The organism is Streptomyces sp. NPDC020490 (assembly GCF_044335305.1).
In the GTDB taxonomy this organism is placed as follows: Bacteria; Actinomycetota; Actinomycetes; order Streptomycetales; family Streptomycetaceae; genus Streptomyces.
This window is the reverse complement of record NZ_JBIRUY010000005.1, coordinates 1-56,989: the sequence shown is the minus strand read 5'-3', so window position 1 is coordinate 56,989 and position 56,989 is coordinate 1. Positions and strand designations below refer to the sequence as shown.

Annotated in this window: 48 protein-coding genes, 1 tRNA gene and 2 pseudogenes (1 of these 51 cut by a window edge); 24 read left to right on the top strand and 27 right to left on the bottom strand. The window is 74.1% G+C overall.

The window, feature by feature from the left end; translation table 11 throughout:
- The 4 genes and pseudogenes from ACH4ZX_RS08035 to ACH4ZX_RS08020 form a co-directional block, all read right to left on the bottom strand.
- Positions 1–1,256, bottom strand: partial view of an O-antigen ligase family protein gene (locus tag ACH4ZX_RS08035; RefSeq protein WP_398269301.1) — the 5' portion only. It extends 97 nt beyond the left edge of the window; only the first 1,256 of its 1,353 coding nucleotides appear in the window; the start codon lies at positions 1,254–1,256; its stop codon lies off the left edge, out of view.
- A 4-nt stretch (positions 1,257–1,260) separates the two neighbouring features.
- Positions 1,261–2,691: a sugar transferase gene (locus tag ACH4ZX_RS08030; protein ID WP_398269298.1), complete on the bottom strand. Its 1,431-nt coding sequence runs from the start codon at positions 2,689–2,691 to the stop codon at positions 1,261–1,263.
- Between the two features lie 761 nt (positions 2,692–3,452).
- Positions 3,453–4,586 (bottom strand): annotated as a pseudogene (locus ACH4ZX_RS08025) (glycosyltransferase); the annotation flags it as partial.
- Between the two features lie 54 nt (positions 4,587–4,640).
- On the bottom strand, positions 4,641–5,741 hold the full coding sequence (locus tag ACH4ZX_RS08020; protein WP_398269296.1) for a DUF3344 domain-containing protein: 1,101 nt from the start codon (positions 5,739–5,741) through the stop codon (positions 4,641–4,643).
- Between the two features lie 284 nt (positions 5,742–6,025).
- Here ACH4ZX_RS08020 and ACH4ZX_RS08015 point away from each other — a divergent pair, with 284 nt between their 5' ends.
- The 6 genes from ACH4ZX_RS08015 to ACH4ZX_RS07990 all read left to right on the top strand — a co-directional run bounded on the left by ACH4ZX_RS08015 (position 6,026) and on the right by ACH4ZX_RS07990 (position 9,717).
- On the top strand, positions 6,026–6,265 hold the full coding sequence (locus ACH4ZX_RS08015; RefSeq protein WP_398269293.1) for a chaplin: 240 nt from the start codon (positions 6,026–6,028) through the stop codon (positions 6,263–6,265).
- A 339-nt stretch (positions 6,266–6,604) separates the two neighbouring features.
- Positions 6,605–6,892 carry a hypothetical protein gene (locus ACH4ZX_RS08010; protein ID WP_398269290.1) on the top strand — a complete coding sequence of 96 codons (288 nt, stop codon included), beginning with the start codon at positions 6,605–6,607 and terminating at the stop codon, positions 6,890–6,892.
- Positions 6,893–7,045: 153 nt separating this feature from the next.
- Positions 7,046–7,561, top strand: coding sequence for a DUF5949 family protein (locus ACH4ZX_RS08005; protein ID WP_398269287.1), 516 nt, complete (start codon positions 7,046–7,048; stop codon positions 7,559–7,561).
- Positions 7,562–7,737: 176 nt separating this feature from the next.
- Positions 7,738–8,256: a hypothetical protein gene (locus ACH4ZX_RS08000; protein WP_398269284.1), complete on the top strand. Its 519-nt coding sequence runs from the start codon at positions 7,738–7,740 to the stop codon at positions 8,254–8,256.
- Between the two features lie 95 nt (positions 8,257–8,351).
- Positions 8,352–8,867, top strand: coding sequence for a tyrosinase cofactor (locus ACH4ZX_RS07995; RefSeq protein ID WP_398269281.1), 516 nt, complete (start codon positions 8,352–8,354; stop codon positions 8,865–8,867).
- Positions 8,851–9,717: a tyrosinase family protein gene (locus tag ACH4ZX_RS07990; protein WP_398269278.1), complete on the top strand. Its 867-nt coding sequence runs from the start codon at positions 8,851–8,853 to the stop codon at positions 9,715–9,717. The genes ACH4ZX_RS07995 and ACH4ZX_RS07990 overlap by 17 nt, the downstream gene beginning before the upstream one ends.
- A gap of 134 nt (positions 9,718–9,851) precedes the next feature.
- On the opposite strand, the gene ACH4ZX_RS07985 is transcribed toward ACH4ZX_RS07990, so the two are convergent.
- The 3 genes from ACH4ZX_RS07985 to ACH4ZX_RS07975 form a co-directional block, all read right to left on the bottom strand.
- On the bottom strand, positions 9,852–10,157 hold the full coding sequence (locus ACH4ZX_RS07985; protein WP_398269275.1) for a chaplin: 306 nt from the start codon (positions 10,155–10,157) through the stop codon (positions 9,852–9,854).
- A gap of 175 nt (positions 10,158–10,332) precedes the next feature.
- On the bottom strand, positions 10,333–11,292 hold the full coding sequence (locus ACH4ZX_RS07980; protein WP_398269272.1) for a D-2-hydroxyacid dehydrogenase family protein: 960 nt from the start codon (positions 11,290–11,292) through the stop codon (positions 10,333–10,335).
- Between the two features lie 38 nt (positions 11,293–11,330).
- Complete coding sequence (locus ACH4ZX_RS07975) at positions 11,331–11,813, bottom strand: SAM-dependent methyltransferase (protein WP_398269269.1); 483 nt, start codon at positions 11,811–11,813, stop codon at positions 11,331–11,333.
- A 184-nt stretch (positions 11,814–11,997) separates the two neighbouring features.
- Between ACH4ZX_RS07975 and ACH4ZX_RS07970 the strand changes: the two genes are divergently transcribed.
- From ACH4ZX_RS07970 to ACH4ZX_RS07960, 3 genes are all read left to right on the top strand, one after another.
- Entirely contained in the window at positions 11,998–13,056 is a 1,059-nt protein-coding gene (locus ACH4ZX_RS07970; protein WP_398269266.1) for a hypothetical protein, read from the top strand.
- 197 nt (positions 13,057–13,253) lie between these two features.
- Positions 13,254–14,465: a cytochrome P450 gene (locus ACH4ZX_RS07965; protein ID WP_398269263.1), complete on the top strand. Its 1,212-nt coding sequence runs from the start codon at positions 13,254–13,256 to the stop codon at positions 14,463–14,465.
- A 239-nt stretch (positions 14,466–14,704) separates the two neighbouring features.
- Positions 14,705–15,361, top strand: coding sequence for a TetR/AcrR family transcriptional regulator (locus ACH4ZX_RS07960; RefSeq protein ID WP_398269260.1), 657 nt, complete (start codon positions 14,705–14,707; stop codon positions 15,359–15,361).
- A 148-nt stretch (positions 15,362–15,509) separates the two neighbouring features.
- Here ACH4ZX_RS07960 and ACH4ZX_RS07955 read toward each other — a convergent pair whose 3' ends face one another.
- Positions 15,510–15,749, bottom strand: coding sequence for a hypothetical protein (locus ACH4ZX_RS07955; RefSeq protein WP_398269257.1), 240 nt, complete (start codon positions 15,747–15,749; stop codon positions 15,510–15,512).
- 122 nt (positions 15,750–15,871) lie between these two features.
- Here ACH4ZX_RS07955 and ACH4ZX_RS07950 point away from each other — a divergent pair, with 122 nt between their 5' ends.
- Together ACH4ZX_RS07950 and ACH4ZX_RS07945 are read left to right on the top strand one after the other, a co-directional pair.
- Positions 15,872–16,012: a hypothetical protein gene (locus ACH4ZX_RS07950; RefSeq protein ID WP_398269254.1), complete on the top strand. Its 141-nt coding sequence runs from the start codon at positions 15,872–15,874 to the stop codon at positions 16,010–16,012.
- A 9-nt stretch (positions 16,013–16,021) separates the two neighbouring features.
- Positions 16,022–16,504: a hypothetical protein gene (locus ACH4ZX_RS07945; protein ID WP_398269252.1), complete on the top strand. Its 483-nt coding sequence runs from the start codon at positions 16,022–16,024 to the stop codon at positions 16,502–16,504.
- Between the two features lie 115 nt (positions 16,505–16,619).
- Here the strand turns inward: ACH4ZX_RS07945 and ACH4ZX_RS07940 are convergent.
- Positions 16,620–16,695 (bottom strand) — tRNA-Arg (locus tag ACH4ZX_RS07940).
- Positions 16,696–17,015: 320 nt separating this feature from the next.
- Between ACH4ZX_RS07940 and ACH4ZX_RS07935 the strand changes: the two genes are divergently transcribed.
- The 4 genes from ACH4ZX_RS07935 (at position 17,016) to ACH4ZX_RS07920 (ending at position 23,075) form a co-directional block, all read left to right on the top strand.
- Positions 17,016–18,623, top strand: a complete 1,608-nt coding sequence (locus ACH4ZX_RS07935; RefSeq protein ID WP_398269249.1) for a dynamin family protein — start codon at positions 17,016–17,018, stop codon at positions 18,621–18,623.
- Positions 18,624–18,626: 3 nt separating this feature from the next.
- Entirely contained in the window at positions 18,627–20,624 is a 1,998-nt protein-coding gene (locus ACH4ZX_RS07930) for a GTPase (protein WP_398269246.1), read from the top strand.
- Positions 20,625–20,926: 302 nt separating this feature from the next.
- Positions 20,927–21,415 (top strand): single-stranded DNA-binding protein, encoded by a 489-nt coding sequence (locus ACH4ZX_RS07925; protein ID WP_398269242.1) that lies wholly within the window; start codon positions 20,927–20,929, stop codon positions 21,413–21,415.
- Between the two features lie 310 nt (positions 21,416–21,725).
- The gene (locus tag ACH4ZX_RS07920; RefSeq protein WP_398269239.1) at positions 21,726–23,075 is read left to right on the top strand and encodes a Cys-Gln thioester bond-forming surface protein; all 1,350 of its coding nucleotides are present in this window, start codon (positions 21,726–21,728) and stop codon (positions 23,073–23,075) included.
- 171 nt (positions 23,076–23,246) lie between these two features.
- Here the strand turns inward: ACH4ZX_RS07920 and ACH4ZX_RS07915 are convergent, their stop codons facing one another.
- Positions 23,247–23,762, bottom strand: a complete 516-nt coding sequence (locus tag ACH4ZX_RS07915; RefSeq protein WP_398269236.1) for a hypothetical protein — start codon at positions 23,760–23,762, stop codon at positions 23,247–23,249.
- Positions 23,763–24,480: 718 nt separating this feature from the next.
- On the opposite strand from ACH4ZX_RS07915, the gene ettA reads away from it, so the two are divergent.
- Genes ettA through ACH4ZX_RS07900 form a run of 3 tightly spaced genes read left to right on the top strand, consistent with a single transcriptional unit; the run spans position 24,481 to position 27,245 of the window.
- Positions 24,481–26,145, top strand: a complete 1,665-nt coding sequence (ettA, locus tag ACH4ZX_RS07910; RefSeq protein WP_324783927.1) for an energy-dependent translational throttle protein EttA — start codon at positions 24,481–24,483, stop codon at positions 26,143–26,145.
- A 6-nt stretch (positions 26,146–26,151) separates the two neighbouring features.
- Positions 26,152–26,562, top strand: coding sequence for an acyl-CoA thioesterase (locus tag ACH4ZX_RS07905; RefSeq protein WP_398269232.1), 411 nt, complete (start codon positions 26,152–26,154; stop codon positions 26,560–26,562).
- Positions 26,559–27,245: a hypothetical protein gene (locus tag ACH4ZX_RS07900; protein WP_398269229.1), complete on the top strand. Its 687-nt coding sequence runs from the start codon at positions 26,559–26,561 to the stop codon at positions 27,243–27,245. Before ACH4ZX_RS07905 ends, ACH4ZX_RS07900 begins: the two co-directional genes overlap by 4 nt.
- A gap of 30 nt (positions 27,246–27,275) precedes the next feature.
- On the opposite strand, the gene ACH4ZX_RS07895 is transcribed toward ACH4ZX_RS07900, so the two are convergent.
- From ACH4ZX_RS07895 to ACH4ZX_RS07880, 4 genes are all read right to left on the bottom strand, one after another.
- Positions 27,276–28,241 carry an ABC transporter ATP-binding protein gene (locus tag ACH4ZX_RS07895; protein WP_398269226.1) on the bottom strand — a complete coding sequence of 322 codons (966 nt, stop codon included), beginning with the start codon at positions 28,239–28,241 and terminating at the stop codon, positions 27,276–27,278.
- Positions 28,242–28,392: 151 nt separating this feature from the next.
- On the bottom strand, positions 28,393–31,266 hold the full coding sequence (locus ACH4ZX_RS07890) for an FtsX-like permease family protein (RefSeq protein WP_398269223.1): 2,874 nt from the start codon (positions 31,264–31,266) through the stop codon (positions 28,393–28,395).
- A gap of 1 nt (position 31,267) precedes the next feature.
- A complete protein-coding gene (locus ACH4ZX_RS07885; RefSeq protein WP_398269220.1) occupies positions 31,268–34,573 on the bottom strand; it encodes an FtsX-like permease family protein in 3,306 nt (1,101 codons plus the stop codon).
- Between the two features lie 209 nt (positions 34,574–34,782).
- Positions 34,783–35,187, bottom strand: a complete 405-nt coding sequence (locus ACH4ZX_RS07880) for a globin (RefSeq protein ID WP_398269217.1) — start codon at positions 35,185–35,187, stop codon at positions 34,783–34,785.
- Between the two features lie 134 nt (positions 35,188–35,321).
- On the opposite strand from ACH4ZX_RS07880, the gene ACH4ZX_RS07875 reads away from it, so the two are divergent.
- Positions 35,322–36,308 carry a methyltransferase domain-containing protein gene (locus ACH4ZX_RS07875; RefSeq protein WP_398269214.1) on the top strand — a complete coding sequence of 329 codons (987 nt, stop codon included), beginning with the start codon at positions 35,322–35,324 and terminating at the stop codon, positions 36,306–36,308.
- A 59-nt stretch (positions 36,309–36,367) separates the two neighbouring features.
- Here the strand turns inward: ACH4ZX_RS07875 and ACH4ZX_RS07870 are convergent, their stop codons facing one another.
- The 7 genes from ACH4ZX_RS07870 to ACH4ZX_RS07840 all read right to left on the bottom strand — a co-directional run bounded on the left by ACH4ZX_RS07870 (position 36,368) and on the right by ACH4ZX_RS07840 (position 47,323).
- Positions 36,368–37,816 carry an FHA domain-containing protein gene (locus ACH4ZX_RS07870; protein ID WP_398269211.1) on the bottom strand — a complete coding sequence of 483 codons (1,449 nt, stop codon included), beginning with the start codon at positions 37,814–37,816 and terminating at the stop codon, positions 36,368–36,370.
- 58 nt (positions 37,817–37,874) lie between these two features.
- Positions 37,875–39,230: a VWA domain-containing protein gene (locus ACH4ZX_RS07865; protein ID WP_398269208.1), complete on the bottom strand. Its 1,356-nt coding sequence runs from the start codon at positions 39,228–39,230 to the stop codon at positions 37,875–37,877.
- Positions 39,231–39,330: 100 nt separating this feature from the next.
- Positions 39,331–40,803 carry a protein phosphatase 2C domain-containing protein gene (locus ACH4ZX_RS07860; RefSeq protein WP_398269205.1) on the bottom strand — a complete coding sequence of 491 codons (1,473 nt, stop codon included), beginning with the start codon at positions 40,801–40,803 and terminating at the stop codon, positions 39,331–39,333.
- A gap of 3 nt (positions 40,804–40,806) precedes the next feature.
- Entirely contained in the window at positions 40,807–43,332 is a 2,526-nt protein-coding gene (locus ACH4ZX_RS07855; protein WP_398269202.1) for a tetratricopeptide repeat protein, read from the bottom strand.
- A 22-nt stretch (positions 43,333–43,354) separates the two neighbouring features.
- A complete protein-coding gene (locus ACH4ZX_RS07850) occupies positions 43,355–44,689 on the bottom strand; it encodes a hypothetical protein (RefSeq protein WP_398269199.1) in 1,335 nt (444 codons plus the stop codon).
- Between the two features lie 124 nt (positions 44,690–44,813).
- Entirely contained in the window at positions 44,814–45,851 is a 1,038-nt protein-coding gene (locus ACH4ZX_RS07845; RefSeq protein ID WP_398269196.1) for a glutamate ABC transporter substrate-binding protein, read from the bottom strand.
- 32 nt (positions 45,852–45,883) lie between these two features.
- Positions 45,884–47,323 carry a hypothetical protein gene (locus ACH4ZX_RS07840; protein ID WP_398269193.1) on the bottom strand — a complete coding sequence of 480 codons (1,440 nt, stop codon included), beginning with the start codon at positions 47,321–47,323 and terminating at the stop codon, positions 45,884–45,886.
- Positions 47,324–47,367: 44 nt separating this feature from the next.
- Between ACH4ZX_RS07840 and ACH4ZX_RS07835 the strand changes: the two genes are divergently transcribed.
- A complete protein-coding gene (locus ACH4ZX_RS07835) occupies positions 47,368–47,523 on the top strand; it encodes a hypothetical protein (protein WP_398269190.1) in 156 nt (51 codons plus the stop codon).
- A 189-nt stretch (positions 47,524–47,712) separates the two neighbouring features.
- Here ACH4ZX_RS07835 and ACH4ZX_RS07830 read toward each other — a convergent pair whose 3' ends face one another.
- Together ACH4ZX_RS07830 and ACH4ZX_RS07825 are read right to left on the bottom strand one after the other, a co-directional pair.
- Complete coding sequence (locus ACH4ZX_RS07830; protein WP_398269187.1) at positions 47,713–48,660, bottom strand: SDR family oxidoreductase; 948 nt, start codon at positions 48,658–48,660, stop codon at positions 47,713–47,715.
- A gap of 301 nt (positions 48,661–48,961) precedes the next feature.
- Complete coding sequence (locus ACH4ZX_RS07825) at positions 48,962–50,062, bottom strand: mechanosensitive ion channel family protein (RefSeq protein ID WP_398269184.1); 1,101 nt, start codon at positions 50,060–50,062, stop codon at positions 48,962–48,964.
- Positions 50,063–50,379: 317 nt separating this feature from the next.
- On the opposite strand from ACH4ZX_RS07825, the gene ACH4ZX_RS07820 reads away from it, so the two are divergent.
- Positions 50,380–50,916, top strand: a complete 537-nt coding sequence (locus tag ACH4ZX_RS07820; protein ID WP_351895811.1) for an HNH endonuclease — start codon at positions 50,380–50,382, stop codon at positions 50,914–50,916.
- A gap of 77 nt (positions 50,917–50,993) precedes the next feature.
- Here the strand turns inward: ACH4ZX_RS07820 and ACH4ZX_RS07815 are convergent, their stop codons facing one another.
- Genes ACH4ZX_RS07815 through ACH4ZX_RS07805 form a run of 3 tightly spaced genes read right to left on the bottom strand, consistent with a single transcriptional unit; the run spans position 50,994 to position 53,568 of the window.
- Entirely contained in the window at positions 50,994–52,349 is a 1,356-nt protein-coding gene (locus ACH4ZX_RS07815) for an ABC transporter permease (RefSeq protein WP_398269180.1), read from the bottom strand.
- Entirely contained in the window at positions 52,346–53,038 is a 693-nt protein-coding gene (locus tag ACH4ZX_RS07810) for an ABC transporter ATP-binding protein (protein WP_398269177.1), read from the bottom strand. Before ACH4ZX_RS07810 ends, ACH4ZX_RS07815 begins: the two co-directional genes overlap by 4 nt.
- Positions 53,035–53,568 (bottom strand): PadR family transcriptional regulator, encoded by a 534-nt coding sequence (locus tag ACH4ZX_RS07805; RefSeq protein WP_398269174.1) that lies wholly within the window; start codon positions 53,566–53,568, stop codon positions 53,035–53,037. The genes ACH4ZX_RS07810 and ACH4ZX_RS07805 overlap by 4 nt, the downstream gene beginning before the upstream one ends.
- A 182-nt stretch (positions 53,569–53,750) precedes the next feature.
- Between ACH4ZX_RS07805 and ACH4ZX_RS07800 the strand changes: the two genes are divergently transcribed.
- From ACH4ZX_RS07800 to ACH4ZX_RS07790, 3 genes are all read left to right on the top strand, one after another.
- Positions 53,751–54,203, top strand: a complete 453-nt coding sequence (locus ACH4ZX_RS07800) for a hypothetical protein (RefSeq protein ID WP_398269171.1) — start codon at positions 53,751–53,753, stop codon at positions 54,201–54,203.
- Positions 54,204–56,279, top strand: a complete 2,076-nt coding sequence (malQ, locus tag ACH4ZX_RS07795; protein ID WP_398269168.1) for a 4-alpha-glucanotransferase — start codon at positions 54,204–54,206, stop codon at positions 56,277–56,279. It begins immediately after the preceding gene.
- A gap of 66 nt (positions 56,280–56,345) precedes the next feature.
- The gene (locus ACH4ZX_RS07790; RefSeq protein WP_398269165.1) at positions 56,346–56,624 is read left to right on the top strand and encodes a hypothetical protein; all 279 of its coding nucleotides are present in this window, start codon (positions 56,346–56,348) and stop codon (positions 56,622–56,624) included.
- Positions 56,625–56,864: 240 nt separating this feature from the next.
- Here ACH4ZX_RS07790 and ACH4ZX_RS07785 read toward each other — a convergent pair.
- Positions 56,865–56,989 (bottom strand): annotated as a pseudogene (locus tag ACH4ZX_RS07785) (IS982 family transposase); the annotation flags it as partial.

The following is a 56,989-nucleotide window of genomic DNA, read 5'->3' as shown; positions in this document are numbered from 1 at the left end:
CCGAAGCACACCGCCGTCAGCACCGTCGACGGCCCGCCGATGTCGGCGTACGCGAAGTCGACCAGCTGCCAGACCAGCAGCCCGCACGCGACGAGGGCGCAGTCCAGCCCGCCGCCGTGTCCGCGCGCCCGCCGCAGTCCCCGCAGCCCGCACACCAGCAACGCCAGCCAGCTGCCGGCGAGGGCGAGGACCCCGAGCAGGCCCTGCTCGGCCAGCACCAGCAGGTACATGTTGTGCGGGGACAGCAGCGGCTGCCTGCGGAACGCGGCCCCCGCGCCCTCCGTGTCGCTGGCCGACGACAGCGCCAGCGAGGCGTGCGCGTCCCGGTAGTCGGGGAAGCCCTTCAGCCCGACGCCGGTCAGCGGGTGCTCGCGCCACATGTCCACGGCCGCCGCCCACATGGTGTACCGGTCGACGACCGACTGGTCGGGCGCGTCGGTGACCTGCGCGATGCTGCCGATGCGCTCCTGCAACGGCGTCGTACCGGCCCCGAACCCGCCCACCAGGACCACGCCCGCGGCGACCAGGGCCGCTCCCACCCGCAGCGCCCGGCGCAGCCCGGACAGCACGAGCAGCACACAGCAGGTGACCGCCGTCGCGATCCACGCCCCCCGGCTGAAGGACAGCGCGAGCGGCAGCACCAGCGCCGCCGCGCACCCGGCCGCCACCGCCCGCTGCCGCACCGGGCCCCGGCCCAGCGCCAGACCCAGCGCGCTCACCAGCCCGAAGGAGACGACCGTCGCCATGCCCATCACGTCCGTCGCCCCGAAGGTGCCCACGGCCCGGATGTCCTCGCCCTGGTAGGAGGCGCCGGTCCCGGTGACGTACTGGTGCACGCCGACCGCCCCCTGCCACCCGGCGAACGCCACCAGCGTCCAGGCCAGCAGCCGGAAGTCGCGCCGGTCGCGGATCAGCAGCAGGACGGCCGCCGGGACGAGCACGAAGACCTGGAGGTAGCGGCCGAGGCCGGTGATCCCGGCGTCCGCCGACGCGGCCCCCGCCGCGGCGACCGCGAGGCCGAGCACGGGCAGGCCCAGCACGACGCCGGCGGTGGGCGTCAGGGGCCGCCGGCGCTGCCGTACGAGACCGATCGCGCAGAGGGCGACCACCAGCCCGGAGAGCGCGTCGGCGGGACGGGCCCCGCCCTCGCCGCCCGGCCCGGACGGCAGCGCGAGCACGGCGATCACCGCCGGCACCGACAGCAGGGGGGCCAGCGAGCGCACCCGGGGCAGGGAGAGGGGCAGGACCAGGCTCATCGGCTCAGCTCCCGGTGGGACGCACGATGGCGACAGCCGTGCGCAGCAGGATGCAGACGTCCTGCCACAGCGACCAGTTGTCGATGTAGGCGTTGTCGAAGCGGGCCCGGTCCTCGATCGAGGTGTCACCGCGCAGACCGTGGATCTGGGCGAGCCCGGTGATGCCGGCCCGCATGCGGTGGCGGGCCGCGTAGCCGGGGTAGGCCTCGCTGAACTGCGCGACGAAATAAGGGCGTTCGGGACGCGGGCCGACCAGGCTCATGTCGCCGAGGAAGACGTTCCACAGCTGCAGCAGTTCGTCCAGCGAGGTGCGCCGCAGGAACCGGCAGAACCACGACATGCGCTCCTCGCCCGCCACGCTCCACCGGGTCGCGGACTCGTGCTCGTCGGCCGGGCGGTGGGTGCGGAACTTCAGCAGCGTGAAGGGGCGGCCGTCCTTGCCGATGCGTTCCTGCCGGAAGACCACGCCGGGTCCCTCGCCGATCCGCAGCGCCACCGCGCACACCAGCAGCAGCGGGCTGACCAGCAGGAGCAGGGTCCCCGACACCGTCACGTCCAGCATCCGCTTGCCCAGCTCGCCGCGCCGCCGCCGCGAGCCGAGGTCGAGCCGCCGGCAGGCGAACCCGGCGAGCTGCTCCCGGCTCGCGTACGCCGGGGAGTCCGCCTCGACCTCCCACACCGCGCATCCCGACTCGGCGAGCGCCACCAGCAGCGGCCCGTGCTGGGCCCGCACCGACGGGTGCACGGTCAGGACGTCCCGCACGCCGTTCTGGATCAGGGCCCGCTGCACTTCCTCGCCCGTCGTGAGCACCGGCAGCCCGTCGGCGCCGTCGGACTCCTCGGCCACGATGCCCACCGGCTGCACCCCGCAGCCGGGGTGGCGCAGGACGGCGGTCGCCACCCGCCGCGCGGTCGGCGCCGGGCCGACCACCAGGGCGGCGTGCGGCCGGCGCAGCAGCGCGACGCGCCGCCGCCAGTGCACGAGACCGCGGCCCGCGCAGGCCACCGCCGACTGGAGCAGGAAGCCCAGCAGCAGGGTGCGCGCGGACAGCGCGTGCCACGGGGCGTACGCCGCCACGAGCGCCGCCGGCGTCGTCCAGGCCACGGCGATCCGGCCGCAGACGGCGGGCAGTTCGTCCAGGACGCCGGTCACCGGCCGGGGCGGGCGCGGGCGCAGCAGCAGCGTCCCGGCCAGCAGCAGGGCGGCGAGCAGCAGGCGGTGCCGGGTGCCGGCGAGCACGGCCGCGCCGAGCACTGCCGCCGCGAGGTCCACGGCGAGCAACGGCACGGGCGAGGCGGGCCGCGCCGACGCGCGGCGGGCGGGGAGACGGGGGCCGGCGGCGGTGCCGGGCGGCGGCTGCAGGACCGAGAGCGGGGAGGATCCCGGGTCCCGTGGCTGGCCACCGGGGGAGGGGACGGTGCTTTCCGCGGTCACGAGTGGATGGACTCCCTGCACTCGGTGGGCTCGACGCTCTGGGTCGTTCGGTTCGCGTGCGGGCCGTCCCGGCCCGCACCGGGCCCCACCCCTTCGACGGCGGCCCCCGCCTCCTCGGCGACGGCCCCCGCCTCCTCGGCGACGGCCCCCGCCTCCTCGGCGACGGGCACCGCCTGCTCGGCGACGGGCACCGCCTGCTCGGCGCCTGGCCGCGCCGCCTTGTCGCCGGGCTCCGCCTGCCGGCTGCCGGGCCCCGCCTTCTTGGCTCCGTGCCCTGCCCCTTCGGCGGTGGGTGCTGCCTGCTGGGCGCTCGGCGCTGCCTGCCGCGTGCCGGGCCCCGCCCTCCTGGCTCCGTGCCCTGCTCCCTCGGCGGTGGGTGCTGCCTGCTGGGCGCTCGGCGCTGCCTGCCGCGTGCCGGGCCCCGCCCTCTTGGCTCCGTGCCCTGCCCCTTCGGCGGTGGGTTCCGCCTGCTGGGCGCTCGGCCCTGCCTGCCGCGTGCCGGGCCCCGCCCTCCTGGCTCCGTGCCCTGCCCCTTCGGCGGTGGGTGCTGCCTGCTGGGCGCGGGGCTTGGCCCTGTCGGAACTGTTGGTGCCATCGGCCCTGTTGGCCCGGTTGGCCCCGTGCTCCGCTTCTTCGGCGGTGGGCCCTGTCTGTTGGGCGCTGGGCCTCGCCCCCTCGGCGCTGGGCCCGGCACATTCGGCGGCGGGTCCGGCACATTCGGCGGCGGGCGCGGCACATTCGCCGGCGGGCTTCGTCCGCTCGGCGGCGGGCGCGACTCCGAGGAGGTCGCGGTACACGTCCGTCACCGCTTCGGCCGCGTGCCGCACGTCGTGCGTGGACAGGACGTGGAGGCGCCCCCGGTCCCCGAGCGACTCGCGCAGCGGCGGGTCGAGCAGCAGCCCGGCGACCGCCCCGGCGAGCGCCGCCGGGTCCTCGGGAGGCACCAGGCAGCCGGACACGAGCTCCGGCGGCAGGCTCTCCCGGGCGCCGTCCACGTCCGTCATGACCACCGGCCGCCCGCACGCCATCGCCTCCAGCGGGGCGAGCGCCATGCCCTCCCAGCGCGAGGGCAGCACGACCAGGTCGGCGGCCTGGTACCAGGGGACGGTGTCGGCGACGGCCCCGGCGAACAGCACGGAGGCGGGGGCGCGGGAGGCGAGCGACGCCCGGTCGGGACCGTCCCCGACGAGCGCCAGACGGGCGTCGGGCACCCGCTTCCGTACGGCGTGCCACGCGTCGAGCAGCACGTCCTGGCCCTTCTGCCGGCACAGCCGCCCGACGCACACGACGAGCGGGGCCGCCGGATCGACGCCCGGCAGGAGCGCGGCGCGCACGGTGTCCACGGCGGCCGGACGCCAGCGCCCCGGGTCGATCCCGTTCGGTACGACGCTCCACCGGGCGGCGACCCCGGCGCGTACCCCGGTCGCACGCTCCGCGTCGCTCACGCACACCACCCGGGAGGCCCAACGCGCCCCCCAGCGCTCCCACTTCAGCGCGAGCGCCGCGGTGATCCCGCCGACCGCCTCGAACGACCAGGCGTGCGGCTGGAACACCGTCGGGATCCGCCCGCGCACCGCGAGCCGTCCGGCCAGTCCCGCCTTCGCGCTGTGCGCGTGCAGCAGATGCGGCCGCACGTCCTCGATCAGGCGGGACAGCCGCCGTACCTCGCGGCCGAGGGCCGGCCCCGGCGAGCGGGTCGCCTGCCAGCGCCGTACGTCGGCGCCCAGCGAGGCCAGCCCGGCGGCGAGCGGACTGTCGGGGCAGGCGACCGTGACGTGCAGGCCGGCCGCGAGCTGGGCCCGCGCCAGGTCCGTCACGACCCGGGCGACCCCGCCGTCCACGGGCTGGGTGACGTGCAGGACCCGGGTCCGCGGGGCGGTTGCTGACAGGTGCATTGCGCGAATACCTCGCTCACGGGTGGCGCCGGGGGCTGCGGGCGGGAACGCGCCTCACCGCGGTGCGTCGACGGCGGCGAAGAGCACGCCCGCCCACACCACGTCCCGCGGGGAGCGAAGCCGGAAGGCGAGCCCGTCACCGCCGGGCCGCAGAGCCTTCCCGAGGTCGAACACGTCGGAGTCGTAGCCGAGGGTGTTGGCGTACGACGGCACGCGCGTCGACCGGACCGCGGCCGGCTCGGAGATCGTCGAGTTCAGCACGTCCTCGCGCGGGTTGGCGGCGTCCGTCAGCGGCGTGGCCGGCGAGCGGCCGGCCGTCACGGTCAGCGTGTCGCCGGTGATGCCGCGGTCGCCGTCGTAGGTGACGAGCCCGGCCCGGCCGGAGGCGTTCTTCGCGAACCCCATGTCACGCAGCCGGATCTCCCGGCCGGCCTTGGGGTCCAGCGGCTCGAAGCCGTCCCACAGGGCGAGCCGGCGCAGCGGCTCCGCCGGGTTCTCGTACGCCACCACCAGCGTCCAGCCGCCCCACGCCCCGGCCGACGACTTCCCCATGGCCGTGTTGACCTGGGCCACGGTCCACAGGCCCGAGCCGCTGTCCCGGACCAGCCGGGTGACGTCCGCCGAGGCCTGGAAGGCGTCCGCGCCCCGGGCCACCCGGTGACCGACGACCGAGTCGGCGAGCACCTCCTTGTACTCGCCGCCGGGCTCGGCGATCAGCACCCGTCCGTTGTCCGCGGGCGGCTTCTGCTCGCCCACCCGGAGGTTGCCGCCCCAGTACAGGCGCGCGTACGACACCCGGGCGCCTTCCGGCAGGCTGACCTCGGCGCTGGAGGAGTTGTAGGTGTTCGGGTCGCTGTCGATGTCGACGTAGAACATGTCGAAGTCGCCGTTGACCGCGGTGGCGCCTTCGCGCACCGTCGGACAGTCGGGCTCGGTGTCCAGGGGAGCCACGACGCGGCAGCTGATGGTCGTGTTGGCCGCGCGGACGATGCCGCCGTGCTGCACCGCGCGGTACCGCTCGGTGAACGCCAGCCGCTCGGCCTCGGGGGAGGGGGGTGCGGTCGGCGCGGCGGCGCAGACGGGAGCGCACAGCGCTCCGAGGGCGAGAACGCCCACCGTCGCACGGCGCAGCAGCGGACCCGGTGAATTGCGCATGACCGGCATGGCCCTTTCGGGATTCGAGGAACTCGGGAAAAGCGAGTGCGAAGTGCGGGCTACAGGGATGCGTAGGGAGGCCGGCGACTCGTGGGCGAGGCCAGCGACTCCAGTCATTATGCGTATAAACCCGCGCAAACAAGACAAGTACGTCGTAAGGGTCGAGTTCGGCCCTCCGTCAGATCACTCATTTGGCGGCACAACCCACCTGGCCGCCCGCGCGTTGACATCGCGTCGGGCACGTCCGCCCGGATGTCTGCGTCAATCCCAAGGAGCACCTCTCCATGTCCCGTATCGCGAAGGGCCTGGTCCTCACCTCCGCCGCCGTCGCGGCCGTCGCCGGCACCGCCGGTATCGCCTCCGCCGACTCCGAGGCGCAGGGTGCCGCGCTGCACTCGCCGGGCTTCCTGTCGGGCAACCTGATGCAGCACCCGCACCACACGCAGCTCAACTTCTGCGGCAAAACCGGTCAGTTCCTCGGTCTGCTGAACCCCGCGTTCGGCAACAAGTGCTTCAACGGCTGACGCCGACGCCTGCTGCCGCGCGCCGCACGGCGCGCCACGCCTGGCCGGCCGCCCGCCCGAGAAGCATCGGGAGGGCGGCCGGCGTGCGTCGTGCACGGGCGGATAGCGGCGCGCTGCAACCGGATGGGGTGTCACGCCCGTACCGGACGGGGTGTCACGTCCGTACCGGACGGGGCGTCACGTCCGTACCGGACGGAGCGTCACGTCGTTGACGTGGGCCGCTCGTTCGGGTGGACCGTGGAAAGTCTCCGTGCACGGGGTTTCCGGCGTGGCCGGGAATCGTTAGGCATGGCGCCACCGTTCCCGCCGGCGCCATGTGTCGCCGAAGAAAGGATCCCGATGAAGTCCCTGAAAGCCGCCGCCGTCGTCGCCGGTACCCTCGCCCTCGCCGGCGCCACCGCGCCCGCGTACGCCCAGGACGCCGCCGACGTGACGCCCACCAGCCTCAACGGCGCGGTGAACACGCTCACCAAGGGCCGCATCGACCCCGTCGACGCGACGCCGCTGCACCACCGGTCGAACGCTCTGAACACCGAGAACAAGGACTCCGTGCTCCACACCGTGCGGTCCACCACCAACACGCTGAACGACAAGGGACTCCTCGGTGGTCTCCCGCTGGGACGCTGACGCGCCGCCCCGTCGGCCCCTCGTCCGCGGGGACGCGGAGCGGGCCGTCACCGCGTCGGTCGCCAGGCGTCCGGTTGGGTCCAGGTCCGGGGCCGGGGCCGGGTCTGCGTCCGGGGTCGGGTCTGCGTCCGGGGCCGGCGGCAGGGGAGCGCGGTGACCGCGGCCCCACGCGAGAACCACGCCCCCCGTGCGGCCGACCCGGGCACGCTCGTGGTCATGGCCTGGAGCGCCGAGGCCCCCGACGGCGACATGCCCTACCTGCTCGCCTACTCCCTGGGGGACGTCCCGGGCGGCCCCGAGGCCGCGACGGCCGCCGTCGAGCAGTTGCTCGAGGACAACGGCCTGCCCGCCGACGGGGACGTCGTCGACGGCGCCGCCAGACCGGACCTGCCGGTCGGCCTGGTCGTGGAGGGCGACCAGGCCGTCGTCACCATGGTCGGCTTCAGCGCCCGGTGCCTGCCGCCGCGGGAGTGGCTCGCCGCGGTCGCCGAACGCGGCTACGCCTACTTCCTGTTCACCACACGCCCCTGGCCCCGGGCCGAGCCCGGCAAGGCCGTCGCGCCCGAGGCACTGGCCGCGTTCGCCGGCGCCGAGGAAACCCTGAACGCGGCGGCCCACGTCGTCCTGCCGGCCCGCGGCCCGCGGCTCCGCGTGACTGACGGCGACTGACTTCGGGCGACTGACGTCGGGCGACTGACGGCGACATCCCGGGAACGCCCGGCTGCCGCTGCCGCTGCCGCCGACCACTGCGGCGGACGGGGGAACCGTGCGCCGACGGCGCCGGGCGGCTCGTCACCCCATACGCACACGCAGCCCGCCGCCTTCCGAAAGGAACCGCAGCCGAGATGAAGCCGACCACCCGAGGAACCCTTGCCGCTGTCGTCACGGGTGTCGCGGCCGCCGTGGGCGCCGCCGGCGCGACCCCTGCCGTCGCGGTACCCGTCCCCGTACCGCTGAGGGGCGCCGAGCAGTCCCTCGGCACGAAACTTCCCGAGATCGGCGGAGAGATCCCGGTGCCCGTGACGGGCGAGCCCCAGGGCCCACGGCACGTCCGGGGCCGCATCGTCCCCGAGCGGGCGGTCCCGCAAGTGCCGGTCAGCGGCGGGCTGCCCGGTCTGGGGATGCGCGCGCCCCTGCCGCACGCGCTCGACGACGGTTTCGACCACCTCACCGTCGAGGCCCCCGCGGCCGGCCTGCGCACGCTGACACCGGGACTGTCCCCGGACGCCCCGCTGACCCCGCCGCACCCCGGCGACGCCGGCAGCGTCGGCCTGCCGGACCTGAAGGTCCCCCGGACGGACGTCGTCACCCCGGCCCTGCGGTCGACGCCGGCCGCCGAACTGGGCCTCGGCCCGGGCCTGTAGCCGCACCGGGCCACTCCCGGGGCCGTTCGACGGTGACCGCGCGGGGCCATCGACGGTTACCGCTGTGGACACCTGAAACGGACGAGGAGCGAGCCATGGTCGTCGGCGTCGGCGAAGTACCGGCGGGGAACCGCCCCGGAGCGAAGGAGCGGGCGAGAGGCGGGCCCGACGGCGGCACCCGGCGGGAGGTGCTGCGCGGGCTGCTCGCCCCGGCCGTAGTCCTCGCGCTGGCCCCCGTCGTCGCCGCCTCCCGGCCCCCGCACACACGACCGGGCCCAGAGGAGCCCGAGGTGACCCTGTTCGACGAGACGTACCGGGGCCGCCGTATCCGCGGCGTCAGAACCCCGCTCGGCGCGGCCGCCGACGGTGGCCGCGCCGACGCCGCCGAGTGGCAGGTGACCGTGGACGGCCGCCCGCTGCACCTGATGCGCCGCGCCGACGGGACCTGGCTGAGCATGGTCGACCACTACCGCTCGTACCCCACCCCCCTCGACGCGGCCCGCGGCGCCGTCGACGAACTCGGCCCCGGGGAGCGGCTGCGCGACCTGGCGCCGGGGCCGATCAGCGAGGACCACCGGCACACGGGGGACGGTCATGGCGTACGTGCGTAAGGACGTCAGCACGCTCACGCCCGACGAGCGCCGACGGTTCGTGCAGGCCCTGCTGGAGGTCAAACGACGGGGCGAGTACGACGAGTTCGTGCGGACGCACCTCGAGTACTACACCGCCGACGGCGACGACGGCCTGCGCACCGCCCACATGGCGCCCTCCTTCCTGCCCTGGCACCGCATGTTCCTGCTCGAACTGGAGCGCGCGCTGCGCCGGGTGGACCCGTCGGTCACGGTGCCGTACTGGGACTGGACCCGCGACCGTACGAAGACGTCGGTGCCCTGGACCACGGACCTCCTCGGCGGCGACGGACGCCGTTCGGACCGACGGGTGACGACCGGGCCGTTCGCCTACGCGGAGGGCAACTGGACCCTCACGGAGGGCGTGACCGACGGCGCGTTCCTCACCCGCGACCTCGGACGGGCCCGCGACCCGATGGAGCTGCCGACCAGCAGTGAGCTGGAACGCGCGCTCGACGACCCGGTCTACGACACCGCGCCCTGGGACTCCACGGTCACCAGTGGGTTCCGCAACAAGCTGGAGGGGTGGGGGACCGGCCGGGGCAGCGCCTCCTGGCGCAACCACAACCGCGTGCACCGGTGGGTGGGCGGGGTCATGCTGGGCGGCGCCTCCGTCAACGACCCCGTCTTCTGGCTGCACCACGCCTTCGTAGACCTGCAGTGGACCCGCTGGCAGCGCCGCCACCCCGGCGCCCGCTACCTGCCGTCCGAGCCGCCAGGGCCCGGCGACGCACAGCACGAGCGGGTCATCGCCCGGAACCAGAGGATGCCGCCGTGGGACGTCACGCCCGACGAGCTTGAGGACGTCAGCGGGATCTACCGGTACGCGTGAGGCGCGGTGCGGTTCGGTGCGCCTGCCCTGCGGATGGGGGCGCGCCTGTGGACGGGCGGAGCCCCGGCGCTCGAGGTGCCGGGGCTCCGGGTGCGCGCGGACGGAGCCGTGCGCGGGTGCGGGCGGTGCGTACGTCAGCCGCCGTAGCCGTTGTGGCCGTCCTTGTGCTCCTTGTGGTCCTTGTGCTCCTTGTGGTGGCCGCCGTCGTTGACGCAGACCTGGCCGAAGGCCGGGTTGAGCAGGCCGGCGCCGCTGATGGTGTTCCCGCAGAAGTTGATCTGGGTGTCGACGGGTACCTGGATGACGTTCCCCGACAGCACGCCGCCGGAGCCGACGGCCGCGCCTTCGGCACCGGCGTCCGCCATGGCGAGGCCGGTCCCGCTGAGGACCACGGCGCCCGTGCCGAGCGCGACAGCGGCTGCCTTCGCGATGCGAGACATCACGTTCTCCTTATGACTCGGTAAGTGCGCCGGCACCTCTCGCCGCCGCACTTCCCGTTCAACGCCGCCGCTGACGGGTGGTCACGCCATTTCTCGCTGCGTCACCCCTTTCGGCCGCGGCACGGGGCCGGAGGAAGAGGACAGAGGAGGGGACAGAGGAGGGTGGCCGTCGCGGTCAGCCGAGCCGCCGTACCGGTGCCCCGTCCAGGAAGGCCCGGATGTCCTCCACGGCCTGGCCGTAGTACGTCTCGTAGTTCGCGCGCGACACGTAGCCCAGGTGAGGAGTCGCGAGCAGGCGCGGCGCGGTGCGCATCGGGTGGCCGACGGGCAGGGGCTCGGTGTCGAAGACGTCGACGCCGGCGCCGGCGATGCGGCCCTCGTGCAGGGCGGCCAGCAGCGCGTCCTGGTCGACGATCGCGGCACGCGAGGTGTTGACCAGATAGGCGGTGGGCTTCATGAGAGCCAGCTCGGCGGGACCGAGCAGACCGCGGGTGCGGTCGCCGAGGACGAGGTGGACGGAGACGAAGTCACTGTCGGCCAGCAACTCCTGCATGGAGGCGGCCAGTTCGACTCCCACCTCGTCGGCACGCTGCTGGGTGAGATGCCGGCTCCAGGCGCTGACACGCATGCCGAAGGCGAGGCCGACCCGGGCGACCCGGCTGCCGATCTTCCCCAGACCGAGCAGCCCGAGCCGGCGGCCGTGCAGGTCGGCGCCCACCGTGCTCTGCCAGGGGCCGCCCGAGCGCAGGGCCGCGTTCTCGGTGACGATCCCGCGGGCGAGGCCCAGCAGCAGCGCCCAGGTCAGCTCCACGGGCGGGGTCGGGGAACTCCCGGTGCCGCAGACGGTGACGCCGTGCGCCGCGGCGGCGGCCTGGTCGATGACGCTGTTGCGCATGCCGGAGGCGACGAGCAGCTTCAGCCGGGGAAGCCGCGCGAACAGCTCCGCCGGAAAGCGGACGCGTTCGCGCAGCGTGACGACGATGTCGAAGTCGGCCAGTGCGATGGCGAGTTCGTCCAGACCGTCGAAGTGCTCCGGAAAGCTGACGACATCCACCCGGTCGGCCACCGCGGACCAGTCGGCGAGCTGTGTCGCCACATTCTGGAAATCGTCGAGCACAGCGCAGCGCAGCCGCACGGGAACCCCTTTCCGATGCACCTCAGCAGGTCCGAACGTCAGTAATAGTCGCGCATCAGCTCGGTGGCCCAGCCGGGCTGGCTGGTGGGGCCCTGGGGTCCGAACTCGGCCATGTACGGCTTGACATCGAGCACGGGTGAGCCGTCGACGGCGTCCAGTCCCTGGACGTGCAGGTCGAGTCCGGTCACGCGCAGCAGGCGGCAGCGGGAGACGCCGAGGCGGTTGGGGCGGTTCTTGCCGCGCTGGGCGAAGATGCCGACGGCGGGCCAGTCGGCGTTGCCGCGCGGATGGCGGGCGCCCGTCTCGATCCGGTCCGGCGGAACGCGGTCGAAGTGGTAGACGACCTCGAGGTGCGAGAACGCGTCCAGACCGGCGACGGCGTCGGGGCCGAAGCGGTCGGCGTCCAGCCGGACGACGGACGTCACGTCGCCCCACTCGTCGTCCCGGACCTCCTTCCGCCCCCCGATCACCCACCCGACGGGACGCACGACCAACTCGGCGGGAGTGCTGCTCACGGGCATACGGCATGCCTTTCGTCGCGGGGAACCCGGACCGGGACCGACCGCCCACGGTACCTAGCCGGCGACGCAGGCGTGGCCCGTCCGCCCGAGGCGGACACAGCGACCGTCACGCCCACGACCGCCCCCTGGGCTTCCTGCTGCACGGGATCTTGCCGATCTTCCCGACCGTGAGGTGGTTGTCACCGTGGCGATCTCATGGGCGACGCGGCAGTTGCTCGACCGGCACGCGGCCGACCCGGCGACCGTGGACTGGCGCTGGGAGTCGATGGCCGTGCACGTCGTGCTGCGGTACGGGTCCGGGGCCGACGCCGAGGCGTTGCTCCCGCTGTTCCTCGACGCCCCCGCGCAACGGGATCACTTGGTGCCCGTCTTCGCCCGGCACGGAGACCTCGCCATGGCCGACCGTCTCCTGGAGGCGAGCATCGAGGCGGGCCGGATACGCGAGGACGTGCCGCCCGAAGTGCTGCACGCCGTCGGCTACCTGGGGTGCGAGTCCGCCGAGCGCATCCTCTGGGAACACGTCGAGGGCCTGTATCACGCCTCGCGCAGCGCCTGCCTGGGACTGCTGCACCTGTCCTGCCGCGGACTGCGGACGGAGATCGCGGAGGCCCTGGAACGCCACGCCGGCGCCAACCTGTTCCCCGAGTTCCTGTCGGTCCTCGCCACGAAGACGGGCGATCCGTCGTGGCCGGCGAGACTCGTCGAGTGGGGAGAGGACGGTGCGTCCACGGACTGCAACGGCGGCCTGTTCCTGGGCATCGCCCTGCACGGCGACGCGGCACGCGCCGACTTCGTCAAGGCGCTGTGGAGCCCCCGTTGGGAGGCGAACGGCGGCGGCACGGGCTCGGACCGCTGGGCCTACGCCGGCGCCCGCGTGCTGGGGCTAGGCATGCCGGAACTGTACGCGGACCTGCTGACGCGTCTGGACTCCGACGCGTTCGGCGTCAGCGGCTTTGCCGTCAAACGGCACTGCCTCGACACGTTCGCCGCGCTGCTGGGGCACTGGACGGACCGGGACTGGCTCGGCCTGCGCATGGCACCCGACCCGGAGGAGAGCAGCGAGGCGCTGTACCGCCTCCTCTTCGCCTGGTCGACCCCGTCCGTCAACGACTCCCTGACCGGCCACGCCCACCGCGTGCTCGACCCCGGCGACCCGCTGATCACCAGACTGCACCACCTGGAAGCACTGCTCCTGTCCGAGGCACGCCACGAACTGGAACTCCACGCGACCACCTCGAACTGACCGCTCCCTGGCCTCGGCCCGGCCCGGCCCGGCCCGGCTCGTCCCGGCCCCCTCGCCTGCCCGAGCCTTCATATCCGCCCGGGGCGGTCCGGGGATCGCCGCGAAAAAGCCAAAACGAGGAACGCTCCCCGTTTCATGCTATGGTCGCCCCCCACCTAACCGGGGAACACTCCCCACTTCATTCCCGGGAGTCGCCGATGTACACGCAGTACCCCACCGTCCGACTCGCCGACCTCACCGACGACTTCACCGTCGACCCCTACTCCGCCTTCACCGCGCTGCGCTCCCGCGGGCCTGTCCACCACGTGCGTTTCCCCACCGGCGACGAGTCATGGCTGGTGATCGGGTATGAGGAAGTGCGCGCCGCGTTCGCAGACCCGAGATTGCGCAACGACGTGCGGCACTCCGCCGACTTCGAGGACGACGGGCTGTACGCCGTGGGGCGCAACATGCTCCAGGTCGATCCGCCCGATCACACCCGCCTGCGGATGCTGGTGGCCCGTGAGTTCACCGCCCGCCGCGTCCAGGCGCTGCGGCCCCGTATCCAGGAGGCGGCCGGGGCGCTCCTGGACGCCATGGTCGCCGACGACCGTGCCGACCTTGTGGCCGCGTACGCCTATCCGCTGCCGCTCACCATCATCTGCGAGCTGCTGGGCGTGCCGGACGTGGACCGGGCCGCCTTCCGGGCGTGGTCCACGAAGGTCGTCGCGCTCGACGACGCGGAGCAGTCCGCCCGCGCCGCGCAGGAGATGGCTGCGTACCTCGCGGGGCTGGCGGAGGAGAAACGGCGGCTGCGGGACGCGGCGGAGAGCGATCTGCTGCACGCCCTGGTCCGCACCCACGGCGGGGACGACACCGACCGGCTCACCCCGGAGGAACTGCTCGGCATGGCCTTCCTGCTGCTCGTCGCAGGGCACGAGACCACCGTCAACCTCATCGCCAATTCCGTCCACCTGCTGCTCTCTCATCCCGCGCAGCTCGCCGCCCTCCGCGCCGACCCCGAGTTGCTGAAAGGCGCCGTGGAGGAGACGCTCCGCTTCGAGTCGCCCGTGCCGGCGGGCGCCTACCGCTACACCGCCGAACCGGTCACCCTCGGCGGCGCCCGGATACCGGCGGGTGCGCGTGTCGTGCTCTCCATCGCCGCCGCGAACCGCGACCCCGCGCGCTTCCCCGACCCCGAACGTTTCGACCTCCGCCGCGATCCGGCCGCGACCCGCGCCCACCTCGCCTTCGGGCACGGCCTGCACCACTGCCTGGGCGCCCCGCTGGCCCGCCTGGAGGCGACCCTGGCCCTGCGCGCCCTGCTGGACCGCTTCCCCCGCCTGGCCTTCGACGGCGACGGCACACCGCAGTGGCGCACCAGCCTCATGCGGAGCCTGAGAGAACTGCCGGTGCGCCGGCCGGCATGAGCCCACTTCGCGGCAGCGGCACAATCCACCCGGAGAGCTCCCGCGCATACGGTTCCGCAGACACCACGCCCGACCGCAGAGGCGCCCTGAGGCCCCCGAGATCGCCCCCGGCGGTCGCCGAGCCCCATGTGCAGGGCGGTAGCATCCGTACCGGGGAGCGCTCTCCGGTACTCTCCGGTACTCTCCGGTACTCTCCGGCACTCTCCGTACGGAGGCTGGACGGAGATGGAGGAGGCACGATGGGCGGCCGAGCGCCGACCGGGCGCCGCGACGCCTTGCGCAACCGGAAGCTGCTGACGCAGACGGCCCGCGAGGTCTTCGCCGAACAGGGGCTGGACGCTCCGCTCGACGTCATCGCTCGACGCGCGGGCGTGGGCAACGCCACCCTCTACCGCCACTTTCCGACCCGTGCCTCGCTGGTGGACGAGGTCTTTCGTGATGCTCTCACCGAGACCATGGCCGCCGGCGCCCGAGCACGCACCGCCGAGGACGCGTGGACAGGTCTGACGCAGTACCTGCACACCGTGTTCTCGACGCTGGCCGCGGACCGCGGCACCAACGACCTCATGACCACGAGCCTGGAAGGCGTGACCTCTCTGGAGGCCGTCCACGCCCACAACCGCGACACCATCGCGGACCTGCTCCGCCGCGGCCAGGCGCAGGGCACCGTCCGCCCGGACCTCACCACCGAGGACGTCCTCTTCGCCCTCGCGGCACTGGGCCGGGTCACACCCGCGCTGAGCACCGTCGCGCCGGACGGCTGGACGCGCCCGCTCGCCCTGCTTCTCGACGGCTTCCGCGCCCACCCGGCCGCGCCCGCCCTGCCCGAACCGCCCCTGACCCCCGCCCAGTTCGGCACCGTACTCATCGAACTCGGCCCGCACCGGCGGCATTGAGAGAGCGATCCCTCCGGGGCGAAGGCGCCCTTGTCCGTCAAGGAGACTTCCGAGGCTGACTCTGACGCCCGCGTTCCCAGCGCACCCAGCCCACGTCTCCGTCAGCCGCAAATCGCTGCTGCGCCGCACAGGTGCCGGCGCCGGGCCCCTACCTGTTCTGTCTTTCCGTCTTCCTGATCCGCAGAAGGTGTACGGCTCCAGTGATCCAGCTCAGGAAGAGCAGGCCGACAGCGGACTCAAGCATCTGGACCCAGCGGTCGCCGTCGGTGATCAACTCGGAGAGGTAGATACCTGCGTCAAGGCTCCTCATCGCGAAGAAGAACACCGAGGCCATACCAAGGGACCGTCGTCTCTTGCCGATTCTTGCTCCCACCTGGACATTCCGCATGCCGCTCATGATGAGTGCGACCGGGCCGCAGAGCTGCACGCCAACAGACTGTCGTGATCATGATAAGCGCTCGACGTGAAGCGACGGCCGGTCGAGCCCCCGAGGCGAGCTGGCCAACCTCCGTGCAGTACGCGATCCGACGGCGCGCCCTGCGGACCAACCCGCTGCCCAAGGGCAAGGAGTCGACGGCCGCCACGAAGACCACGAACGCCGTGGACAAGAGGTCCTTGCCGAAACCCGAGCAGGGGGTGGCAGCGACGTAGTAGGTGAGCTTGCGCATCCGGTCTCTCTTCCTGCCGCCTGTTCCCGCGCATCCGGCCCTCACGCGCGTCCTGCGGCAGCACATCGAGGACGAACAGCTCCAGCCGGGTGATCTGCTGTTCCAGGGTGAGTTCGGCGGCCTTCTCGCCGGATCCGTCATCCGCCGGGCCTGGCGCAGCGCACGCAAGGCCGTACTGCCTGCGCACGTCTACGACTCGCCCACCGGGCGCCGCGTCTACGACAACCGGAACACGCGCCCGACGAAGTGGCTCAACGACGGCATCCCGCCCGCCCAGGTGGCGGAGTGGGCCGGTAACAGCGTCGCTGTGCTCCTCGCCACGTACGCACGATGCGTCGACGGGCAGCTGCCGGATCTCGACGGCTGGAAGCCGCGGGCGACCTCCCGGAGGCGGAGGTGCCGGACGCTGGCTGATCTTCGACCCGTCGAGAACTTCGACACGTATTCGACACGGCCACCCGCGAAAACCCGGTGACAGCCACAGCCCCGGAGCCTCCCCTTGATCATCAAGAGGGTGTCCGGGGCCTCGTCGTGGTCAGCGACACCTGCCCTGACCAGCAAAAAGCCCTCCCGAACGGGAGGGCGGAGACTGGCGCCCCCGGCAGGACTCGAACCTGCGGCCAAGCGCTTAGAAGGCGCCTGCTCTATCCACTGAGCTACGGGGGCCGGATGTGGTGGCCTCTGTCGTGGTGCCCGGGTCTGGGCCGATCCGTGACGTTGCCGGGGACAAGGATAGGGCTCCCGCATCCTTGTCCCTGTTGCTTCGCCTCCGTGGCTCAATGTGGAGGTTCGGTGAAGCGGTCCTGATAATCGCAGGCAGGTACGAATCGTGCATCGCTTTTGGCGTCTCGCGCGCCGGGTGTTGTGTACTCGTTATGCCTGGACTGTGCCGGTGTCCCAGTCATCCCTTCCGTCCCTTGTGTCCAGTCGGCGCGCAGGCGGCCCATATGCTTTGGATATCCCCTAAAATTGGGCATTCTTCGCATGTGGTGACCTTGGACGTACGGCCTCAGCTGCTCGACGCACTCTCCGCCCTGCGCGACCGTGTCGCCGCCGCACGCTTCCCGCTGCCCCTGGCGGGGGCCCCACGCGCGCGTGCCAACCGCGACGAACTGCTCGCGCAGCTCGACGACTACCTGGTGCCCCGATTGCGGGACCCCGAAGCGCCGTTGCTCGCCGTCGTGGGGGGATCCACCGGCGCGGGAAAGTCCACCCTCGTCAACTCCCTTGTGGGCCGCAGGGTCAGCGAGGCGGGCGTGCTGCGGCCGACGACGCGGACACCGGTGCTGGTGTGCCACCCGGAGGACCATCACTGGTTCAGCGGGATGAGAGTGCTGCCCGACCTCACGCGCGTGTGGGTGCCGCAGCAAGACGTGAACGACGACCTGCTGCTACCGGGCGAGAACCCCGGGCGCGTGCTGCGCATCGAGACCGTCGACACGCTGCCCCCCGGCCTCGCCCTGCTCGACGCGCCCGACGTCGACTCCCTGGTCGCCGACAACCGTGTCCTGGCCGCCGAGCTCATCTGCGCCGCCGACGTCTGGATCATGGTCACCACCGCCGCCCGTTACGCCGACGCCGTCCCCTGGCATCTGCTGCGCGCCGCCAAGGAGTACGACGTCTCCTTGGTGACGGTGCTCGACCGCGTGCCCCACCAGGTCGTCTCCGAGGTGTCCCGGCAGTACGCCGCCCTGCTCACCAAGGCCGGGCTCGGGGACGTCCCGCGGTTCACCGTGCCGGAGCTGCCCGAGTCGGCCTGGGGCGGCGGGCTGCTGCCGGCCAGCGCCGTGGCGTCGCTGCGCGACTGGCTCGTCCACCACGCGCGGGACCCGGTCGCCCGGCAGCACGCCATGGCCCGCACCGCCTACGGGGTGATCGGCTCGCTCAAGTCCCGGATGCCCGAACTGGCCTGCGCCGCCGCCGCGCAGTACGCGGCCGCGCTGCGGCTCACCGCCGCCGTCGACCTCGCGTACGACAGCGAGCACACGCGCGTGCGGGAGCGTCTGCAGGCCGGTGCCGTGCTCGCCGGGGACGCCCTGAAACGCTGGCGCGCCTTCCCGCTCGACTGCACCGCCGGGGAACTGCTCGACGCGCTCGTGGAGAGCCTGGCCGCGCTCCTGCTGTGCCACGTCACGGCCGCCGACGAGCGCATCGACGACGCCTGGCGACGCGAACCCGCGGGCGCCGCCCCGGAACTGGCCGACCAGGACCCGTCCCCGGGCGGCGCCGAGCACCGGATCGCGCTGGCCGTACGGCGCTGGCGGCGGGAGCTGGAGGAGTACGCCGAGGAGGAGGTCCGCGACCTCGACCGCGCCGTCGCGCCGGATCCCGAGGTGGTCACCGCGCTGGTCGCCACCGCACTTCTGGGCGGCCGCCGGGCGCGCTCGGCGGGCGAGAAGCTCGCCGAGCGGATCGGCCCGCACGGTGCGCTGCGGCTGCGCGACCGGGGCGGGCGGCTGCTCACCGGCCACCTGGAACGGGTGCTGCACGCCGAGCGCGAGCGCCGTCTCGCCCCGCTCGAGTCCCTCGACGTCCGCGCCGAGCCCCAGGCCGAACTCATCGCCGCGCTGTCCGTACTGCTGAAGGAGAGGTGACCGGTGACCGCCATGACCGACCAGGACCACACCGAGCACGCCGAGCACGCCGAGCACGCCGAGCACGCCGACCGTGACGACCGTGACGACGACGCGGACGCCGAAGACGCGGACACCGAAGGCGGGGAGGCCAGAGCCGTGGAGGTCGAAGACGGGGAGGCCGAAGAGGTGGACGTCCAGGGCGGCCCCGGCGACGGTCAGCGCGCCGGCGAGGCTCACGCGCGCATGGAGGGTACGTACGCAACCGGATCTTCCGGGAGGGCGGACGGAACGGATGGAACGGACGGAACGGACGGCGTGGACGGGTGGGACGGTGGGCTGGTGGCACGGAGGGGTACCGCCGCTGACGCCATCCGGGAACCGGCCGCGGCCGTCGAGAACCGCGGGCCCGGTCCGCAGGCGTCGGGGCCCCTCGTCTACCCCGGAGCCCTGCGCGCGCGCCTCGAGGCGCTGCGCGAACTGGTGGGCCTGTCGCGCACCCGGCTCGACAGCCGGACCCTCGCGCAGGCCGGCCGGGTCCTGGACGAGTCGGCGGTCCGGGGCAGGCTCTCCGGGCAGCACACCGTCGTCGCCATCGCGGGCGCGACAGGCAGCGGCAAGTCGCAGCTGTTCAACGCGCTCGCCGGGGTCGTCATCTCGGAGACGGGCGTGCGCCGGCCCACCACGGCGGCGCCCATCGTGTGCAGCTGGAGCGACGGCGCCTTGGGCCTCATCGAGCGGCTCGGCATCCCGCCCCGGCTGCGCCGCCGCCCCCTGTACAACGGCGAGGCGGACGCGCAGCTGGACGGACTCGTCCTCGTCGACCTGCCCGACCACGACTCGGCGGCGGTCCAGCACCGCGAGCAGGTGGACCGTGTCCTCGCCCTCGTCGACGCGGTCATCTGGGTCGTCGACCCGGAGAAGTACGCGGACGCCATGCTCCACGAACGGTATCTGCGGCCCATGGCCGGCTATGCCGAGGTGATGTTCGTCGTCCTCAACCAGACCGACCGGCTGCCCGGTGAGGCCGCCGAGCAGGTCCTCGACGACCTGCGGCGGCTGCTCGACGAGGACGGCATCGCGCTCGGCGAGCACGGCGAACCGGGCGCCACCGTGCTCGGGCTGTCCGCGCTCACCGGGGACGGCGTCGGTGAACTGCGCGACGCGGTCGGCCGGTTCGTGGCCGAGCGCCGCGCGCCGGCGCGCCGGGTCGCCGCCGACGTCGACGTCGCCGCGACAGGACTGCGGCGGGTGTACGCCACCCGGCGACGTACCGGGCTGAGCGAGGAGGCGCGCGACGACTTCTCCGCCCGGCTTGCGGACGCGGTGGGCGCCACCGCGGCGGGCGAGGCGGCCGAACGCGCGTGGCTGCGCAACGCCAATCGCGCGTGCGGGACACCCTGGCTGCGGCTGTGGCACTGGTACCACGACCTGCGAGAGCCCCCCCCGGGCCGGCTGCTCCCGCGGACGCAGGCGGACGAGGAGGTCACCGCCCGCCAGCGCGTCGAGCAGGCCGTGCGGACCCTGGCCGACCGGGCCTCGGCCGGGCTGCCCGCACCGTGGGCACAGGCGGTGCGCGAGGCCGCCGTACGCGGCTCCCAGGGGCTGCCCGAGGCGCTCGACCAACTGGCCGCGCGCGCCGCGCTGCCGGGGCGGCCGCCGCGCCCCGGCTGGTGGCCGGCGGCAGTGCTGGCGCAGGCGTCGATGACGATCCTTCAAGTCGTGGGCGGGCTGTGGCTGCTGGGCCAGATCCTCGGGGTCATGGCGCCCAACCTGGGGGTGCCGGTGCTGCTGATGGTGGCCGGCATCGTCGGCGGCCCGCTCGTGGAGTGGGGCTGCCGGATGGCCGCGCGCGGACCGGCACGGCGCTACGGCACGGAGGCGGAGAGACGCCTGCGGGAGGCGGCCGCCGCGTGTGGACGGGCCCGGGTGCTGGATCCGGTGGCGGCGGAGCTGCTGCGGTACCGGGAAGTGCGGGGGCAGTACCTGCGGGTGACGGGGGTAACGGCCGCGTCCCTCTGAACCTGCTTCTGGTTCCCGGTTCCCGGCTCCTGGTTCTCGGTTCCCGGCTCCCGGTTCTCGGTTTCCAGCTTCCGGTAGCCGGTTCGCCGGTTCGCCGGTTCCCGGCTCCTCGTTCCGGGTTCCGGGTGGGGGCTCACTCGTCCGGGTGGTGAAGTTGTCCACAGGCGGAGGGTGGTCCACAGGGCCCGGCGGGCTCGGCCCGGCGGAGGCAGTCTGGCGGTGCGGCGATCGCGAAGGGCGGTCGCCGCGGCAGACGCAGCCGTACGGGACGGGCCCGGCGGCGTATCCGGGAGGGGTCGGCGATGAACGAGACGATCATCTGCGCTGTGGGGAACGTGGCCACGCAACCGGTGTACCGGGAGCTCGCGTCGGGAGCGTCCGCGCGGTTCCGGCTCGCGGTGACCTCGCGCTACTGGGACCGCGAGAAGAACCTGTGGGCGGACGGACACACCAACTTCTTCACGGTGTGGGCCAACCGGCAGCTCGCCGCGAACGTGGCGGCGTCGCTCAACGTGGGCGATCCCGTCGTCGTGCAGGGCAGGCTGAAGGTGCGTACGGACGTGCACGAGGGGCAGAACCGGACCTCGGCGGACCTCGACGCGACGGCGGTCGGTCACGATCTCGCCCGCGGTACCTCGGCCTTCCGCCGGGCGAACAGGCCCGAGCCGGGGGCGGCCGCCGTACCCCGGCAGCCGGAGCCCGACTGGGAAAGTCCGCATCCGGGCTCCGCGGCCCTGGGTTCCGTCCACCCGGCTTCCCGACAGGGCGCGCAGGCCGTCGCGGTGACGTGATGTCAGGTCGTGTCCCGGGTTGACCCGAGTGCGACATATCGGCCCATGCGTTCCCGGCAGCACGGTGGATTTGTCGATAAGCCCTGCTCATGGGCCGTCTCGGCGATAACGATTCCGAGTCGGATCGCTTGTCTGACGATATGACTGGGAGTCGTGGTGCGCCGCGTCCTTAGGATGCCGGGCATAGCTCTCGGAGCTTCTGATTCTGCTGCTGGGACCGCACCCCCCACGTCAACGGTCCTGCTCGAAGGGGAATTTGGTGTTTGCTTCGTTCTCTGTGCCGTCCCTGCGCCGGCGTCGAGCGGTCCGCGTGGCCGCCGTGACGCTGGCGTCCGGGCTCCTCACCGCCGACGTGCTGACGGGGGCCGGTACGGCCGCGGCCGCGGAGACGACACCGGGGCAGGGCGGGGCGACCGCCACCATAGGCGGCCTCAAGACGTACGGCGCCGCGGTGATCCACGGCGACGCCGGTGACCAGCAGGTGTCGGCGGGCCTGTTCGAGATGTCGGTCGACGGCGGCGGCACGCTGCAGACGTACTGCGTCGACATCAACAACCCCACGCAGCGGGACGCGAAGTACCACGAGACCCCCTGGAGCGGCACCTCGCTGGGCGCCAACAAGGACGCGGGCAGGATCCGCTGGATCCTGCAGAACTCCTACCCGCAGGTCAACGACCTCGCGGCGCTCGCCGCCAAGGCCGGCGTCGCGGGCGGTCTGACGGAGCAGGACGCGGCGGCCGGCACGCAGGTGGCGATCTGGCGCTACTCGGACGGGGCCGACGTCGACGCCGTCGACCCGCAGGCCGAGAAGCTCGCGGACTACCTCCAGCGCAGCGCGGTCGATGTCGCGGAGCCCGGGGCGTCGCTGACTCTCGACCCGCCCGCCGTCTCCGGCCACCCCGGCGAACTGCTCGGCCCGGTGACCGTGCACACCAACGCGGACGCCGTGACACTGGCGCCGCCCGCGGACGCGGCCATCAGCGGTGTGCGGATCGTCGCCAAGGACGGCAAGCCGCTCACCTCCGCGGCGGACGGCAGCAAGGTCTTCTTCGACGTCCCCGAGGACGCCGCCGACGGGTCGGCTGAGCTGACCGTGCAGGCGTCGACGACGGTGCCGGTCGGCCGGGCCTTCGCGTCCGAGAGCAGGAGCCAGACGCAGATCCTGGCCGGTTCCAGCGAGTCGACCGTCTCGGCGACGGCGAGCGCGACCTGGGCCAAGACCGGTGCGATACCGGCGCTGTCGGCGGAGCGGAACTGCGCCGAGGGGGGCGTGGACATCACCGCGGCGAACCAGGGCGACGAGGCGTTCACCTTCGAGCTGATGGGCCTCGAGCACAGCATCCCCGCGGGGCAGTCGCGCACGGTGACGATTCCGCTGCAGGAGGACCAGGCGTACGACTTCACGATCACGGGGCCGGGCGGCCTGGAGAAGCGGTTCACCGGGGTGCTCGACTGCAAGACGCAGGGCAGCGCGGGCGGCGAGGTGACCCAGACGCTCAGCGAGCCGAGCCCCGCCACGGTGGGTGGCGTCGCCGACGACACCAACCTGGCCGCGACCGGCGGCTCCAGCGCGACACCGCTGATCGCCGGCCTCGCCATCGCCTTCGTGGTGATCGGCGGCGCGGCCCTGGTCGTCGTCCGCAGGAAGCAGACTCCCTGAGTGCGGGCGGCGCGGGCGGCGCGGGTGGCGATCCCGGCCACCGCTTTAGCGAAAAGGGGTTGCCCGGCCTCCGGCCGGACAACCCCTCACCAAGATCTTCACGAGCCTTCCGGCCTGTAACGCCGACCCTGTCATGGTGGGTCAGGGAGAAGAGGCCGGAGGCTTGCGGCATCAGTTCTTCTTCGCCTCAAGTCCTTCCAGGGCGAGCCTGGTGTCGTCGAACGGCAGGGTCGCTGCCTCCTCCGACATGGCCATATAGCCCACCGTGTCGGCGTCGACCCAATAGCACCGGGTGCCTTCTCCCTCGGCGAGGTTCTGGCAGGAGGCCAGAGCCGGGGACGAGCCGGGATTCACGGGCACCCAGTCCGTCCTAGCACCGGCCGGCTTGCCGGCCTTCTCGGTCAGCATGGCCATGGCGGCTCTGAGGTCGCTCACCTCGGCCTGCGCTCCGGTGGCGGACAGCTTCCAGCCCTTGGCACCCCGGTAAAGCACAGTGAGCTGGTCGCCGACAATCTTGTGATGCGCCCCTTCGGGAATCCGGGAGGCCCCTTCGGCGGGGGTCACGGAGACGAGGTTCAGTGTCCCGGACAGCTTCTCGGGGAACGGCTCCGCGAAAGACCCCGGAGCCTTCGTCTTGTTCGGGGCGCCCTTGGGCGGGTCGACGTCGGCCGAATGGCTGCATCCCATGAGGCCAACCGCCGTGAGGGCCGTGAGGGAGATTTTTGCGACGTTCGTCCCCCAGAGGCGCACTGTCGTTCGCGCCTGACATCTGTACTCCACTTCCTTGATCCCCCGCCTATTTGTCGTTGAACTTCTTCGCCGCTCAATGCGACCCGGATAACACATATCTCAGCCAGCTTGTGCGGATTATTCATATTTGTCTTGAGTGGCAATTACTCAACTCGTGCCCTGCTGCAGGTTTCACCCGACCCGGATGGTGGAGCACGCCGAGGGGCGCCGCCGCGCAGCAGCCGCGCCTTTCTGTGGCCCCGCTCGATGTGCGCCAGGAGGGGGATTTGTCCGTGGTCGGCGCCACATCGCTCGGCGGCGGTTCGGCGGACGCGGCGGCCCTTCGTGGCCGGCGTGCCCGGTCGTGGCTGTCGGCGGCTGTGGTGCACGCGGCCCGTGTCGGTGGCGGCCTGTGTCGGCCAACGGTCGTCCCTGGTGATCACCTCTGGGCCGTCCCTGGGCCGTCCCTGGGCCGCCCCCGGGCCGTTCATGGGCCGTGCGAGGGCGGCCGAGGCCACTCGACGGCGACGGGCAGCGGCCCCCGAGCTACCGCCGTCGGGGGCAAACCACCAGGTCACAGGCCCCCGGCCAGACGCGTTTCCCCCCAGGGGTGGCGGTCAGGCAAGATGGGGTGTATCTGCCCACTGCCAGATTTCAAGCTGCCGGACGGTTTCTCTTGGCTGAGTTCATTTACACCATGCGCAAGGCGCGCAAAGCGCACGGCGACAAGGTGATCCTCGACGACGTCACCCTGAACTTCCTGCCGGGTGCCAAGATCGGCGTCGTCGGTCCGAACGGTGCCGGCAAGTCGACCGTGCTGAAGATCATGGCGGGGCTGGAGCAGCCCTCCAACGGCGACGCGTTCCTGTCGCCCGGCTACAGCGTCGGCATCCTGCTCCAGGAGCCCCCGCTGAACGACGAGAAGACCGTCCTGGAGAACGTCCAGGAGGGTGTCGCCGAGATCAAGGGCAAGCTCGACCGGTTCAACGAGATCGCCGAGCTGATGGCGACCGACTACTCGGACGCCCTGCTCGACGAGATGGGCAAGCTCCAGGAGGAGCTCGACCACGCCAATGCCTGGGACCTCGACGCCCAGCTGGAGCAGGCCATGGACGCCCTGGGCTGCCCGCCCGGCGACTGGCCCGTGGTCAACCTCTCCGGTGGCGAGAAGCGCCGGGTGGCGCTCTGCAAGCTGCTGCTGGAGGCCCCCGACCTGCTGCTCCTCGACGAGCCCACCAACCACCTCGACGCCGAGTCGGTGAACTGGCTGGAGCAGCACCTCGCCAAGTACGAGGGCACCGTCGTCGCCGTCACCCACGACCGGTACTTCCTGGACAACGTCGCCGGGTGGATCTGCGAGGTCGACCGCGGCCGCCTGCACGGCTACGAGGGCAACTACTCCAAGTACCTCGAGACCAAGGCCGCCCGCCTCAAGGTCGAGGGCCAGAAGGACGCCAAGCGGCAGAAGCGGCTCAAGGAAGAGCTGGAGTGGGTGCGCTCCAACGCCAAGGGACGGCAGGCGAAGTCCAAGGCGCGTCTGGCCCGCTACGAGGAGATGGCCGCCGAGGCCGAGAAGATGCGGAAGCTGGACTTCGAGGAGATCCAGATCCCGCCGGGGCCGCGGCTGGGCAACGTCGTCGTCGAGGTCGAACACCTCAGGAAGGCCTTCGGTGAGAAGGTCCTCATCGACGACCTCTCCTTCACGCTGCCGCGCAACGGCATCGTCGGCATCATCGGGCCGAACGGCGCGGGCAAGACCACGCTGTTCAAGATGATCCAGGGCCTGGAGAAGCCCGACTCCGGTTCGATCAAGGTCGGCGACACCGTCAAGATCTCCTACGTCGACCAGAGCCGCGAGAACATCGACCCCAAGAAGACGCTGTGGGCCGTCGTCAGCGACGAACTGGACTACATCAACGTCGGCCAGGTCGAGATGCCCTCGCGGGCCTACGTCTCCGCCTTCGGCTTCAAGGGCCCGGACCAGCAGAAGCCGGCCGGTGTGCTCTCCGGCGGTGAGCGCAACCGCCTGAACCTGGCGCTCACCCTCAAGCAGGGCGGCAACCTGCTGCTCCTCGACGAGCCGACCAACGACCTCGACGTCGAGACGCTCTCCAGCCTGGAGAACGCGCTGCTCGAATTCCCGGGCTGCGCCGTGGTCGTCTCCCACGACCGCTGGTTCCTCGACCGCGTGGCCACCCACATCCTCGCCTACGAGGGCGAGTCCAAGTGGTTCTGGTTCGAGGGCAACTTCGAGTCGTATGAGAAGAACAAGATCGAGCGGCTCGGGCCGGACGCCGCGCGTCCGCACCGCGCCACCTACAAGAAGCTGACCCGGGGCTGATCGATCTTGCGGCACATCTACCGCTGCCCGCTGCGCTGGGCGGACATGGACGCGTACGGCCATGTCAACAACGTGGTCTTCCTGCGCTACCTGGAAGAAGCCCGTATCGACTTCCTGTTCCGCCCGGACAAGGAGTTCCAGCAGGGGTCCGTGGTGGCGCGCCATGAGATCGACTACAAGCGGCAGCTCGTCCACCGGCACGCGCCCGTGGACATCGAGCTGTGGGTCACGGAGATCCGGGCGGCGTCCTTCACCATCGCCTACGAGGTGAAGGACGACGACGTCCTCTACGTCCGCGCCTCGACGGTGATAGTGCCGTTCGACTTCGAGGCGCAGCGGCCCCGCCGGATCACCGCGGAGGAGCGGGAGTTCCTGGCGGAGTACCGGGACGACGAGGAGGAGGCCGTCGCCGCATGACGGTGCTCCACCTCGCGGACGAGGGGGAGGCGGCGGATCTGGCGGCCTTCCTCTCCCGGCTGCTCCACTACGACCGCGGAGCGGCGGTCCGCATCCAGGCGGCGGGCACCGCGCTCGCCGTCTTCGGACGGCCGCCGTCCTTCGAGGTGCTGGCGATCCGCGCGGTGCGGCTCGCCGAGCCGGCCGAGGACAGGTCGGCCGAGGACGGGCCGGCCGTCGCGCTGGACGTGACCGTATCGGCCGGTGAACTGCTCGAGTCCGTCGACGAGCCGGCGTCCACGGCCGCCGTGCCGGCCGCGGTCACCGGGCCGCCGTGGGCGGGCGTGCTGCCGCCGCGCGGAGGGTGGCGGCCCGAGCCCGGTCTCCCGGCGCCGGACGCACTGCGCGCGGCGGTCGGCGCGGCGGTCGCCGAGTTCCGCTCCCGCACCCAGGAGCTGGCGCCGCAGCAGCGGACGCGGGCCGAAGTCGACCGCATCGGGCGGGAGATCTGGTCCCGCACGATCGGCGACACGGGGCTGCCGGTGCGGGTGGTGCACGCGGCCCAGTCGCTCGGCTTCCTGCGCCCCGAAGGGGACGATCCGGCGCTGTTCGCGTCGGGCGCCTGGCTGAGGCTGCGCACGCCGTACGGGTCGGTAGCCGTGCGGCGGGTGGGACGCGAGGCGCTGGGCGTCAGCGTCCGCTGACGACTGCGTCCGCTGACGGCGGGCGGGCCGTCAGCCCTGCTCGCCGCTGTCGTCCGGCCGGACGGCGATGTGGTCGCTCTCCAGTTCCAGGGCCACCCGGTCCCGCATGCCGAGGGCCTCGGTGTACTCGGCCGGGAGCTGGAGGCGGCCGGCCCGGTCGAGCATGGCGTACTCGCGGGCGACCACCGTCTCGTGACCGGTCGCCGCGTCGACCTCGCTGCGGCGCAGTACCTCCGTGGACGTGCGGCCGTCCCGGATGGCGACCGTGCGGCGCACCTCCGTGGCGACCGCCTGGTCGTGGGTGACGATGACGACGGTGGTGCCGAGACGCTCGTTCGCGGTGCGGAAGGCGGCGAAGACCTGTTCCGCGGTGTGGGAGTCGAGTTCGCCGGTGGGCTCGTCGGCGAGCAGGACCGCGGGGTCGTTGGCGAGGGCGACCGCGATGGCCACGCGCTGCTGCTGGCCGCCGGACATCTGGTGCGGGCGGCGGTCGCGGCAGTCGGCCACCTGTAGCAACTCCATCAGTTCCAGGGCGCGTTCGGCGTGGGCGCGGCGGGCACCGCGGCCGCGGGCGCCGGACAGCTGCATCGGGAGGGCGACGTTCTGGGCGGCGGTGAGGTAGGGCAGGAGGTTGCGGGAGGTCTGCTGCCAGACGAAGCCGACCGTGCCGCGGCGGTAGGCCAGGCGGTCCCTGGCGGTCATGGTGAGCAGGTCGTGCCCCGCGACGCGGGCGGCGCCGGCGGTGGGGGCGTCCAGGCCGGCGAGGATGTTCATGAGGGTGGACTTGCCGCTGCCGGACGCGCCCACCAGCGCCATCAACTCGCCCTCGCGGACCAGCAGGTCGAGGCCCTGGAGCGCCTGCACCTCCACTCCGTCCGCGCTGAAGACGCGGACCAGACGGTCGCAGGTGATCAGCGCGTCGTGGCCGTAGGCCGGGCGGTCGCGGCGCGCGGCGGCGCGGTCGGCCAGGTCGGCGAGGGTGGGGTTCGTCGTCATCGGGCTGCCTCCTCGACCGGCGCTCCGACGGGGGCCGGGTGGGTCGTCGGGCGGGTCGTCGGGTGGGTCGCGCCCGTGGTCCGGGCGGGCGCTTCAACGGGGGGTGTTCCGTCCGTGGTCGGGGCGGGTGCTTCGATGGGGGTCGGGCGGGTCATCGGGTGTCTCCCGCGCGCAGTTCCGTGACCGACCCCCGGCGCCCCGTCCACCATGCCTGCACCACCGCGACTACCACCGTCACCGCCAGGATCGCCAGCGCGGGCACCGTCAGCGACATCGCGTCCGTGCGCAACTCGGTGCGTCCCGTGGCGGTTTCGGCGGAGGCGAGGGCGATCGTCGTCAGGTCGACGCCGGGCGACAGCAGCCGGATCGCCGCCCAGCCGGTCAACGCGCCGCCCGCCGCGGCCGGCAGCGCCTGCGGCAGCGACTCCAGGACCAGCAGACGGCGGCCCTGCGCACGGGTCAGGCCCATCGTGCGCAGCCGGGCCAGCAGGGCGGCCCGTTCGGGGGCGGCGCGCAGCAGGGACAGCAGCAGGGCCAGGACGGCGTAGCCCGCGCCGGCGGCCACGGCGGCGGTGTAGACGCGCTCGGCGCCGGACTGCAGGGGCGAGTCGACGTACCCGGCACGCTCCTCCGCCCGCACCTGCACGCCCCCGGCGTCGCCCGCCGCCCGGCGCAGCGCGCCCGCGTCGAGCCGGCCGCCGGTCAGCAGCAGCACGTTGGGACGGGCGGCCTCCCGGCTCAGCCCGGCGCGGTCGACGACCAGGAAGTCCGCGCCGGTCACCGCGGGCGTGCGGGCCCGGACCAGGGCGACGCGGACGGTGACCGTGCTGCCGTCCTCCAGCCGCACCGGGAACGGCCGGGTCCCGTACGTGCGGGCCACCTGCGGGGAGGCCAGCGCCGGAAGCGCCCCGCCGCCCGCCGGACGCCCCAGCCGGCCGGCGTCGAACGCCCCGAGCCGGGTCCGGCCCGCCAACTCGGCGTAGGCGCGCGGGTCCACGCCCGCCAGCGGCACCGACTGCCTGCCGTCCTCCGGCTTGGCCTGGTACGCGAGGCTCACCTCGGCCAGCCCCCGCACGCCGGGCGACCGGCGTACCCGCTCGGGCAGCCCCGACGGCAGCGGGGCGGTCGCCTCGACGCGGGCGTCGGCGCCGACGGCGAGCAGCGCCGCGTGATCGCGGGCCTCGCGCACGCCCGCCAGGACGGAACCGCCGAACGCCGCCGTGGTCAGCGCCGCCAGCAGCGCCAGCAGGGGCAGCACCGCGGAGGCGGAGGCGCGGCCCGCGCGGGCCAGCGACAGGACACCCAGCAACCCCCGCAGCCGGGCCGCCGGGCGGGCCAGCGCGCGCAGGGGCAGCGGGTGCAGGCGGGCCAGCAGCAGGGCCGCGGCCACGCCGATCAGCACCGGGGCCGGCGCGCCGAGCTGATCACCGGCCGCGCCCCGCCTGCGCAGGGTCTCGACCGCGCCCAGCGCCACGACCAGCACGGTGAGCTCCGCGACCGTACGGCGCCGGGACGGACGTACCGCCGTCACGTCCTGCCTGCCGCCGTGGACCCGGACCGTTCGGTGCGCGATTGCGGCCCGCAGCGGGAACGCGGCGCAGGCGGCCACCGTCACCGCCGCCGCCGCGGTGAGGGCGGGCAGCGGGCGGCCGCCGGGGAGGGCGAGGAGCGCGACCGCCAGGCCCGCCGATCCCGCGGGCAGTGCGACGACCGCGGTCTCGGCGAGCAGACGTCCCGTCACGCCCGGCAGGGAGCCGCCGCGGGCGCGCAGCAGGGTGAGTTCGGCGCGGCGGCGGTCGGCGGCCAGCGCGCCGGCCATCAGCAGGACGACGGCGGCGACCGTGCCGGTGCCGAAGGCGGCCACGGCGACGAGCGGCCGGACGCCCGCGCGCAGCCGCGTGAAACGGCCGAGCACCTCGTCGAGGTCGGTCTCGGCGTCCGTGGCCGGGTCGGTCGCCGCGCGCACCGCGCGCAGGTCCGGGCCGGACTCCAGGGAGGCGATCGCCGACCGCAGCCTGTCCGCGTCATGGGAGTGGAGGTCACCGGCGGCGGGCGCCAAGTTCCAGTAGCGCCAGGGGTCCCCGGCCGTCCCCAGCATCGCCGGGGCCGCTTCGGGGGCCAGCAGCAGGGCGCCCAGCCAGTACGTGTCGGCGTCCGCGCCCCCGCCCGGCACCCGGACCAGGCTGGGGCCGCGCAGCAGGGGCTGGGTCGCCCAGTAACCGCCGTCCGGGTTGCGCGGGGCGACGACGCCGGTGACCCGGACGGCGAGCGGGGCGCGTTCCACGGCGGGCAGGTGGATCACCGCACCGGGCTCGATGCGCAGCTTCTTCGCGGTCTCGGCGGTGACGGCGGCCTCCACCGCGGGCGTGGCGGCGGTCACCCGCGCACCGGCCCGGGGCAGACGGCCGGAACGGACCGTCGCGTGCCCGGCCAGACCGTGCTGCGCGGCGAGCACGAACCGGGCGGGCAGCCCGGTCGGCCGGGGCAGCCACGGGTCCGGCGCCGGCAGCGGGCGGGCGGTGCGCACCCCGTACGTCGACTGCCCGGGGTCCGCCACGAGCGGCCGACGGACCGCGGTGCGGACGCGCGCGTACTGCCGGCCGAGCGGGCCGGGACGCAGCGCCTCCTCCCGCCGTTCCCGGGGCAGGCGCACGTCCGGCTGCGGGGCGGACAGGCGCAGGGCGGTGCTGTCGGGACGCGCCTGCGCGACGGCCCGGCGCAGCCCGGCGTCCTCGTACCGGTCGACCGCCGACGGGAAGGCGGCCGCCAGACACGCGGTCAGCGCCACCAGCAGCGCCAGCGCGCACACGGCGGCGGGCGCGGCGTGCAGCCGGGTACGGACCCACGGCGCCGGGACCCGCGACGGGGGCGCGCCGCCGGCTCCCGCGCTGCCCGCTGCTCCCGCGCCGCCGGCTCCCGCGCTGCCCGCTGCTTCCGCGCCGCTGGCTTCCGCGCCGCTGGCTTCCGCGCCGCTGGCTTCCGCGCCATCGGCTTCCGTCTCGTCCGCTTCCCTGCCGGGGCTCATGTCACTCGCCTCCCTGCTCGCGCAGTGACCTCGTCGGGTCCGTCCGGCGCAGTGCCAGCAGGGCGGTGACCAGGAGCGGGGTCACCGCCACGGCCGCGAGCACCAGGGCCAGCCGGGGGAGCGGCAGTTCCACGAGCACCTCCGGCACCGGACGCGTCGCCTGCGCGGTCAGCACGGTCAGCGGGATCACCGCCCGGGCCAGCACGGTCCCCAGCGCCGTGCCCACCACCAGCGCCAGTGCCGCCAGCACGCCCTGTTCCACGGCGATCATGCGGGCGAGGCGCCGGCGCGGGGCGCCCAGGGCGCGCAGCACGGCGAGTTCGGCGCCCCGCTCCCGCAGCGAGCCCGCCGCGCTCACCGCGAACCCGACCGCGGCCAGCGCCGCCGCCACCGCGGCCGTCGCCGCGAACGCCGCCTCGGGGCCGGCCCCGAACGGGTCGTCGCGCAGGTGTGCCGCCGTCTCGTCCCGCACCACGACCTGACCGGCCTCCAGGTCGGGCAGCGCCCGCAGCCGCGCGGCGACCCGCGCCGACGCGCCCGGGTCGGTGCGCAGCCACCACTCCGTCGGGGTGACGCTCGCCCCGTACCGCTCGGCCAGCACCCGGTTCACGGACCGCAGATCGACCAGCAGGGCCCCGCCGTCCGCGTCGCCGGTCGTCGGCAGCGCGCGCACCGACCGCACGATCCGCACCGGCACGTTCTCGCCGCCGAGCGTCACGTCCACCCGCCCGCCGGCCCGCGCGCCCGCCGAGGCGAGGAAACGGTCGGTCGCGACGGCCCTGACCTCGGCGGCCCGCGCGGGTTGCGCGACCCGCATCCGCACCGTCACCGAGGCGATGACCCAGGTCTCGTCGACCGGGATGTGCCCCGTGTCGTACTCGATGGCCGGCGGCCCCGACGAACTCACCTCCGGCCGCGTCGGGTTGGTGTCGGCCTCCGGTGATGCGAGCTGTCCGTCGCCGCCCGAGTCGGCCGTCCAGGCGGCCGGCAGCGGCAGCCGCCGTACGGTCCCGTCGGTGCTCGTGGCCGTCAGGCGGCCCAGCACCAGGCGGTGCCGTTCGGAGTGACCGAACGGCTGGGACATCACCAGTTGCACGCCGGTGAGCGTCAGCGGGGCCGGCGGGAGGGCGACCCCGAGGGTGTGGGCGCGGCCGTCGGCGGGGAGTTCGCCGGCCGGGACCTGGTACGGGGTGCCGTACCGGTCCTCCAGGGTGAGCGTCGCGTCCGTCGTGGTGCCCTGCTGCCGCGAGGTGCGCAGGGTCGCCGTCAGCCGCAGCCGGGCGGTGCGCGCGGGCACCCGGGCACCGGCCGTCGTCCCCTTCGGGCCGAGCCCGGCGAGCAGCGGCCGCACCGGCCGGGGCACCAGGTCCCGGCGCATCAGCACCGCGTCCGCCGCGTGCGCGGTGTCCAGGGCCAGCAGGGCCGCCGTGCGGTCGCCGGACAGCGGCAGCTCGGTACGGACGGCGGGCGCGGCCTCGCGGACGTGCGGCATCGCCGCGTACGTGTCCGTGCGCCCCAGGCCGTCCTCCCCGGCTGCGACGATCCGTACGGGGGCGCCGGCGCCGAAGTCCGCCTGGTCGTCCTGCGAACGGTCCCAGGAGGCGCCCTGCGCGACGGCCAGCATGCCGAGCGCGACGGCGAGCACCAGCAGCAGCACCGGGCCCGCGCCGCGCGTCGGACGGCGGCTGAGCTGCCAGCCCGCCAGCGCCGCCGTCAGCCCGCGCCCGCCGGCCGCCCGGTGCTCGGCGAGCCGTGCCACCAGGGGCAGCAGCCGCAGCGTCAGCACCGTCCCGGCGAGCAGCGCCAGCGCGGGCGCCGCCACCAGCAGCGGGTCGATGCCCGGGGTGCCCCGGCTGCCCTCGGCCACCGCGCCCGAGTCCTGCCGGCCGAGCTGCCAGTACGCGACCCCGGCCACCGCGAGCAGTCCCAGGTCCGCGCCCGCCCGCACCGCTCCGGGCAGCGACCGGGCCCGGCCCGCCCGGAACCCCTCGACGGTGAGCGCCGGCAGCGTCACCGCCAGCGCGCACCCCAGGGCCACGCCCGCCGCGACCAGCCACACCCCGAGGCGTCCGCCGGGCGGCACGTCCAGGCGCAGCCCGATCCGGGCCAGCGCCCCCTGCCCGGCCAGCAGCCGGGTGAGCGGTCCCGACAGCGGCGGCGCGCACACCACCGCGGGCACCGCCAGGAACAGCGCCTCCACGGCGGCGATGCCCGCGATCCGGGCCCGGGAGCCGCCGCGCGCCCTCAGCAGCCGCGTCTCGCCCGTCCGTTCGGCGCTCAGCAGCCGGGCCACCAGCAGCAGCGCACAGGCGGCGAGCAGGGCGAGCTGCAGCGCGACGATCAGCAGGGTGGAGCGGGAGACCAGCAGCGAGCGTTCGACACGGTCCAGGACGTCCGGGAGGGAGGTGCCGGCGGCGGTCGTGCCGCTCAGCGCGGGCTGCCCGCGCAGCGCCGCGCTCTCCTTCCGCGCCGCCCGGCGTAACGCGTCGATCCGCCCGGTCGTCACGGAGGAGAAGTCGGCCGACGCCAGCCAGGCCGACGGCCCGCCGCTCACCTTGCCGACGTGCCCCGCCGTCCCCGCCTTCCCCCCGTTCCCCGTGGTCAGGACGCCGGGGGCGGTGAGCAGGGGGCCGTACGTCGTGAAGCCGACCGTCCGCACGCCCCGGCCGCCGAGGTCGTCCAGCCGCCAGTAGGGGGCGTCGGCCGCCGCGGGACGGTAGACGCCGGTGAGCGTGACGCGCACCTTCGGGCCGCCGAGCCGGTCGGCGAGGGTGAGGCGGGCGCCCGGCCGCAGGCCGAGGGCGCGGGCGGCGGTCTGCGGGAGGGCGGCCTCGACGCCGCCGCCCGGGCGGTCGCGGGGGGCACGGCCCGCGACGACACGCACCTGCGTGCGGTCCAGGGCCGCGAAGTACGTCAGGTCCGGGTCGCCGGACCGTTCGGCGGGCGGCCGCAGCGAACGGGGCAGCGCGTACGGCCCGGAGTGCAGCAGCGTCCGCACGGTCACCGGCAGCCCGTCGAAGGCGCGCCGCGCGCCCGCCCGGACGGCGTCCTGAGCGGCGGCGCGACGGCCGGCCGGCACGTCGGCCTTGACGATCAGCGCCGAGTCGGCGGCGTTCGAGGGGTCGGCCAGCGAGTGCCGCAGGGCCGCGTCGCCGATCGCGCCCGCGTAGGCGGTCAGGGTCGTCAGGACCGCCGTGGTCAGCAGGACGGTGAGCAGGGCGGCGGCGAGCAGCAGGCGGTGCGCGCGGGCACGCAGCAGCACGAACCGCGCGGTCGCTCCCCATGCGGTCCCCGCTGATCCGGTCACCCGGCCCCCCGTGGTCGTCCAGACCTCAGGGCGATGCTGTCAGAGGCGGGGGGTCGCGGGTAAGCGCTTGTGGGGCGGCCTTGACCGGATTGTGACCGGAATCCGGCGCGGTGTGACCGGAATCCGTACGTCCGACCTGCCGACCGGTCCCCGGCCGGTCCCCGGTCAGTCCCCGGCCGGTCCCCGGCCAGTCCTTGCTCGGTCCCCCGTCAGTCCGGCGTGTTCACCATCGAGGCCGCCGCGTACGTCAGGTACTTCCACAGCTGCTGCTCGTGCTCCTCGGACAGGCCGAGTTCGTCGAGGGCCGTCCGCATGTGCCGCAGCCAGGCGTCGTGCGCCTCGCGGTCCACGGTGAAGGGGGCGTGCCGCATGCGCAGACGGGGATGGCCGCGGTTCTCGCTGTACGTCGTCGGACCGCCCCAGTACTGGATCAGGAACAGCGCCAGCCGGTCCTCGGCCGGGCCGAGATCCTCCTCCGGGTACATCGGCCGCAGGAGCGGGTCCTCGGCGACTCCCTCGTAGAAGCGGTGCACCAGGCGGCGGAAGGTTTCCTCCCCGCCGACCTGCTCGTAGAAGGTCTGCTCCTGAAGCGTGCCGCGCCGAATCTCATTCACGCCCCCATGGTCGCAGACGGCGCGAGCGAAGACCCAGGCCCTACGGCCCTCCCGCGCCCCTCCGGTGTCCGTCCCGCACCCGTCCCGTGCCCGTCTTGTCCGTCGCCGTGCCGGACCGCCCGTAGTGTGGAGGTATGGGCGCGCACGCTCTCGACAGGGACCTGGCAGACCTCGCCGCCTCCGCCCGGCAGGCGCTGGTGCGGCGGATCGACGCGACCGGGGCCTGGGACGCCGACCCGGTGTGGCGGGAGGCGTTCGCGGCCGTCCCGCGTCATCTGTTCGTGCCGTACTACTACGTCGGCGTCCGGGGCGGCTACGAACGCCGGTGGGGTGAGACCCCCGACCCGGACGCGCGCGAGAACTGGCTGCGCGGCGCCTACGCCGACGCCCCGCTGGCCACCCGGCTGCGCGACGGCGACCTGGTCTCCTCCAGCAGCCAGCCCTCGCTCATGGCGCGGATGCTGGTGGAACTGCGGGTGCGGGACGGCGACCGGGTCCTGGAGATCGGCACCGGAAGCGGCTACAACGCGGCCCTGCTGGCCCACCGGCTCGGCGACGACCGCCTGGTCACCACCGTCGATCTCGACCCGGAGATCACGGAGTCGGCGCGGCGGCACCTGGCCGCCGCCGGACACCGTCCGGCCGTCGTCACCGGCGACGGCGCCCGCGGCGTCCCCGAGCGCGCACCCTTCGACCGGATCGTCGCGACCTGCGCCCTGACGTCCGTGCCGCCCGCCTGGCTCGCCCAGTGCGACCCCGGCGCGCGCATCCTGGCCCCGCTCGCCACCGGCCTGATCGCGCTGACCGTCCACGACCGCGGACACGCCGAGGGGCACTTCCTGCCCACGCCCGCCTACTTCGTGCCGCTGCGCGGCGGGACCGGCTCGCGCCCCGAGCCGGTCGACCTCGACGCGGTGCCCGACCATGCCCGGGGGGACGAACTGTTCGGCTTCCTGCTGGCGCTGACCCGCGGCAGCCTCGACGCGCAGGAGGCCTACGTCCTGTGGGAGCGCGAGGGACGCCCGCTACGGGAGCGCTACGGCGTCACGGCCGGCGGCGAGCGCGGGTGGGCCTGGCTGGACGACCCGGAGGGGCCGTACGCCTGGCCCCTCCCCGCCTGATCCCCGTCGGACCGCTGCCTGATCCCCGCCGGACCCCTGCCCGGTCCGCGCCCGACGGCTCAGCCGCGCCGGATGGTGATCGTCGTCCACGCGCCGACGTGCACCCGGTCCCCGTCCTGCAGCGGCACCGGCACGAAGGGCTGGATGGGCTCCTCGGAACCGTTGACCGTGGTGCCGTTGGTGGAGTTCTGGTCGACGACCGCCCAGCCGCCGTCCGGCTGCTGCACCAGCACCGCGTGCTGGTGCGAGACGCCCGGGTCCTCCGGCGGCACCGACAGGTCGATGTCGGGGGTGTCGCCGGTGGAGTGGCGCCGGCGGCCGATGGTGACCTGGTTGCCGCTGAGGGTGCGCTGCTGCTCGGGCGAGTACGCGGGCAGGTTGAGCCCCGCGGCCTCGGGCCCCGAGCGCTGCATCATCGCCATGAAGTACTCGCGGTCCGGCCCGATGGTCGCCGTCCAGGTCGCCGGCTGCTGCGGGTACGCGGGGCCGGGCGGAGCCTGGGTCGCGCCGGGCTGCGGATAGCCGTGGCCGCCACCCGGTCCGCGGCCGCCGGGGCCGCCCTGAGCGCCGGGGCCGCCCGGAGCACCGTGGCCGCCCGGGCCGGACGACGGCGGGGAGATCACCCAGTCGTCCTCACCGGGGCCGAAGGGCGGACCGCCCTGCGGGGACCGTCCGGGCGTCTCCTGCGGGAACGTGGGCGGAGCGGGCGCGCCGGACGGCTGGTACCCCTGCGGCGCGCCCCCGGGCGCACCGGGACCACCGTGACCGGCAGGACCGCCGGGGCCACCGTGACCGCCGGGGCCACCGTGACCACCAGGCCCGCCGTGACCACCAGGCCCACCAGGCCCGCCGAAGCCGCCGGGGCCTCCCGTGCCGGGAGCACCGAAGCCGCCGGAGCCCCCGGGCCCGCCGGGGCCGGGAGCGCCGAAGCCGCCGGGCCCGCCGGGGCCGGGACCGCCGGAGCCGCCGGGGCCCGCGGGCGGGGTCGGGCCGGGCGGCGGGACCGGGCGGGAGGGGTCGGGGCCGAAGTTCGAGGGGCCGGACGGCTCGCTGCCGAAGGACGGGATCGGCTCGGCGGGCCGGTTCATCTGCGACGGGCGGGAGCCCTGGTAGTCGAAGGAGTCACCCGCGCCGTACGACGGTCCCGGCGGCTGCTGGTAGCGCGCGGACGGGCCCGGGCCGGGCGCCGGCGGGCGCGGGGCGGCCGGGGTGTAGGAGGTCGCGGTGTTCGTCAGGAAGTTCCACCGGCACTCCTCGCAGAAGGGCGCGCCGCCCTCGCGGGGCGTGCGGCACTGCGGGCACAGTTCCGGCTCGTGGTCCGGCACCGCCGACAGGTGCGGGCGGCCGCCGGGCTGGGTGCCCTGCGGGGGCGGGAAGCCGTAGCCGCCGCCGGGTACGGGCGGGGGCGGCGGGGGAGGGGGCGGGGGCACGGCACCGGCCATGCGGTGACCGCAGACCTCGCACCAGTCGTCGGAACCCGACTGGTGTCCGTTCGGGCAGGTCGGCATGTCGGCGCTTCCCCCTCTCCTTCAGGGTCCTACTACGGTCCTGCTGCGTCGTTTCGGGTCACTTCTTTACACGAACAGTCTTTGTCGACCGGGTTTCGAGAGTCATCTCGTCGGCGTCCTCGACCTTCGTCTTCAGTCGCACAGTACCGGTCGCCGCGTCGACCACGTCCACCACCTTCGCAAGCAGTTTCGCAGTATCCGCGTTTCCGGAGGCGCTGGCGAGCTGGACGGCCCGGCCCAGCTTGGCCGTCGCTCCATCGAAATCACCCGCTTTGCGGAGGTCCAGTCCCTGCTGGATGGCCTGGGCCAGTTCCGCCTGTCCGGTGTAGTGGGCGACCTGCGGGTTGATCGAGGTGGAGGCGGCCATGTCGTCGGTCCACACGGCCCGTACCAGGCCCTGGGCGCCCAGGTTCCGCGCGCCGCCGCCCCCTCTCCCGCCCTCCGGGATCACCAGTGAGACGCGGGCGGCCAGCATCTCCTGGCCGATGTGCGCGGCCGGGACCTCGACGCAGATGTGGTAGTCGCGGGACTCGTCGCCCCAGGAGCCGGTGGGGTAGTCCCCGGCGCGCGGTCCCGCCTCGGTGCGGCGGTCGGTCAACTCCTCTACGGTGGGGGCCACTTGCTTGACGAACTTGATGGTGGTGCCCACCGGCGTCCACAGCCTGAGGGCGACGTCCGCGACCTCCTTGCCCATGGCCTTCTCCATCATCTGCGTGAAGTCGGCGGACAGGGCGGCCGGGTCGGCGACGATGTCGGCGGTGCCGAGCAGGGCGGAGGCGACCCCTGTGACTTCTTTCACTTCCCAGTCGGTGCCCACACCGCGGGCGTCGCAGGTGAAGCGGCCGGCGCAGGCGTCCAGGGAGGCCTTGAGGTCCTCGGGCGACTCGTGCTCGTTGCGGCCGTCGGTGAGCAGGATGCCGTGGCGGATGGCGACGTCCGCGGAGGACAGCAGCCGGTCGGCGAGGCGCAGCCAGGTGCCGATGGCGGTGCCGCCGCCCGCGCTCAGCTTGCGCAGGGCCTGCTTGGCCTGGGCGCGGGTGGTGGCGTCGGCGACCGCGAGGCGGCCGCCGCCCGGGTAGACCTCCTTGGCGACGTGCGTGCCGCCGATCACCGCGAAGTGCACGCCGTCGCGCAGGGTGTCGACGGCGGCGGCCGTCGCGTCCCGCGCGTTGCGCATCTTGGTTGCCGGATAGTCCATCGACCCCGAGCAGTCGACCATGATCGCCACGGCCGCGGAGGGGCCCTGCCCCGGTGCGTAGAGGTGGGGCGCCGCGACCGCCGCGCCGATCGTGCCGCCGCCGGCGGCGGTCACCGTGACGATCGCGTTGACCTCGCGACCGCCTTCCGGGAGGTACTCGTTCTGGTACACGTCCACCGAGAACTGCGGCACGCTCGCCTTCGAGATATTGGCCATACCTGCTCAAATCCCCCTTGAACGGCCCACGTCCGCGCGGGCCCACGACGATGTGCGGACCGGTCCCCTCCGGTCCGCCGAGGCCTCCCCGTCTTCGGCCTCAGGCCGATCCTGCCCCCTGGTGCGCCGCGGGGAACGGCACGACGGCCACTGTTACGTTGTCGTGGCCCCCGCCGTCCAGGGCGTGCCCGACCAGTACCTGGGCGCAGTGCAGCGGGCGGACGGCGGCGTCGGGCGGGACGATCCGCGCCATCTCCTCGGCCGCCTCCGCGTAGTTCCACAGCCCGTCGGTGCACACCACCACCACACCCGGACGGTCCGGCTTGAAGGAAGCGGTGTGCGGCTCCAGTTCGTAGGCGTCCGCGCCGAGCCAGCCGGTGATCGCGTGGGCGCGCTCGTCGGCGTACGCCTCCGCCTCGTTCATCAGGCCCGCGGCGACCATCTGCGCCGCCCACGAGTCGTCCTCGGTGAGCCGGGCCGGCGGCGAGCTGCGGTCCACCGGAACCCAGTAGGCGCGGCTGTCGCCGACCCAGCCGACGACCAGCAGACCGGACGTGACGACCGTGCCGACCAGCGTGCAGGCGGGCGCGTTCTGGTGCGGGGAGTGCTCGCGGGCGGTGGCGGGTTCGGCGGCCAGCGAGTTGACGGCGCGTGAGGCGGCGACGATCGCGTCGTGCATGGCCTGCTGCGGGTGCGTGCCGCGCGGCAGGGCGCCCAGCAGTGCCTGGCTGCCGGCCCGGGAGGCGGCGAGGGAGGCGTCGTCGGGGCGGGTCGCCGAGGACACGCCGTCGCACACGACGGCCAGGGACGCCGGGGTGCCGTCGGGCAGCGTGGTGTGGCCGACGGCGAACGCGTCCTCGTTGCGGTGGTGGCGCAGGCCGCGGTCGCTGACCGCGGCGACCGGGCCGCACTCCTGCTCCATGTGATCGCGCTCGCGCGGCTGCGCGTGCCCGCAGTTCTCGCAGTAGCCGTCGCTGTCGACGCGGCCCGCGCGGCAGGCCACGCACACCTTGGTCTCCTCGGCGGGCGCCGCGAGGTCGGCCAGCCGCGGGTCCGGCGCCTGCAGCGGGTACTCGTCGGGCTCCGGCGGCCGGTCGAAACGCACGCCGGTGGCCGACGCCGCGGGAGCCCCGGCGGGCGGTGGCACGGGCGCTGCGGCGGGCGGTGGCACCGGCGGCCCGGCGGGCGGCGCGGCGGGCGGCACCGCGGGCGCTGCGGCGGGCGGGGCCTGCGGCGGCAGCGGGGCGCCGGAGCCCGCGGGCCTGGCGTGCGGCTCGCCCGGCCGGTCCGCCGCCGCCGGGGCGCCGGAGCCGTCCGGACGGGGCGTGACCGGCGCCGCGGGCGTGCCGGGCGAGGCCGGCGCGGCGGGCGTGGCGGGACGGACCGCGCCGCCGGCGCGGTCGGCCGGGGGCGGGACCAGCCCGCTCAGCGTGATCGTCGGGTGGTCGTCCGGCCGCGGAGGTACGGCGGACAGGTCGTATCCGCACGCACCGCAGAAGCGATCACCCGACTCGAGCGGTTCCTCACAGCTCGGGCACTTCGACAGAGCGGCCTGCTGGGGCATCTGCGACATCAACTACACCCATGTCCGGGGGCGGTAACGGTTGGCACGTTCCACCAGGTCGATCCTCTCCTCGCCGCCCCGCGCCAGCCGGGCCAGCGTGCGGTACGAACGCTCCAGGCCGAAGCGCAGTCCCCGCTCGTCCAGCTCGCTGCCGAGCAGCACGCGGCGGCCGTCCGGCGCGGAACCCTGGCCACCGGAGAGTACCCAGTCCAGCGCGCAACCGAGGACCTCCGCCGACAACTGCTCCCGGCGCGCCGGATCCAGACCGTACGCGTCCAGCGCCTCGACCTGGTCCGCGGCGGCCAGCAGGTCGTCCAGGAACGGGGCGTCCAGGGCCGTCGCCGTACGCCCCCGCAGCCGCGCCCGCACGGCGGCCACCCGCGCGGCCGTGTAGTGGATGGAGCTCTCCGGAACCGACTCCAGCGTCCGCACGGCGCCGCGCCGGTCGCCGCTCGCCAGCTGCACGCGGGCCAGGCCGAAGGCGGCGCTCACATGACTGGGGTCCGCCGACCACACCAGGCGGTAGTACTCGGCGGCGTTGTCCAGCTGGCCGAGCACCTCCGCGCACAGGCCGAGGGCCAGCTTGTGGGCGATCTCGCCGGGGAAGGCGTCGTAGACCGCGTCGAAGGCGAGCGCGGCGCCCTCCTGGTCGCCGGTGACCATCGAGGCCACGCCCCGGTACCAGACCACCCGCCAGTCGTCGGGCCGCTCCTCCTCCAGCGTCCCCAGGGACACCAGGGCCGCGTCGAAGTCGCCGTTCTCCAGCCACGCCCGGATCCGCCGCAGCCGCGTCTCGACCGACTGCGCCGGAGCCGCCGCGAGCGCCCCGAGCAGCTCGGCCGGCGCGGTGGTCATCAGGCCCGCGAGGAAACCGGCGTTGGGGTCGGCGGGGTCGACGCGGGGCACGGGGAGGGCCAGCGCCGCGGCGCGGGTGTCGACGGGCTTGACGAGACCGGCGCCGCCGCGCGCCGGGACGGGCAGCGGGGACGGCCGCCGCTCTCCCGGCTGCTTCGCCCGCCCGGCCGCCCGCGCACCCAGCCGGGACACCTCGCCGTCCAGTTTCGGGAACAACTCCGTGTCCGTGACTCTGACTTCGGGCCCGAACAGGGTCGACAGGGCGGGGCGGGCCCGGCCCGTCTGCAGCGACACCACCTCGCGCAGCACGCCCGTCAGCTGCTCGCCCATCTCCTGCGCGGAGGCGAACCGGCGGGCCGGGTCGGGGTCGGTGGCGCGGACCAGCAGCCGGTAGAACGACTCGTAGCGGCGGAAGACCTCGATGTTGTCGGGGTCGGGCAGGGAGTCCACGAAGACGTTCGTGTAGCCCTGGAAGTCGAAGGTCATCACGGCCAGCGTGCGCGCGACCGTGTACAGGTCGCTCGCCACCGACGGGCCGATCTCCGCGACCTCCGGCGCCTGGTAGCCCACCGTTCCGTAGATGGCCGACTCCTCGTCGTCCATGCGGCGCACCGCGCCCATGTCGATGAGCTTGAGCTGGTCCTCGGTCTGGATGGCGTTGTCGACCTTGAAGTCGCAGTACAGCAGGTTGCGGCTGTGCAGGTGGCCGAGCGCCTCCAGGGCCTCGATGCCGTACGCGCACGCCTGCTCCACCGGCAGCGGATCCCGCCTGCCGTCCGGGGTGCGGCGCTCGTTGGCGATCTCCTTCAGCGACTTGCCGCCGACGTACTCCATGACGATGTAGCCGTCGAGCGAGCCGGTGCGCTGGTCGAGGTGCTCCACGAAGTTGTAGATCCGCACGATGTTGGCGTGCTCGATCTCGGCGAGGAAACGCCGCTCGGAGATCGCCGCCGCCATCGCGTCCTGGTCGCCGGTGTCCAGCAGGCCCTTCAGCACCACCCACCGGTCGGACACCGCGCGGTCCACCGCGAGGTAGATCCAGCCGAGGCCGCCGTGCGCGAGGCAGCCCACCACCTCGTACTGGCCGCGCACGACGTCGCCGGCCCTCAGCTTCGGCACGAACGAGTACGGCTGCCCGCACTTGGTGCAGAAGCCCTCCGTACGGCCCGGCCGGTCGCCGCGCGCCCGGCCCACCGGCGCCCCGCAGTCGGAGCGCGAGCAGAACCGCTTGCGCTCGGGCACCTCCGGGTTCTCCAGCACCATCACCCGCGGGTCGGGCCGGGGCACGTCCGGCACCCGCACCAGTCCGGCGCCCAGCCGGTTCCGCCCGCTGCTGCCGGTGGAGGAGCCGGAGCTGCGCACCGACACCGAACGGCTCGTGGAACGGCCCGACAGCGAGCGCGACAGCCGCCCCGACACCGAGCGGCGGGACTTCGACGACTGCGACGACGTACGGGAGCTGCCGCGGGTGCCGGAGCGCGCGCTGCCGCTGCCCGACGAGCCCTTGCCGCCGCCGGCGACCCCGGTCTGCGGCGAGCCCACCGAGCCTCGCCCGGAGGAGGGACCCCCGGCGGAGACGACCGGCGCCAGCCCGCAGGTGTCGCAGTACAGTTCGCCGCCGCCCACGTCCTCGTACGTTCCGCCGCAGCCGGGTCGCTGGCAGGTCCGCTGTGCCTGACTCATGACGCCGTACCCCCCTCGTCGCTCATGCTCCGGGCCCCCTGCGGTCCTCGGGGCCGCCCTGCTCCGGCACCCGCGGGCCGCTGCCCAGCGCCTCCGCGACCGCCTGCTGGTAGCGCAGCACGGCCTGTCCGGCCACGCGCAGGTCGCAGGGCGCGCTCCACAGCATGCGCCGCGCCGCGTCGTACCGCTCGACGAGCAGCGGATCCTCCGCCAGGCCGTGCCGGGCGGCCTTCGCCTTGTACGCGTCGAGGCGGCCGCGCAGCTCCGCGCGGACCGCGAGCGGCGCGGTGACCGCGGTGAGCGACTCGCGGGCGCGCAGCAGTTCGTCCTCGGCCCTCTGCTCCAGGGACTCCAGCAGCGGCGAGAGCCGGTGCCACTGGGCGTGCCTGCGGTACTCGGCGGCCGTCGCCAGCTGCTCCTGCAGCACGGTCGGCGGACCGCTGACCACCGGCACCTCCGTCGCGGCGATCTTGGCGAGGACCTCGCCGCGCGCGGTGCGCGCCTCGGCTAGCGTGCGGTCCGCGCGGCTGAGCAGGTCCCGCAGCTTCACCAGCCGTGCCTCCGCGTCCTGCCGGACGGTGAGCACGGCGTCGATCTCGCGGCGCACGTCCTCCAGGGCGCGCGCCTCACGGTCGTACACCGTGGTGTCCGGCCGGCCGCCGCCCGGCGCCGAACTGCCCTGCGCCGGGATCCAGTAGGCGAGCGGGTCGGACACCACCTGCTCGCGCAGGGACGTCAGGGTGCGCGTGATGCGCTCCAGGTCGTCGCCCGCCGGATGCTCGCCGGGACGCACGCCGACGGAGTGCGCGAGCTGCCGGGTGCGCTGGAGCTCCGCGGCCAGCAGATCTATGCGGGCGGGCAGCGCCGACCACACCGCGTCGGCGGCGACGACCATGTCCAGGCTCGTCGCGTACAGCTCGTTCATCCGGTCCACCAGCGCGCTCAGCGAGAACCGCTCGCTGAGCCTGCTCGCGCCGCCGGTCAGCGTCGGCGCGTTCGCGGTGGCCAGGGCGGACCCGGCAACCGTGACGGACTCGCCGCGCAGCAGTTCCGTCAGCTCCACCAGGTCCTCGCGGCTGGACCAGCGGCGGCGGGAGCGGATCTCACGGGCGGTGCGCAGCGCGCCGGTGTAGGCGTCGAAGCAGGCCCACAGCAGCGTGATCGACGCCTCCGTGGCCTGCCAGCGTTCCTTGGTGACGCCGGTGAGCTCGGCGCCTTCGAGGAGTCTGCGGCCCGCGTGGTCCTGCAGGGCGAGGAGCGAGGTCTCGATCGCCTCGTGCTCCGCGCCGAGCCGCGCCAGCGCACGGTCCACCTCGTCCCGGTCCATCACCGGCCCGGCGGGGTCCGTGACGCCCATCGATCACCTCTCGCTGCTGTCGTGTCCGGTCGTTCGTTCCGTGTCTGCCCGCGTGCGTGTCTGCCTACGTGTCCGTGGTGCCGGTGTGTTCGTGTGCCGGTCCGACCGTCCGTCCGGTGGCCGGTCACTTGTAGTGGGCGGCCGGAGGCGTCGCGGACACCGACTTCTTGTCCTTCTGGTCCATCGTGGGGTGCAGCCACTTGTCGTACGACGCCTGCCAGCCGGCGGGGTCCTTGATGTAGTTCTGCAGCGTCCGGTTGACCTGGCGTACCAGATCCTCCGAGCCCCGCTTCATCGCCACCCCGTAGTACTCGTTCGTGAACAGACCGCCCTTGAGCTCGACCGTCGGGTCCTGCGCGGCCTGGCTGGCGGCGAGGGCGCCGTCCGTCACCACCGCGTCGACCTCGCCGAGCTGGAGCTTCACCAGGCAGTCGAGCTGGTTGGGGACGGTCTTGATGTCGGTGGAGGCGGGGAGGGCGCCGCTGTCGTGGTCCTTCCGCAGCCGGTCGAGCGCCGTGGAGGTCTCCGCCGAGCAGACCTTCTTGCCGGCGAGGCTCTTGTCGTAGCCGGTGACGGTCGAGGCCTTGGGCGCGAGGACCTGCTGACCGGTCCTGAAGTAGGGCGCGGAGAAGGCGACTTGCTTCAGGCGGTCGCAGTTGATCGTCATGGTGCGCACCACCATGTCGACCTCGCCGTTCTGGACGGCCTCGATACGGCGGCTGGTGGGGATGGTCTTGAACGTGACCGCGTCCTCGTCGCCGATGATGTCCTTGGCGATCCGGTGGACGAGGTTGATGTCGAAGCCCTCCAGCTCGCCCTTCTCGTTGTTGGGGTCGAGGTAGCCCCAGCGGTAGCTGTTCTGGTCGACGCCGACGACGAGGCGCCCCCGCGTCCTGATGGCGTCGACGTGGGTCGTGGAGCCGCCGCCGGACGGGGACAGGCTCTGGTCCTGCGGGTCCTGGCAGTCCTCGGCCCGGGCCTGGCGGCCCCGGGCGAGGCCCTGGCCCGCGACCTCGGCGCCGTCGTCCGCGCCGTCCGACTGGGTCAGGGGCAGCAGCAGCGCGAAGAGCACGGCGAGGGCGCACACGGCCGCCATCGCACCCACCCCGCCCCAGCCCCGCAGACCGGCCCGCAGACGCCGCGCCACACGTGCCGCGCTCATTCTCACGCCCCCTTCCCTCCGCATGCTGCCCATCACCGGTACTCCGAAAGCCGGCGGCCGATGCCGGTCACCGCGCCGGCCGCGCCGAGGACGGCCAGGACCGCGGCCCCGACCGGAAGCCCGGTCAGCGCGTCCCGGCCGTCGCCCGCGGCCTGCTGGAACTCGGCCTGCTCGTGGTCGAGCGCCGTCTTCAGGGCGGCGTCGACGCTGTCGAAGCACACGCTCGTCGGGTCCTTGCCGACGCCGATGACCTTGTCGCGGGCCTGCTGGTACTCGCCCTTGTCGCTCAGGCCCTGGGCGACGCCGTGCCGGTCCTTCCACGCCTTCATGTAGCTGCCCGCGTCGGCCACCGGCTTCCGGCCCGCCGAGTCGTCGGCGAGGCCGGCGGCCGCGGTGAGCGCCGCGCCGAGCTTGCCGATCTGCTCGTCGTAGCCCCAGGCGTAGGCGTCCGCGGTCTTGCCGCCGCCGAGGTCCCTGGTGTCCGCGCCGCGGCGGATCAGGGCGAGGTTCTCGTCGCTGCGGGCGGTCAGGGAGGCGATGCGGGCGTCGTGCAGGACGTCCAGGGAGCGCACGCCGTGGTCGTAGGAGTCGTTCAGGCCGGAGCGGGCGACGACGTGGCCGACGACCAGCCAGAGCAGGACCACCACGGAGGCGGCCGAGGCGGTGACCAGACCGTGGTTCAGCACCCGGTTGGTGCGCCGGTAGTTGCGGTGCTGGGCCCAGGCCAGCGCCCCCAGGGCGACGACGCCGAGGCCGATCGCGGCCCACGGGAACTCCTTGGCGTCCGCGTAGTCGGAACGCAGCCGCTGGTTCTCGCGCTGGTACAGGCGCTCGGCCTTCGGCAGCATCTCGTGCTGCATCTGCTCGTTCGCCGCGCGCAGGTACGCCCCGCCCACCGGGTAGCCCTGCCGGTTGTTGGCGCGGGCCGTCTCGACCAGGCCCTTGTACTCGGGCAGCAGTTCGCTGAGCTGCTCGATGGTCCTCGCCGACTCGGAACCCGGGTCGGAGCTGGCCGCGGCGGTGACCAGTTTCGCCGCGGCGGTGCGGACGTCGTCCTCGTAGCGCTTCCGCGTCTCCGGCTTCTCCTGACGGCCCGCCAGGTAGCCGCTGGCCGCCGCCGTGTTGGCGTCGGCGAGGGAGCGGTAGATGTCGGCCGCGTCGGAGCTGAGGGGCTGGCTGCTGGTGAGCACGTCGTCGGCGGCCGCCGCGCGATCGGTCATCTGCCAGGCGGTGACCGATCCGAACGCGACGACGAGCAGGGCGAGGACGGCGCCGATGATGCGCAGCCGGCCCGGCTCCGTCATCGCGGCGGCGCGCAGCCGGTCGGCGCCTTCGGCGAACGCGGTGCGGCGCGGCTGCGGGGACGCCCCCGCGGGCGTGGGGACCGTGGGCCGCAGCGGCGGCGCCGGGGGTGCGGGAACGGCGGGCGCCGGCCCGGGTGGCGCCGTGCTGCTCTCCGGCGGTTGTGTCACGTTGACCTCCCCCATGGTCATCCTTCGCCGCCAGTATCGCCGCCGTGACCGGCATCCGCACCGGCCTGCGCCGGATCTTGATCGGATCGCAGCGCGGACGGATCGCGGCACGGTCGGATCGCGGCGCGGTCGGCGGACCACCGGCGCACGGCGCGGTGCCCCGCACCACCCCTGCCCATGAATACGCCGACGGAATCTGATCGGTTCCCGCCTCGATCTCCGTATGTACGCCTTTCCCCGCCTCGGGGAGATGAGGGACGCGCGCCTCGGGGAGGTGGGGGAGGCGTGGGGGAGGCGCGACCGGTGGCGAGCCTGGTGGCGAGCCTGATGGAGACCGCCCCCGGGTGACGCGGTGGTTGCCCGGGGGCGGCCGGTCGGACGCCGGGTCGTCAGGTCCCGGGTCCCCGCAGTCGGCCGGCGGCAGGCAGGCGTCCCCAGACGCCGGGCCGGTCCAGTCCGAGCACCCGCAACCGGAAGCGGTCGAGCAGGGGATTGGGCAGGGTGCGGGCCAGCAGGGTGAGCAGCGCGGCGTGCGCGCCCACGGAGCGGCGGGTGGCCGGACGGGGCGCGGTCAGCGCGCGGTGCACGGCCGCCGCGAGCACGTCCGGCGGCGACCCGGCGCGTTCGTGGGCTACGGCCTTCGCGGCCATGGCGCGGAAGGCGTCCGCGTACAGCCGGCGGCCGTCGGGGCCCATCCGGTCGAGGACGGCGTCGGTCTCGGCCTCGAACTTGTCGACCGACGGCGTGTCGATGGACCCCGGGTCGATGAGCACGACGGGGATGCCGGAGGCGCGCAGTTCCAGACGGAGGGCGTCGTTGAGCGACCGTACGGCGTGCTTGGAGGCACACAGCGGACCGCCGAACGGCATGGTGATCCAGCCGCCCGCCGACCCGATGGTGACGATGCGGCCGCGGCCGGCGCGGATCAGCGGCAGGAAAGCCTGGGTGACGGCGACCAGGCCGAAGACGTTCACCTCGAACTGCCGCCGCAGTTCGCTCAGCGGGAGGGACTCGACGGGGCCCGCGACGCCGATCCCGGCGTTGTTGACCAGTCCCGCCAGGCCTTCGGGGCCCAGGGTGGCGGCGAGTTCGGTCGCGGCGGACCGGATCTGGTCCTGGTCGCACACGTCCAGCCGCAGCGGGGTGATACGGCCGCCCGGCCCGGCGGCGGCCAGGTCCTTGCCGTCGGACTCGCGCCGCACCCCCGCGAACACGCGGAACCCCGCGTCCGCGAGGCGCAGGACGCTCGCGCGGCCGATGCCGGTCGACGCCCCGGTCACCACGACCGCGCCGGGCGGCGCGGTCCCGCGGCGTAAGTTCGCATCTGATGGCTGCATGACGTTCCTCCCAGGACGGCGCCGACCCGAATTCATCGGGACGTGAAAATGCTGGGCCCGGGCCGGAGGGAAGTCAACAGCGGGAGGCCGGGGGTGGCCTGTTCCGCGTCGGTCGCACACCCCGCCTCCCGTCGCACGTCGGTCCCGGCGCCAGGGCGGCGCCGGGACCGTGAGGGACGAGTCGGGCGGGCGGACGGACGCGCCGCGAAGGCGCCACGGTTCACTCGATCGGGTGAGCCGTGCGGTCGGGAAGGTTCACTCGAACGGGCGCGCCGAAGTGTGCCGAACCGTTCCCCTGCCTCTACTTCCCGGGCGGAGCCGGCCGCTGCTGAGCGATCGGCGTGGCCGCCGCCACCTGCGGGGAGTCCGGGTTGGCGAACACCGACGGCGCCGCGACCGTCGCCGTCGGGTCCGGGACCTCCTCCTCCGCCGGGGCCGTCGCACCGCCCACGATGCGGATGTCGGCGGCGTCGAAGGCCCGCTTGACGCGCCAGCGCAGCTCGCGCTCGACGGTGAGGGCCTTGCCGGGCATGGTCTTGGCCGTCAGGCGGATCACCATGGAGTCCAGGAGCACGCTGTCCAGGCCGAGCACCTCCACCGGGCCCCACAGCAGCTCGTTCCAGGGCTCCTCCGCGCTCATCTTCTGGGCGACCTCGTCCAGGGTGGCCTTCAGCCGGTCCAGGTCCTCGTCCGACTTGACGGTCACGTCGACGCCGGCCGTCGCCCAGCCCTGGGAGAGGTTGCCGATGCGCTTGACCTCGCCGTTGCGGACGTACCAGATCTCGCCGCCCGCGCCGCGCAGCTTGGTCACGCGCAGCCCGACCTCGATCACCTCGCCGACGGCGACGCCCGCGTCGATCGAGTCGCCGACGCCGTACTGGTCCTCCAGGATCATGAAGACGCCGGAGAGGAAGTCGGTGACCAGGTTGCGGGCGCCGAAACCGATGGCCACACCGGCGACGCCGGCCGAGGCCAGCAGCGGCGCCAGGTTGATCTGGAACGTGGCCAGGATCATCAGCGCCGCGGTGCCCAGGATCAGGAAGCTCGCCACCGAGCGCAGCACCGAACCGATGGCCTGGGAGCGCTGGCGGCGCCGCTCGGCGTTGACCAGCAGCCCGCCGAGCGCGGTGCCGTCCACCGACTCCACGGTCCGGGTCATGCGGTCCATCAGCTTGGTGAGCGCCCGCCGCACCACGATTCTCAGCACCGTGGCGATGATCAGGATCAGCAGCACTCTGAGGCCGATGGCCAGCCATGTCGACCAGTTCTGCTCGACCCAGCTGGCGGCGTTCGTCGCGCTCTCCTGGGCGTCCTGGAGCGAGGGGACCGTCACCGTCGGCGACTCCGAGGGAGCCGGGGACGGCGAGGGGTCGGCGGCCATTAGGACGGCGGGCAGGGACACGGCAGGTACCTCCAGGTGCAGCGGCCTGCCCCCCGGTACGGCGGTCAAGGTCACGGGAAGGTCACCGGACGGGCAGGTTCACCACACTATCGGGGCATCGTGTGTGGATCGTGTCCGTCTTCCGGGGAGAGACGGTCCTCACCCGGGAATGAACAGGAGGGATGAACCGCCCCCGGCCCTGGCCAGGATCAGGATGTGGTCGAAAACACTCCCAGCCCGTTACCGGGAGATGGTGGCGCGTTCACCAGGCAAGAGGGGACACTGAAGCAGTTCGTCCCGGCGCGAGCCACGCGCCGCCGACGCCCAAGGAGGCATCCGTGCCGCATGTCCTGGTCCTCAACGCGTCGTACGAGCCGCTCGGCGTCGTACCGCTCCGCCGCGCGCTCGTCCTCGTCCTCGAGAACAAGGCCGTATGCCTCGAGGAGTCCGGCGCCTTCATGCACAGCGCGACCGTCACGATCCCCGCACCGAGCGTGGTCCGGCTCAAGCGATTCGTCCGGATTCCCTACCGTGGGCCCGTGCCTCTGACCCGCAGGGCGCTGTTCGCGCGCGACGGGGGCCGGTGCATGTACTGCGGTGGCGTCGCAACCAGCGTCGACCACGTCATCCCACGCAGCCGCGGGGGCAAGCACGTCTGGGACAATGTGGTGGCCTCCTGCCGCCGCTGCAACCACGTGAAGGCCGACCGCCACCTGTTCGAGATCGGCTGGCGGCTGCGCCACAAACCCGCTCCTCCCACCGGTCTGGCCTGGCGCATCATCGGCACCGGCCACAGGGACCCGCGCTGGTTGCCCTACTTGCAGCCGTACGGCGCGGACGACGCCTTGGCCCGGATCGACGGCATTTCCGCCTGACGGTCCGGGCCTTCGCGTACGCCCGCACGAACGCGTGGGGCGGCCCCGGGAGCCCCCTGCGCTCCCGGGGCCGGCTGTCATGCGTAGCGCAGTTCGGCGGGCCGGACGGCGCGGCGCAGCATGGGGAGCGAGGTGGCCGCGGCGAGCAGACACGAGGCGTACACCGCGAGCGGGACCAGCAGCGCGGCGTACGGCACGCCCGGCGCGCCGTGCTCCGTGACCGAGGCGTACCAGACGCCGATCGCCATGCCGCCCGCGCCGGCCACCGCCACCGCGGGCGCCAGCGGCAGCGCGGTCTCCAGCAGCAGCGCCCGGGCCGGCACCGCGTGCGGCACCCCGGCCGCGGTCTGCGCGGCCAGCCCCCGGCGCCGGGTGGCCACGGACTCGGCGGTGCCGACGGCGAGCGCGGACAGGACGATCGCGAGGGCGACGAGGACCGCGGTGGCCGTCAGGTCGATCCCGTTCGTGTAGTAGGACATGCTCATGCCCAGCTCACCCTTGCGGGCCGAGGCGCGCAGATCCGTGAGCAGCACCTGCCGTACCCCGACGAAGCCGGTGCCCACGACCGTCACCAGCAGCACCGCCGCGTGCGTACGCGCCGCCGACCACGGATCGTCGCGCAGCCGCTCCGCCGCGATCAGCAGGGCGGGGCGCTGCGCGCGGGCGGCGAGCAGCCCGCCCAGTGTGCGGGAGGACCAGCCCGCCAGCCACACGGCCGAGGCGCCGACCAGCAGGCACAGGGAGAAGACCGCGAGCGGGGCGACGACGAACCCGAAGAGGGCGGATCGGAACGGAGTCCCGGCGAACGGGGCCGCCGCGACGCACACCGCCGGCACCGTCAGCAGTCCGGCCGCCACCCGGAGCGCCCGCCCCGGCCTCGCGTCCGGCCGCACCCGCCGCAGCCGGCCCAGCGGCGAGGCCACCACCCGGCGCAGCGCCAGCGCGCTCACCGCCGCGCCCAGCACCGGCACCAGCACCGCCACCAGGGCCGTTCCGGCCCACGCCAGGGGATCGGGGCGGTGCCACAGCCGCAGCAGCGACAGCGACCAGAACGCCGTGGCCACCGCCGAACCGGCCAGGCAGGCCAGCCCGGACTCCAGCGCCGCGATCCGCCGCGTCCGGGCGGGTGCGGCCCCGGCCAGCCGCCGGTCACGGTGCACCGCACCGACCCGCGCGCACTGGCCGAGGAACCCGAACACGGGGATGAGCAGCAGCAACAGCGCGGTCACCACCCCGTCCCGGGTCCCCGGCTGGTCGAGCAGCCCGCCGCCGGCCCCCACGTGGTACTGCCCGTCCATCGTGACGAGCACCGCGACCGCAAGTCCGATGCCCGTCGCCCACACCGCCCCGATCGCGGTCAGCGTGAACCGCCACCACTCCCGCCGGTCCGATCCCCGGGTGAGCAGCAACGCGAGCCGCAGGTCGGTCCTCATGCGGTCACCCCCGCCGCGACGACGCCGTCGTCCAGCCGGACCTCGCGGTCGGCGTACGCCGCCACCTGCGCGTCATGGGTGACCAGCAGCACCGCCGTGCCCGCCTCGCGGGCCGTCCGCGTCAGGACCGTCATCACCTGCTCGGTCGCCAGGGAGTCCAGCGCCCCCGTCGGCTCGTCCGCGAAGACCACCTTCGGGCCGGTGACCAGGGCGCGCGCCAGCGCGGTGCGCTGGGCCTGGCCGCCGCTCATCTCGCCCGGCCGCAGCGCCTGCCGCCCCGCTACGCCGAACCGCTCCAGCCACTCGCCGGCCCGCTCCTGCGCCCGCGCCCGCGGCGTCCCGCCCAGCATCAGCGGCAGCGCCACGTTGTCCAGCGCCGTCAGCTCGGGGATGAGCTGCCCGAACTGGAAGACCACGCCGAAGTCGCCGCGGCGCAGCTCGCTCAGCCGCTTCTCGGGCAGCGTGTCCAGCCGCTCCCCGTCGTAGGTCACCGAGCCGGCGTCCGGGCGGACGATCCCGGCCAGGCAGTGCAGCAGGGTGGACTTCCCGCTGCCGCTGGGGCCGGTCACGGCGAGGAACTCGCCGGCGCGCAGGTCGACGGAGGCGCCGCGCAGGGCCCGCGTCGCGCCGTGCGCCTTGGTGAGATCACGTGCCGCCAGGAGCGGCATCTTGTCGTCCCCGTATTTCATGCTGCGTCGACCTCCGCGGTCAGGACGGTGAGCCGGGCCGCCGTGGTGGTCATCCAGCGGAGGTCGGCGTCGAGGTGGTTGAGGGCGTAGTCCGCCGAGAGCACGGTCGCCAGGTCGGCGCCTTCGGCGGTCTTGACCGCCGTCAGCTCCCGCATCCGCTCCATGTGCGCGGCCCGCTGGGCGCGCAGATAGGCGTCCGGGTCGCCGCCGGACAGGATCGACACGACGACCTTGGCGAAGATCTCGTTCGTCACGAAGGGCGCGGGCGGTGCGATCTCGCCGGCCCACCGGGTCAGTTCGCGCGTGCCCTCGGCGGTCGTGCGGTACCGGGTGCGTTCCGGGCCGCCGTCGGAGTCGGTGCCCTCGACCTCCGCGAGGCCGTCGCGGACCAGGCGCTGCAAGGTCGTGTAGACCTGCCCGTAGGCCAGCGGACGGGCCTGCGGGAAGCGTTCGTCGTGCCGTCGCTTGAGGTCGTAGCCATGGCTCGGACCGGAGGCGAGCAGCCCCAACAGGATGTGACGGGTGCTCATGCCGATCATTATGCACTCGATACATGTACTGAGTGAATAGTGTGGCGCATCCCGCCCGGCGGGGCCGGGACAAAACGGGTGAGAATGTGAGAACAGGCACGTTGTTGCGTCGCGCACGTCTGTCGCCGCGCCCACGGGGTAGGGCTGCGATGACCCGCGCCGTACTCGACAAGGAGGCCCCCGTGGCCGTTTCTTCGGCACATCTCCTGCTCTCGGCCCTGTCCAAACCCGAGGAGTCCTCGGGCCTGCCCTCCCAGGCGGGGGAGCCTGCGGCCGGGTGGTCCGGGGCCGGGCCCGGGGAGCCTTCGGCCCGGTCCGGACCCCAGCCGTTCGGCCCCGGGGCGGGCCCCGGCCACTCCGGGGTGGGCCCTGGCGACTCCGGGGTGGGCCCTGGCGACTCCGGGGCGGGCCCCGGCGACTCCGGGGTGGGCCCCGGCGACTCCGGGGCGGGCCTCGGCGGCCCAGGGGTGGGCCCGGGCGACCTCGGCGCAGAGGACGCCCGCGCCGGGATCCCGCTGACCAGTGAACCGCCCCTGCCCGACGCCGCCCCTCTGACCAGCGAGCCGCCGCTCGCCGACGCAGCCCCTCTGACCAGCGAGTCCACGGTCGTCGAACCGCTCGTCACGAGGCCGTAGATGACCGCGCAGCAGCCGGCCGAGGCGCCCTCCGAGGAACTGTCCCGACTCGCCGAACTGCACGGCGTCGCCCCCTCCTACAACCCCTCCCCGGACCGTACGGTCACGGCCTCCGCCACCGCCCTCACGCTGACCCTGGCCGCCCTCGGCGTCGACGCGAGCACCCCCGACGCCGCCCGCGCCGCGCTCGCCGCCCGCGAGCGGGAGCTGGCCGAGCGGCTGCTGCCGCCGACCGTGGTGCAGTGGAGCGGCGGCATCTGCGCCGCGCTCGACGCCCTCCCGGACGGCACCCGGCTGCGCGTCGTCACCGAGGACGGCGAGACCCGCGCCGCCGCCGACGGACTCCCGCCCGGCCTGCACCGGCTGACCGCCACCGCGCCCGACGGCCGCACCGCCGAGGCCCACCTGGTCGTCGCCCCGGACCGGCTGCCCACGCCCGGCGGGCGGTCGTACGGCCTGCTCGTCCAGCTCTACTCCCTGCTGTCCCAGCGTTCCTGGGGCATGGGCGACCTCGGCGACCTCGCCGAACTGACCGCCTGGGCCGGCCGTACGCTCGGCGCCGGATTCGTGCAGGTCAACCCGCTGCACGCGGCCGTGCCCGGCGCCCCCACCGACCCCTCCCCCTACCGGCCGTCCTCCCGCCGCTTCCCCGACCCCGTGCACCTGCGCGTCGAGGACGTCCCCGAGTACGCCTACGTCACCGACCGCGCACGGGCGCAGACGCTGCTCGAACGCGCCGCCCGGCTGCGCGAGTCCGTCCTGCACAAGGACGCCCTGATCGACCGGGACGCCGTGTGGGAACTGAAGCGGGAGGCGCTGGAACTGGTCTGCGGGGTGCCCCTCGGGCCCGGGCGGCGTGCCGCGTACGCCGACTTCCTCGCCCGGGAGGGCGAGGCCCTGGAGGACCACGCCACCTGGTACGCCCTCGCCGAGGTGCACGGCCCGGACTGGCGCCGCTGGCCCGCCGGCCTGCGCGACCCCCGCTCCGCCGAGACGGCCCGCGCCCGCGCCGAGCTGATGGACCGCGTCGACTTCCACTGCCGGCTCGCCTGGCTCACCGACGCCCAGCTCGCCGCCGCGCAGCGCACCGCCCGCGACGCCGGGATGCGGGTCGGGATCGTGCACGACCTGGCGGTCGGAGTGCACCCGCAGGGCGCCGACGCCTGGGCGCAGCAGCGGTACTTCGCGGCCGGGATGTCGGTGGGCGCCCCGCCGGACGCCTTCAACGCGCGCGGCCAGGACTGGGGCCTGCCGCCCTGGCGGCCGGACCGGCTCGCCGAGTCCGGCTACGCCCCCTTCCGGCGCCTGCTGCGGGCCCTGTTCCGCTACACCGGCGCCCTGCGCATCGACCACGTCATGGGCCTGTTCCGCCTGTGGTGGGTCCCCGAGGGACACCCGCCCACGGAGGGCGCCTACGTCCGCTACGACACCGAGGCCATGCTCGCCGTCCTGGTGCTGGAGGCGGCGCGCGCCGGGACGGTCGTCATCGGCGAGGACCTGGGCACCGTGGAGCCCGGCGTCCGGGAGGCGCTGCGCGAGCGCGGGGTGCTCGGCACGTCGGTGCTGTGGTTCGAACGGGACTGGGAGGGCGACGGCCGCCCGCTGCCCCTCGACCGCTGGCGCGCCGACTGCCTGGCCACCGCCACCACCCACGACCTGCCGTCCACCGCCGCCCGTCTGACCGGTGAGCACGTCGAACTCCGCCACCGCCTCGGCCTGCTCACCCGCCCCCTGGAGGAGGAACGGGCGGAGGCGGCGGCCGACACCCGCGAGTGGCTGGAGCTGCTGACCGACCTCGGCCTGCTGCACGGTCCGGGCGGCCACGCCGTCTCGGAGGAGGAGGCCGAGATCCAGGCCGTGCACCGCTTCCTGCGGCGCACCCCGTCCCGGCTGGTCGGCATCTGGCTGCCGGACACCGTCGGCGACCGCCGCCCGCAGAACCTGCCGGGCACCTGGGACCAGTACCCGAACTGGCGGCTGCCCGTCGCCGACGCGGAGGGGCGTCCGGTGACGCTGGAGGAACTGGCGGCCTCCCCGCGGCTGCACGCGCTCATCGACGTGGTGCGGGAGGTGTGACGCGAGGGAGGGGCGATGGGTACCCCGGGCGAGCGGCCCCCGACCGGGTTCGGTACTTTGGGCCCCGTGGACAAGAAGAACGCCCTGCGCGCCGGCGCCCTGGCCGCCGGTACGACGCTGATGATGCTGCTCATGTCGTCCCCTGCGCTCGCGCTCACCCGCGACGACGGCGACGATCCCGGCAAGGGCCTGAGCGTCGTCGAGACGCTGGGCCTCTATGTCCTGGCCCCGGTCGTGCTGTTCCTGGTCATCGCGGGCCTGGTGATGGCCCTCGACAAGTCCCACAAGAAGCAGGACGCCACCAGCTCCGACATCAGGACCAGGGCCGGCACCGAGGCCGCCTGACGCGGGGCCCCGTCACCGGGTCCCTTCCGCTCCCGCCGCGCGCGCCGAGGGCGCCGAGTCCGCCGTACCGAGACACCGGTACGGCGGGGTCGGCGCCCTCGGCGCTTTCCGTGACGCCCGGCTGCTGATGCCCGGCTGCTCATGCCCGGCTGCTCATGCCCGGCCGCTGATGCCTGGTTGCGGACGCCTGGTTGCGGACGCCTGGTCACTGATCCCTAGACGAGTAAGTCCGATCTCCGGTCAGTGGTCATAGGCGATCAGTGACCGGGTGATCGGTGCGTTGGTTGCGTTGTTGTGCCAGATCGCGGCGGCCATCGCGAGGACGCGCTGGGCGACGCGGATACCGACACCTTCACAGGAACGGC

Coding starts and splice junctions, on each gene's coding strand:
- ACH4ZX_RS07815 (WP_398269180.1), bottom strand. CDS start 52,349: ATGAGGACCGACCTGCGGCTCGCGTTGCTGCTCACCCGGGGATCGGAC.
- ACH4ZX_RS07845 (WP_398269196.1), bottom strand. CDS start 45,851: ATGAGCGCGGCACGTGTGGCGCGGCGTCTGCGGGCCGGTCTGCGGGGC.
- ACH4ZX_RS08000 (WP_398269284.1), top strand. CDS start 7,738: ATGAAGCCGACCACCCGAGGAACCCTTGCCGCTGTCGTCACGGGTGTC.
- ACH4ZX_RS07870 (WP_398269211.1), bottom strand. CDS start 37,816: ATGCCGACCTGCCCGAACGGACACCAGTCGGGTTCCGACGACTGGTGC.
- ACH4ZX_RS08015 (WP_398269293.1), top strand. CDS start 6,026: ATGTCCCGTATCGCGAAGGGCCTGGTCCTCACCTCCGCCGCCGTCGCG.
- ACH4ZX_RS07995 (WP_398269281.1), top strand. CDS start 8,352: ATGGTCGTCGGCGTCGGCGAAGTACCGGCGGGGAACCGCCCCGGAGCG.
- ACH4ZX_RS07960 (WP_398269260.1), top strand. CDS start 14,705: ATGGGCGGCCGAGCGCCGACCGGGCGCCGCGACGCCTTGCGCAACCGG.
- ACH4ZX_RS07900 (WP_398269229.1), top strand. CDS start 26,559: ATGACGGTGCTCCACCTCGCGGACGAGGGGGAGGCGGCGGATCTGGCG.
- ACH4ZX_RS07965 (WP_398269263.1), top strand. CDS start 13,254: ATGTACACGCAGTACCCCACCGTCCGACTCGCCGACCTCACCGACGAC.
- ACH4ZX_RS07925 (WP_398269242.1), top strand. CDS start 20,927: ATGAACGAGACGATCATCTGCGCTGTGGGGAACGTGGCCACGCAACCG.
- ACH4ZX_RS07955 (WP_398269257.1), bottom strand. CDS start 15,749: ATGCGGAATGTCCAGGTGGGAGCAAGAATCGGCAAGAGACGACGGTCC.
- ACH4ZX_RS07895 (WP_398269226.1), bottom strand. CDS start 28,241: ATGACGACGAACCCCACCCTCGCCGACCTGGCCGACCGCGCCGCCGCG.
- ACH4ZX_RS07805 (WP_398269174.1), bottom strand. CDS start 53,568: ATGAGCACCCGTCACATCCTGTTGGGGCTGCTCGCCTCCGGTCCGAGC.
- ACH4ZX_RS08010 (WP_398269290.1), top strand. CDS start 6,605: ATGAAGTCCCTGAAAGCCGCCGCCGTCGTCGCCGGTACCCTCGCCCTC.
- ACH4ZX_RS07990 (WP_398269278.1), top strand. CDS start 8,851: ATGGCGTACGTGCGTAAGGACGTCAGCACGCTCACGCCCGACGAGCGC.
- ACH4ZX_RS07830 (WP_398269187.1), bottom strand. CDS start 48,660: ATGCAGCCATCAGATGCGAACTTACGCCGCGGGACCGCGCCGCCCGGC.
- ACH4ZX_RS07890 (WP_398269223.1), bottom strand. CDS start 31,266: ATGAGCCCCGGCAGGGAAGCGGACGAGACGGAAGCCGATGGCGCGGAA.
- ACH4ZX_RS07855 (WP_398269202.1), bottom strand. CDS start 43,332: ATGAGTCAGGCACAGCGGACCTGCCAGCGACCCGGCTGCGGCGGAACG.
- ACH4ZX_RS07985 (WP_398269275.1), bottom strand. CDS start 10,157: ATGTCTCGCATCGCGAAGGCAGCCGCTGTCGCGCTCGGCACGGGCGCC.
- ACH4ZX_RS08020 (WP_398269296.1), bottom strand. CDS start 5,741: ATGCGCAATTCACCGGGTCCGCTGCTGCGCCGTGCGACGGTGGGCGTT.
- ACH4ZX_RS07915 (WP_398269236.1), bottom strand. CDS start 23,762: ATGGGATGCAGCCATTCGGCCGACGTCGACCCGCCCAAGGGCGCCCCG.
- malQ (WP_398269168.1), top strand. CDS start 54,204: ATGACCGCGCAGCAGCCGGCCGAGGCGCCCTCCGAGGAACTGTCCCGA.
- ACH4ZX_RS07865 (WP_398269208.1), bottom strand. CDS start 39,230: ATGGCCAATATCTCGAAGGCGAGCGTGCCGCAGTTCTCGGTGGACGTG.
- ACH4ZX_RS07810 (WP_398269177.1), bottom strand. CDS start 53,038: ATGAAATACGGGGACGACAAGATGCCGCTCCTGGCGGCACGTGATCTC.
- ACH4ZX_RS07975 (WP_398269269.1), bottom strand. CDS start 11,813: ATGCCCGTGAGCAGCACTCCCGCCGAGTTGGTCGTGCGTCCCGTCGGG.
- ACH4ZX_RS07850 (WP_398269199.1), bottom strand. CDS start 44,689: ATGGGCGTCACGGACCCCGCCGGGCCGGTGATGGACCGGGACGAGGTG.
- ACH4ZX_RS07860 (WP_398269205.1), bottom strand. CDS start 40,803: ATGTCGCAGATGCCCCAGCAGGCCGCTCTGTCGAAGTGCCCGAGCTGT.
- ACH4ZX_RS07875 (WP_398269214.1), top strand. CDS start 35,322: ATGGGCGCGCACGCTCTCGACAGGGACCTGGCAGACCTCGCCGCCTCC.